General features: G+C 66.7%; 55 protein-coding genes (1 of these 55 only partly in view). 31 read left to right on the top strand and 24 right to left on the bottom strand.

All coding sequences use genetic code 11. The features are described from left to right. Positions 1-328 carry the 3' portion of a class I SAM-dependent methyltransferase gene (locus A5659_RS02120; protein WP_197497884.1) on the top strand. 269 nt of this gene lie to the left of the window's left edge, so only the last 328 of its 597 coding nucleotides appear in the window; its start codon lies off the left edge, out of view; its stop codon occupies positions 326-328. A 5-nt stretch (positions 329-333) separates the two neighbouring features. On the opposite strand, the gene A5659_RS02115 is transcribed toward A5659_RS02120, so the two are convergent. Genes A5659_RS02115 through A5659_RS02105 form a run of 3 tightly spaced genes read right to left on the bottom strand, consistent with a single transcriptional unit; the run spans position 334 to position 3,938 of the window. Next, a complete protein-coding gene (locus A5659_RS02115) occupies positions 334-1,479 on the bottom strand; it encodes a thiolase family protein (protein WP_066866648.1) in 1,146 nt (381 codons plus the stop codon). A gap of 13 nt (positions 1,480-1,492) precedes the next feature. After that, positions 1,493-2,707, bottom strand: a complete 1,215-nt coding sequence (locus tag A5659_RS02110; RefSeq protein ID WP_066881952.1) for a CaiB/BaiF CoA-transferase family protein — start codon at positions 2,705-2,707, stop codon at positions 1,493-1,495. Positions 2,708-2,729: 22 nt separating this feature from the next. Then, complete coding sequence (locus A5659_RS02105; RefSeq protein WP_066881934.1) at positions 2,730-3,938, bottom strand: cytochrome P450; 1,209 nt, start codon at positions 3,936-3,938, stop codon at positions 2,730-2,732. Between the two features lie 128 nt (positions 3,939-4,066). On the opposite strand from A5659_RS02105, the gene A5659_RS02100 reads away from it, so the two are divergent. Next, complete coding sequence (locus tag A5659_RS02100; RefSeq protein WP_082975873.1) at positions 4,067-5,566, top strand: aldehyde dehydrogenase family protein; 1,500 nt, start codon at positions 4,067-4,069, stop codon at positions 5,564-5,566. 6 nt (positions 5,567-5,572) lie between these two features. Here the strand turns inward: A5659_RS02100 and A5659_RS02095 are convergent, their stop codons facing one another. The 6 genes from A5659_RS02095 to A5659_RS02070 are packed head-to-tail and all read right to left on the bottom strand — an operon-like array spanning position 5,573 to position 10,834. Beyond that, complete coding sequence (locus tag A5659_RS02095; RefSeq protein WP_067021684.1) at positions 5,573-6,415, bottom strand: SDR family oxidoreductase; 843 nt, start codon at positions 6,413-6,415, stop codon at positions 5,573-5,575. After that, a complete protein-coding gene (locus A5659_RS02090; RefSeq protein WP_067021686.1) occupies positions 6,412-6,885 on the bottom strand; it encodes an SRPBCC family protein in 474 nt (157 codons plus the stop codon). Before A5659_RS02090 ends, A5659_RS02095 begins: the two co-directional genes overlap by 4 nt. 37 nt (positions 6,886-6,922) lie before the next feature. Further along, complete coding sequence (locus tag A5659_RS02085) at positions 6,923-8,575, bottom strand: acyl-CoA synthetase (protein ID WP_066866570.1); 1,653 nt, start codon at positions 8,573-8,575, stop codon at positions 6,923-6,925. Positions 8,576-8,583: 8 nt separating this feature from the next. Further along, on the bottom strand, positions 8,584-9,204 hold the full coding sequence (locus tag A5659_RS02080) for a PaaI family thioesterase (protein ID WP_066866572.1): 621 nt from the start codon (positions 9,202-9,204) through the stop codon (positions 8,584-8,586). Continuing rightward, positions 9,201-9,830, bottom strand: a complete 630-nt coding sequence (locus tag A5659_RS02075; protein WP_066866574.1) for a cysteine hydrolase — start codon at positions 9,828-9,830, stop codon at positions 9,201-9,203. The genes A5659_RS02080 and A5659_RS02075 overlap by 4 nt, the downstream gene beginning before the upstream one ends. After that, positions 9,827-10,834, bottom strand: a complete 1,008-nt coding sequence (locus A5659_RS02070) for a Rieske 2Fe-2S domain-containing protein (protein WP_067179063.1) — start codon at positions 10,832-10,834, stop codon at positions 9,827-9,829. The genes A5659_RS02075 and A5659_RS02070 overlap by 4 nt, the downstream gene beginning before the upstream one ends. A gap of 83 nt (positions 10,835-10,917) precedes the next feature. Here A5659_RS02070 and A5659_RS02065 point away from each other — a divergent pair, with 83 nt between their 5' ends. The 5 genes from A5659_RS02065 to A5659_RS02045 are packed head-to-tail and all read left to right on the top strand — an operon-like array spanning position 10,918 to position 15,569. Continuing rightward, entirely contained in the window at positions 10,918-11,376 is a 459-nt protein-coding gene (locus A5659_RS02065; protein ID WP_066866578.1) for a nuclear transport factor 2 family protein, read from the top strand. Beyond that, positions 11,363-12,985, top strand: a complete 1,623-nt coding sequence (locus tag A5659_RS02060; RefSeq protein WP_067179061.1) for an NAD(P)/FAD-dependent oxidoreductase — start codon at positions 11,363-11,365, stop codon at positions 12,983-12,985. Before A5659_RS02065 ends, A5659_RS02060 begins: the two co-directional genes overlap by 14 nt. An 18-nt stretch (positions 12,986-13,003) precedes the next feature. Further along, positions 13,004-14,149 (top strand): PHB depolymerase family esterase, encoded by a 1,146-nt coding sequence (locus A5659_RS02055; protein WP_066866583.1) that lies wholly within the window; start codon positions 13,004-13,006, stop codon positions 14,147-14,149. Continuing rightward, positions 14,149-14,529 (top strand): nuclear transport factor 2 family protein, encoded by a 381-nt coding sequence (locus tag A5659_RS02050; RefSeq protein ID WP_066866585.1) that lies wholly within the window; start codon positions 14,149-14,151, stop codon positions 14,527-14,529. The genes A5659_RS02055 and A5659_RS02050 overlap by 1 nt, the downstream gene beginning before the upstream one ends. Further along, positions 14,526-15,569 carry a TIGR03857 family LLM class F420-dependent oxidoreductase gene (locus A5659_RS02045; protein WP_067179059.1) on the top strand — a complete coding sequence of 348 codons (1,044 nt, stop codon included), beginning with the start codon at positions 14,526-14,528 and terminating at the stop codon, positions 15,567-15,569. Before A5659_RS02050 ends, A5659_RS02045 begins: the two co-directional genes overlap by 4 nt. A 15-nt stretch (positions 15,570-15,584) precedes the next feature. Here the strand turns inward: A5659_RS02045 and A5659_RS02040 are convergent, their stop codons facing one another. Beyond that, entirely contained in the window at positions 15,585-17,081 is a 1,497-nt protein-coding gene (locus tag A5659_RS02040) for an acyl-CoA carboxylase subunit beta (RefSeq protein WP_066866588.1), read from the bottom strand. A 209-nt stretch (positions 17,082-17,290) separates the two neighbouring features. Here A5659_RS02040 and A5659_RS02035 point away from each other — a divergent pair, with 209 nt between their 5' ends. The 5 genes from A5659_RS02035 to A5659_RS02015 are packed head-to-tail and all read left to right on the top strand — an operon-like array spanning position 17,291 to position 22,676. Then, positions 17,291-18,511 carry a cytochrome P450 gene (locus A5659_RS02035; RefSeq protein WP_067142005.1) on the top strand — a complete coding sequence of 407 codons (1,221 nt, stop codon included), beginning with the start codon at positions 17,291-17,293 and terminating at the stop codon, positions 18,509-18,511. A 57-nt stretch (positions 18,512-18,568) separates the two neighbouring features. Continuing rightward, positions 18,569-19,393 (top strand): SDR family NAD(P)-dependent oxidoreductase, encoded by an 825-nt coding sequence (locus tag A5659_RS02030; RefSeq protein WP_067142755.1) that lies wholly within the window; start codon positions 18,569-18,571, stop codon positions 19,391-19,393. Positions 19,394-19,449: 56 nt separating this feature from the next. Then, entirely contained in the window at positions 19,450-20,067 is a 618-nt protein-coding gene (locus A5659_RS02025; protein WP_067142752.1) for a TetR/AcrR family transcriptional regulator, read from the top strand. Positions 20,068-20,090: 23 nt separating this feature from the next. Next, positions 20,091-20,768, top strand: coding sequence for a hypothetical protein (locus A5659_RS02020; RefSeq protein WP_066866593.1), 678 nt, complete (start codon positions 20,091-20,093; stop codon positions 20,766-20,768). A 3-nt stretch (positions 20,769-20,771) separates the two neighbouring features. Then, the gene (locus tag A5659_RS02015; protein ID WP_067179057.1) at positions 20,772-22,676 is read left to right on the top strand and encodes a YhgE/Pip domain-containing protein; all 1,905 of its coding nucleotides are present in this window, start codon (positions 20,772-20,774) and stop codon (positions 22,674-22,676) included. Between the two features lie 10 nt (positions 22,677-22,686). Here A5659_RS02015 and A5659_RS02010 read toward each other — a convergent pair whose 3' ends face one another. Both A5659_RS02010 and A5659_RS02005 read right to left on the bottom strand, forming a co-directional pair. Next, positions 22,687-23,844, bottom strand: a complete 1,158-nt coding sequence (locus A5659_RS02010) for a Zn-dependent alcohol dehydrogenase (RefSeq protein ID WP_066866597.1) — start codon at positions 23,842-23,844, stop codon at positions 22,687-22,689. Next, positions 23,841-25,073, bottom strand: a complete 1,233-nt coding sequence (locus A5659_RS02005; RefSeq protein WP_066866600.1) for a cytochrome P450 — start codon at positions 25,071-25,073, stop codon at positions 23,841-23,843. The genes A5659_RS02010 and A5659_RS02005 overlap by 4 nt, the downstream gene beginning before the upstream one ends. Positions 25,074-25,369: 296 nt before the next feature. On the opposite strand from A5659_RS02005, the gene A5659_RS02000 reads away from it, so the two are divergent. The 3 genes from A5659_RS02000 to A5659_RS01990 all read left to right on the top strand — a co-directional run bounded on the left by A5659_RS02000 (position 25,370) and on the right by A5659_RS01990 (position 28,949). Then, on the top strand, positions 25,370-26,329 hold the full coding sequence (locus A5659_RS02000; protein WP_066866601.1) for an alpha/beta hydrolase: 960 nt from the start codon (positions 25,370-25,372) through the stop codon (positions 26,327-26,329). A 222-nt stretch (positions 26,330-26,551) separates the two neighbouring features. Next, the gene (locus tag A5659_RS01995; protein WP_067179055.1) at positions 26,552-27,694 is read left to right on the top strand and encodes an acyl-CoA dehydrogenase family protein; all 1,143 of its coding nucleotides are present in this window, start codon (positions 26,552-26,554) and stop codon (positions 27,692-27,694) included. A gap of 10 nt (positions 27,695-27,704) precedes the next feature. Further along, positions 27,705-28,949: an acyl-CoA dehydrogenase family protein gene (locus A5659_RS01990; protein WP_067179053.1), complete on the top strand. Its 1,245-nt coding sequence runs from the start codon at positions 27,705-27,707 to the stop codon at positions 28,947-28,949. Here the strand turns inward: A5659_RS01990 and A5659_RS01985 are convergent. Beyond that, complete coding sequence (locus A5659_RS01985; RefSeq protein ID WP_066877662.1) at positions 28,946-30,913, bottom strand: SpoIIE family protein phosphatase; 1,968 nt, start codon at positions 30,911-30,913, stop codon at positions 28,946-28,948. The genes A5659_RS01990 and A5659_RS01985 overlap by 4 nt on opposite strands. Positions 30,914-31,173: 260 nt before the next feature. Between A5659_RS01985 and A5659_RS01980 the strand changes: the two genes are divergently transcribed. From A5659_RS01980 to A5659_RS01970, 3 genes are read left to right on the top strand one after another with little or no spacing between them, the layout of a single operon-like run. Next, positions 31,174-31,674: an oxidoreductase gene (locus A5659_RS01980; protein ID WP_067179051.1), complete on the top strand. Its 501-nt coding sequence runs from the start codon at positions 31,174-31,176 to the stop codon at positions 31,672-31,674. 12 nt (positions 31,675-31,686) lie between these two features. Further along, positions 31,687-33,177, top strand: a complete 1,491-nt coding sequence (locus tag A5659_RS01975) for a molybdopterin-dependent oxidoreductase (RefSeq protein WP_067179048.1) — start codon at positions 31,687-31,689, stop codon at positions 33,175-33,177. Between the two features lies 1 nt (position 33,178). After that, positions 33,179-33,499, top strand: coding sequence for a hypothetical protein (locus tag A5659_RS01970; RefSeq protein ID WP_066866611.1), 321 nt, complete (start codon positions 33,179-33,181; stop codon positions 33,497-33,499). Here A5659_RS01970 and A5659_RS01965 read toward each other — a convergent pair. The 3 genes from A5659_RS01965 to A5659_RS01955 form a co-directional block, all read right to left on the bottom strand. Continuing rightward, positions 33,450-33,815: a hypothetical protein gene (locus tag A5659_RS01965; protein WP_066866614.1), complete on the bottom strand. Its 366-nt coding sequence runs from the start codon at positions 33,813-33,815 to the stop codon at positions 33,450-33,452. The two genes, A5659_RS01970 and A5659_RS01965, sit on opposite strands and share 50 nt — an antisense overlap. 63 nt (positions 33,816-33,878) lie before the next feature. Beyond that, a complete protein-coding gene (locus A5659_RS01960; RefSeq protein ID WP_067179046.1) occupies positions 33,879-35,084 on the bottom strand; it encodes an amidohydrolase family protein in 1,206 nt (401 codons plus the stop codon). Positions 35,085-35,161: 77 nt separating this feature from the next. Next, positions 35,162-36,193 carry a hotdog fold thioesterase gene (locus tag A5659_RS01955; RefSeq protein WP_066866618.1) on the bottom strand — a complete coding sequence of 344 codons (1,032 nt, stop codon included), beginning with the start codon at positions 36,191-36,193 and terminating at the stop codon, positions 35,162-35,164. Between the two features lie 311 nt (positions 36,194-36,504). Here A5659_RS01955 and A5659_RS01950 point away from each other — a divergent pair, with 311 nt between their 5' ends. From A5659_RS01950 to A5659_RS01940, 3 genes are read left to right on the top strand one after another with little or no spacing between them, the layout of a single operon-like run. Continuing rightward, complete coding sequence (locus A5659_RS01950; protein WP_066866655.1) at positions 36,505-37,476, top strand: metal-dependent hydrolase; 972 nt, start codon at positions 36,505-36,507, stop codon at positions 37,474-37,476. Continuing rightward, the gene (locus A5659_RS01945) at positions 37,473-37,661 is read left to right on the top strand and encodes a ferredoxin (RefSeq protein WP_067142736.1); all 189 of its coding nucleotides are present in this window, start codon (positions 37,473-37,475) and stop codon (positions 37,659-37,661) included. Before A5659_RS01950 ends, A5659_RS01945 begins: the two co-directional genes overlap by 4 nt. Before the next feature lie 3 nt (positions 37,662-37,664). Next, positions 37,665-38,879, top strand: a complete 1,215-nt coding sequence (locus A5659_RS01940) for an NAD(P)/FAD-dependent oxidoreductase (protein WP_067142733.1) — start codon at positions 37,665-37,667, stop codon at positions 38,877-38,879. Here A5659_RS01940 and A5659_RS01935 read toward each other — a convergent pair. From A5659_RS01935 to A5659_RS01915, 5 genes are all read right to left on the bottom strand, one after another. Then, positions 38,876-40,381 carry a class I adenylate-forming enzyme family protein gene (locus A5659_RS01935; protein ID WP_067179044.1) on the bottom strand — a complete coding sequence of 502 codons (1,506 nt, stop codon included), beginning with the start codon at positions 40,379-40,381 and terminating at the stop codon, positions 38,876-38,878. The genes A5659_RS01940 and A5659_RS01935 overlap by 4 nt on opposite strands. Positions 40,382-40,463: 82 nt before the next feature. Next, positions 40,464-41,399 carry an acyl-CoA dehydrogenase family protein gene (locus tag A5659_RS01930; RefSeq protein ID WP_067179042.1) on the bottom strand — a complete coding sequence of 312 codons (936 nt, stop codon included), beginning with the start codon at positions 41,397-41,399 and terminating at the stop codon, positions 40,464-40,466. After that, positions 41,396-42,553, bottom strand: a complete 1,158-nt coding sequence (locus A5659_RS01925) for an acyl-CoA dehydrogenase family protein (RefSeq protein ID WP_197497882.1) — start codon at positions 42,551-42,553, stop codon at positions 41,396-41,398. Before A5659_RS01925 ends, A5659_RS01930 begins: the two co-directional genes overlap by 4 nt. Beyond that, complete coding sequence (locus A5659_RS01920; RefSeq protein ID WP_197497883.1) at positions 42,550-43,641, bottom strand: acyl-CoA dehydrogenase family protein; 1,092 nt, start codon at positions 43,639-43,641, stop codon at positions 42,550-42,552. Before A5659_RS01920 ends, A5659_RS01925 begins: the two co-directional genes overlap by 4 nt. Positions 43,642-43,747: 106 nt before the next feature. Then, positions 43,748-44,818 (bottom strand): acyl-CoA dehydrogenase family protein, encoded by a 1,071-nt coding sequence (locus tag A5659_RS01915; RefSeq protein WP_067179040.1) that lies wholly within the window; start codon positions 44,816-44,818, stop codon positions 43,748-43,750. A 75-nt stretch (positions 44,819-44,893) separates the two neighbouring features. On the opposite strand from A5659_RS01915, the gene A5659_RS01910 reads away from it, so the two are divergent. Then, positions 44,894-45,754, top strand: coding sequence for an LLM class flavin-dependent oxidoreductase (locus A5659_RS01910; RefSeq protein ID WP_067179038.1), 861 nt, complete (start codon positions 44,894-44,896; stop codon positions 45,752-45,754). Positions 45,755-45,757: 3 nt separating this feature from the next. Here the strand turns inward: A5659_RS01910 and A5659_RS01905 are convergent, their stop codons facing one another. Beyond that, positions 45,758-46,474 carry an SDR family oxidoreductase gene (locus A5659_RS01905; RefSeq protein ID WP_067179036.1) on the bottom strand — a complete coding sequence of 239 codons (717 nt, stop codon included), beginning with the start codon at positions 46,472-46,474 and terminating at the stop codon, positions 45,758-45,760. Positions 46,475-46,492: 18 nt separating this feature from the next. After that, positions 46,493-47,314, bottom strand: coding sequence for a FadR/GntR family transcriptional regulator (locus tag A5659_RS01900; RefSeq protein ID WP_066866638.1), 822 nt, complete (start codon positions 47,312-47,314; stop codon positions 46,493-46,495). A 100-nt stretch (positions 47,315-47,414) separates the two neighbouring features. Here A5659_RS01900 and A5659_RS01895 point away from each other — a divergent pair, with 100 nt between their 5' ends. Together A5659_RS01895 and A5659_RS01890 are read left to right on the top strand one after the other, a co-directional pair. Continuing rightward, on the top strand, positions 47,415-49,802 hold the full coding sequence (locus A5659_RS01895) for a CoA transferase (RefSeq protein WP_067179034.1): 2,388 nt from the start codon (positions 47,415-47,417) through the stop codon (positions 49,800-49,802). A 17-nt stretch (positions 49,803-49,819) separates the two neighbouring features. Then, positions 49,820-50,011: a ferredoxin gene (locus A5659_RS01890; RefSeq protein WP_066866641.1), complete on the top strand. Its 192-nt coding sequence runs from the start codon at positions 49,820-49,822 to the stop codon at positions 50,009-50,011. Between the two features lie 19 nt (positions 50,012-50,030). Here the strand turns inward: A5659_RS01890 and A5659_RS01885 are convergent, their stop codons facing one another. After that, positions 50,031-51,269, bottom strand: coding sequence for a cytochrome P450 (locus A5659_RS01885; protein ID WP_067179032.1), 1,239 nt, complete (start codon positions 51,267-51,269; stop codon positions 50,031-50,033). Positions 51,270-51,422: 153 nt separating this feature from the next. Between A5659_RS01885 and A5659_RS01880 the strand changes: the two genes are divergently transcribed. The 7 genes from A5659_RS01880 to A5659_RS01850 all read left to right on the top strand — a co-directional run. Further along, the gene (locus A5659_RS01880; RefSeq protein WP_369806955.1) at positions 51,423-52,532 is read left to right on the top strand and encodes a Rieske 2Fe-2S domain-containing protein; all 1,110 of its coding nucleotides are present in this window, start codon (positions 51,423-51,425) and stop codon (positions 52,530-52,532) included. 18 nt (positions 52,533-52,550) lie between these two features. After that, positions 52,551-54,137, top strand: coding sequence for an AMP-binding protein (locus A5659_RS01875; protein WP_067179030.1), 1,587 nt, complete (start codon positions 52,551-52,553; stop codon positions 54,135-54,137). A gap of 91 nt (positions 54,138-54,228) precedes the next feature. Further along, positions 54,229-54,654, top strand: coding sequence for a nuclear transport factor 2 family protein (locus A5659_RS01870; protein ID WP_066866952.1), 426 nt, complete (start codon positions 54,229-54,231; stop codon positions 54,652-54,654). A 13-nt stretch (positions 54,655-54,667) separates the two neighbouring features. After that, complete coding sequence (locus A5659_RS01865) at positions 54,668-55,198, top strand: MaoC family dehydratase N-terminal domain-containing protein (protein WP_066881003.1); 531 nt, start codon at positions 54,668-54,670, stop codon at positions 55,196-55,198. Next, positions 55,195-55,650 carry a MaoC/PaaZ C-terminal domain-containing protein gene (locus A5659_RS01860; protein ID WP_067022831.1) on the top strand — a complete coding sequence of 152 codons (456 nt, stop codon included), beginning with the start codon at positions 55,195-55,197 and terminating at the stop codon, positions 55,648-55,650. The genes A5659_RS01865 and A5659_RS01860 overlap by 4 nt, the downstream gene beginning before the upstream one ends. Beyond that, complete coding sequence (locus A5659_RS01855; protein WP_197497881.1) at positions 55,647-55,859, top strand: hypothetical protein; 213 nt, start codon at positions 55,647-55,649, stop codon at positions 55,857-55,859. Before A5659_RS01860 ends, A5659_RS01855 begins: the two co-directional genes overlap by 4 nt. 78 nt (positions 55,860-55,937) lie before the next feature. Further along, positions 55,938-57,045, top strand: a 1,108-nt coding sequence (locus A5659_RS01850) for an HNH endonuclease signature motif containing protein (RefSeq protein ID WP_067179029.1), incomplete at its 3' end; no start/stop codon positions are given.

Below are 57,045 nucleotides of genomic sequence, written 5' to 3'. Positions count from 1 at the left end.
CGAGCGGGCCGGCTTCGTTGATGTCGGCTTTACCAGTGGGCAGGCAAGTGAGCAATTCCCGTTCCCCGACAACGCTTTTGATGTGGCGTTTCTGGCGGCGGTGATAGGGGAGGTGCCCGACCAGCAGGCATGCTTACGCTCGCTGCACCGCGTCTTGAGGCCAGGCGGCCGACTTGTTTTCGTGGAGATGCCGTCCGATCCCGACCGGCTGAGCGTGCCGCAGTTACGCGACCTCGCCGAACCGGCGGGCTTCGAGTTCACCCACGCAACAGGAAACCGCAGGGAAGACGTCGTGCACTTTCGCGCGGTCGCGCAGAAAGCCTCTTGACGCCGTCAGGTCGTGAGGATGGTCGCCGCGGCGGTGCCCGGCGCGCCGTAGAGCTGCGTGAATCCCACCTTGGGGTTGCCGGGCACCTGACGATCGCCCGCCTCACCGCGGAGCTGGCGCACGATCTCGTGGATCTGCCGCAAACCGGAGGCGCCGATGGGCTCGCCGTTGGCGATCAGCCCGCCGTCGGTGTTGACCGGCATCGCACCGTTGATCTCGGTGGCGCCGTCGGCCAGTAGCTTCTCCTGATCGCCGTGCTCGCAGAACCCGCACTCGGCCATGTGAATGATCTCGGCGCCGGCGTCGGTGTCCTGCAACTGGATCACGTCGACATCGTCGGGGGCGATGCCCGCCTTCTCGAAGGCGGTGCGGGCGGCGTAAACCGTTGGGGCCACGTCTTCTTCGACCGGGGCGCACGTGGTGTTCACCTCGTAGGCTCCGTAGCGGCGGGTGCGGACCTCCACCGCCCGCAGGTAGACGGGCTTGGAGGTGTAGCGGTGCGCGATGTCCGCCCGGCACATGACCACGGCGGCGGCGCCCTCGTCGGGCGCGCAGAACATGTACTGGGTCAGCGGATAATTGAGCATCGTCGAGTTGAGGATGTCTTCCTCGGAGATCGGCTTGCGGCGAAAGGCGTTGGGATTCATGGCCCCGTTGCGGAAGTTCTTGGCCGCGACCTTGGCCAGGGTCTGCTGCGAGATGCCGTGGTCGTGCAGGTAACGGTTGGCTTTCATGCCGAAGAACTGGGTGGTCAGATACTGCCCGTTCTGCGCATACCAGCGCGGCATGCCGACCAGGGCGGGGTCTTCGGTGAACGCGCCGCGCGGGTGCTTGTCCAGTCCGATGGCGATGCCGATGTCGTAGTCGCCCAGTCGGATACCGTCGGCGCACGCCTTGGCCGCGCTGGCCGCGGTCGCGCACGCGTTGAACACGTTGGTGAACGGGATGCCGGTCAGCCCGACCATGCCGACGATCGCGTCCGGGTTGGCCACCGTCCAGCTGCCGCCGGTGGCGAATTGGACGTCGCGCCAAGCGATACCGGCGTCGGCGACAGCGGCGTGGATCGCGTCGACGCCCATCTGCATCGCCGACTTGCCCTCGAAGCGCCCGAACGGGTGTAAGCCCACGCCGATGATGGCGACATCATTCACGCCGCGCCACTCCTCACGCAATAGCTCCTGCATTCTTGAGTTCGTCGATCCGGTCCCAGTCCATGCCGAGCTCCATCAGGACCAGCTCGGTGTGCTCGCTGGCCTGCGGCGCCCGCGTCGTCGTCAACGGCTCGTGGTTGAACTGGACGGGGCCGCGGACCACGCGGAACGGCTTGCCGCCGCCGGCGAGCTCGACTTCGGCGATCATGTCGTTGGCGATCGCCTGCTCGTCGTCGACCAGGTCGATGAGGCTCTGGAACGGCGCCCATTGGCCCTTCATGGTCTTAAGGTGTTGTCGCCAATAGGCAAAGGGCTTGGCGGCGAAAGCTTTTGCGATCAGTTCGGCGGCGGCGTCGGCGTTCTGGATCAGCGGGAGCACGTCGGAGAAGCGGGGATCGTCGGCCGCCTCGGGGATGCCCAGGTGTTCGAACGTGTCGCGGATCAGCCCGGTCGGGCTGATGATGCACAGGTTGATCGTGCCGCCGTCGGACGTTTCGTAGTTGCCCATGAAGGGATTCACCGACGGCGCGCCGGAACCCGGCATGGGGGTGCGCATGACCTCGCCGGTCTCCATGCCCTGCGTCACGCTGGCGCCGGCCGCCCACCAGGCAGTGCTCAGCAGCGACACGTCGAGCTCGACGGCCTCACCGGTGCGCTCGCGATGCAGCAGCGCGGCCGAGATGCCACCGGCGATGAACATGCCGCCGATCGAATCGCCGAACGCGGGAATGCCTTGTCCCAGTGCGCCGCCCAGCTCCTCGGGGGTCAGGGCGTACCCGATGCCGCTGCGCGTCCAGAACGCCGTGCCGTCATAGCCGCCGGTGTCACGCTCGGCGCCTTTGTCGCCGTAGGCCGAGCCACGGGCGTACACGATGTTCGGGTTCACCGCCCGAATGTGCTCCACGTCGAACTTGTGCTTCTGGCGCTGCGCGGGCATGTAGTTGGTGAGGAACACGTCCGCGGTCTTGGCGAGCTCGTAGATGACCTCCTGACCGCCGGGCGTGGAGACGTCGATGCCGACGCTGCGTTTGCCGCGGTTGGGATGTTCCATCAGCGGGTGTCGTTCCGGATCGACTTGAATGCCACCCATATTCAAGAACCCGCGCTGGGTGTCGCCGCGGGCCGGGTGTTCGACTTTGATGACGTCCGCTCCCCAGTCGGCCAGGATGGCTCCCGCCGCCGGAACGAAGGTGAACTGCGCAAGCTCCAAGACCCGGAAGCCCGACATGACTTTGACCATTTTGCCGACCCTACTTCGCGTCGAACGTCACCGGAAGCGCATTCGGGGACCGGAAGGGCTGACCGTGGATGTGCGGGTCATCGTCTGTCAACAGGGCGAGGTTGGTCAGCCGGTTCAGCAGGCATTCCATCGCGACGCGTGTTTCCAGCCGCGCCAGATGCAAACCCAGGCAGGTGTGCTCCCCGGCGGCGAACGAGATGTGGGGCGTGTGCTTGCGGAAGATGTCGAACTCTTCGGCGCGGTCCCAGCGCCGCTCGTCGCGGTTCGCCGAACCGATGCACACCCCGATCACCGAACGGGCCGGAATCTGCACGCCTTCCAACTCGGTGTCTTCGGTCGTGAAGCGTTGCACGGTGGTCAGCGGTGTCTCGTAGCGCAGCCCTTCCTCGATGGCCGGTGCCAGCAGCTCGCGGTCGGCTTGCAGCGCGGCGAACTGCTCCGGGTGGGTGAGCAGCAGATACAGCAGGTTCCCCGAGGAGCGGTAGGTGGTCTCCAGGCCGGCGGGCAGCAGCAGCCGCAGGAACGAATAAATCGCTTCGTCGGTGAGCTTTTCGCCGTCGATCTCCGCGGTGACCAGGTCGCCGATGATGTCCTCGGTGGGCTTGGACTTGCGCTGTTCGATCTGCTCGACGAAATAGTCCTTGAGCGCCGTCGAAGCCTCGAAGGCGCGTTCGTAGTTGACGTGGTAGCTGATCAACTGCACGGCGCGGGTGTGAAACATCGGCAGGTCTTCGTCGGGCAACCCGAGCAGCCGGGCGATGACCCGGGTGGGAAACTCGAACGTGAACTGCCGGACCAGGTCGGCTGTGCCGGTTCCGATGAACTCGTCGATCAGGGCATTGCAGATCGGCCGCACGATGGTCGGCTCCCAGCGGGCCAGCGCCTTGGATTTGAAGGCCGCGGACACCAGGTTGCGGTGTTCACGGTGCTTCTTGCCCTCCATCGCCAGAATCGTCGGCCCCATGAACAGGCCGATGGTCTTGTCGTACGGCTTGGAGCTGAACACCCGGCCGTCCCGGAACACCGTGTTGACGGCGTCGAACGACATCGCGGAGTACTCCTGCTTGGGCAGCAGCGACTCCGGGGTCTTGGAATAGTCCATCACCGTGCCGGCGAACACGCCGGCCTCCCGCCGTTTGCGGGCAAAGAACGGGTAGGGGTCTCGCAGGCTGACGGTTTCGTCGCCGGCACCGGCGGCGGTGTGAACGTTGGTCGTCACCTGATCTCCAGCATCTTGATCTCAGCACGATCGAACACTTCTTCGTAAGATCGTACTGTAATTATTACAGTAGGCAATATGGGCATTACCGGCGAGGTCGCTCGCGGGTTGGATACCGAAGGTGATTCATGAGCACACTCGACGGACACGCTCCCGCCGCACTCGAACGGCGGGTCGCTGAGCTGGGCGCCGTCCTTGCGAGGCAGCGCCAGGCGTTCGTGGATGAGGGGCCGCCCGGGCTGGCGGTGCGGCGCAACCGCATCGATCGGTTGATGGCACTCGTGGTGGACCACACCGATGCGTTCGTGGAGGCGATGGCGGCGGACTTCGGCACCCGCTCCAAGGCCGCTACCTTGTTCACCGAGGTCATCGGGATGTTCTCGGTCATCGAGCACACCAGATCCCATGCGGCCCAGTGGATGCGGCCCACCAAGCTGCTGCCGGCCGCGCGGCTGTGCGGACTGCGGGCGGAGGTTCAGCCCTCACCACTCGGGGTGATCGGAATCATCGGGCCGTGGAACTTCCCGCTCAATCTCGTTGTCCTGCCCGCGGCCACCGCGTTCGCGGCCGGCAACCGGGCGATGATCAAGATGTCGGAGGTCACCTCGCATACCGCCGATCTGATGGCCTCGCTGGCACCGGAGTACTTCGACCCCGACGAGTTGCACGTCGTCACCGGTGGTGCCGACGTGGCGGCGGCCTTCGCAGGGTTGCCGTTCGACCATCTCTTCTTCACCGGCTCACCGTCGGTCGGGGCGCTGGTGCAGCGCTCGGCGGCACAGAATCTGGTTCCGGTGACGCTGGAGCTCGGGGGCAAGAACCCCGTCGTCGTCGCACCGGCTGCCGACGTTCGGCGCGCGGCGGCACGGATCGCCCAGGCTCGCATGGTCAACGGGGGCCAGGTCTGCGTGTGCCCCGACTACGTGTTCGTGCCCGAGGAGAAGCTGGAGGCCTTCGTTGACGCCGCGCGACACACCCTGCGGGACATGTTCCCCACGATCGTGGCGAACAAGGACTACTGCTCGAGTGTCAATCAGGCGAATTTCGACCGAGTCGTCGGGCTGATCGAGGATGCGCGGGGCAGGGGTGCCACGGTGGAAACCATTGCGCCGGTGGGGGAGTCGCTGTCGGACCGTGCCTCCCGCAAGATCGCACCCACCATCATCCGTGATGTCGACGACGGCATGAAGATCGCCGGCGAGGAGGTTTTCGGTCCGGTTCTCGTCGTCAAGGCGTATTCGCGGCCGGCCGAGGCCATCGAATACATCAATGCCCGACCGACGCCGCTGGTGGCGTACTGGTACGGACCCGACGATGCCGAATTCCGGGCCTTCGTCCGCAGCACCCGAAGCGGTGGGGTCGCCCGCAATGACTTTGCGGCGCAGATGATCCCGTCGGCGGCGCCGTTCGGGGGAGTGGGCCGCAGCGGGATGGGCGCCTACCACGGCAAGGCCGGTTTCGATGCGTTCAGTCATCACCGCACGGTGGTGGGCAATGACCTGCCCTTCAGCATCACCGGAAGCGCGGCGCCGCCGTTCGGCCGGCCCCTGCGGCTGGGCGCCGAGGTGATGATGCGCATGACACGCGCTCGCACCCGCCGGCGGCTCCGCGGCCACCCGCGCGGCTAGCGAGGTCTAGCGGTCGGCGCGTGCGGATCCCGGGCTGGTCAGCCTCGCGGCGCGGGCCAGCAGGTCCGCGTAGCGCACGCCGAGCAGCCGCGGCATCGCCGCCATCGCCCGCCCGTCGGGGCCGATGAGGATCCGGGCCCGATTCTTCTCCGCGCCACGCAGAATGAGCCGAGCGGCCTTGGCGGGCGAGGTCAGCGCCGTCCGGTCGAAGAGCTTGGCCGCGAGATCGGGATCCTCGGTATCCGAGGTGCGCATGTTCGCGCCGAAGTTGGTCCGCACCACGCCGGGATGCACGCAGTGCACGGTCACCGGACGGCCTTCCATGATCATCTCCTGGCGCAGCGCCTCGGTGAAGCCACGCACCGCGAACTTTGAAGTGCTGTAAGCGCCCTGGTAGGGAATCGCGATGAGACCGAACGCGCTGGACAGGTTCACCAGTCGGGAGGGGCTCCGGGGGGAGCCTGCCTCGATCAGTTGCGGCAGAAAGGCTTTGGTGCCGTTGACGACGCCGCCGACGTTGATGCCCATCAGCCAATCGAAGTCCTTCCAGGACATGTCCGCCACGCCGGCGAACAGGTCGACTCCGGCGTTGTTGAACACCAGCGAGGCGGGCCCGTGTTGCCGGTGCACCTCGTCGGCGAAGCCCAGCACCGCATCCCGGTCGGCGACGTCGACCCGATACGGCGTGACCTGCCCGGGCGGACACCCGGCCTGGGTTTCGGCCAGGCCATTCGGATCGATGTCGGACGCCGCGACGTGCGCGCCTTCTTCGGTCAGTGCCCGCGTCAAGGCGCGGCCGATGCCCGAGCCGGCACCCGTCACCACGGCGACACGGCCTTGGTACTTCATGAGTTCCCTGCCTCCACAATCGCTTTGATCCGACCCACGGACGTCTCGAGGTTCTTTTGCAGATCGCTACGACGATCCCGGACGAACAGGAACAGGCGCTCGAAAACCACAGCGCCGAGCGGCAACGGCACGCACATCCGGAAGGTTTCGGTGAGGCGCGCGGTACCCGCAGTGGTACCGGGTTCGATCAGGTATGTCCATTGCGTCCAGTCGCCGCCCATGGCCTGCACCACGAACGAAAACTTGTGTCCGGGCCACGCGTCGACGACTTCGGCATCCGTCCGCCACCGGCCGAGCCGTCGGCGGTTCCAAGCGCGAAAACGGTTGGGCGACAGCCACGTTGCGCGTCGCGTCTCGGGACTCCACTCGGGGATCCTGGTGACGTCGGCGATCACGGCGTAAACCTGGTCGGCCGACGCGCGCACCTGGGCCGAGGCCGTCAGCGTCTCGTCCTTCTGCAGCAATGACATGGCCTGCGCCCTCCTCAGCGGCTACCGGCGCTGCCGGTCAGCCATTGACCGCCTGCTCGCGCGCCCACCGGTAGTCGGCCTTGCCGGACGGGCTCCGCTCGATGGCCGCGCGGAACACGATCGCTTTGGGGAGCTTGTAGCGCGCCAGCGTCTGCGCGGCGTGGGCCACCAGTTCCGCCGCTTCGGCGCTGGCACCTTCAGCCAGCGCCACCACGGCGACGACCTCCTGGCCCCACCGTTCGCTGGGCCGGCCGGCGACCACCACGTCGGCGACGGCGGGATGTGACGCGATGGCCGTTTCGACCTCCTCGACGAAGATCTTCTCGCCGCCGGAGTTGATGGTCACCGAATCGCGGCCGAGCAACTCGATGGAGCCGTCGGCGCCGTGGCGCGCGCGGTCGCCGGGGACGGCGTAGCGCACGCCGTCGATCACCGGGAAGGTCTTGGCCGTCTTGGCCGCATCGCCCTTGTAGCCGAGTGGAACGTAGCCCCGCTGCGCCAGCCAGCCCATCCCGTCGTGCCCGGGTGCCAGGATCGCCGAAAGGTCCTCGGCGGCAACGAAAGTGTCCGGCCCGGCGTTGAAGGTCCCCGTCGCCACCGCCCCGGACGTCGACATGTGGTGCATCTGCGCCCCGGTCTCCGACGATCCGACACCGTCGACCACGACGGCGTTCGGCAGCGTCTCGATCAAGCGTTTCTTGACGTACGGGGTCAGCAGGGCGCCGCCGTTGGCGACGACCGCCAGCGACGACACATCGGCGATCCCCTTCTCGATGGCGGCGACCAGGGGGCGCGCCATCGCGTCACCGACCACCGTGACCACCATGACCTTCTCCCGCTCGATGGTGCGCACCACGTCCTCGGCGTCTAGATGGTCGACGACCGTGGGAAACACGACGGACTGGCCCGTGGTGATCGCGGTCATCACACTCCACTGGGCCGCACCGTGGATCAGCGGGGGCAGGATCATCAGCTTGGTGCCCGGCCCGGAGGCGGCGCGTTCGACGATCTCATCGATGGAGCTCGACGGCTCGCCGGTCATCAGGTTCCGTCCGCCGAAGGACGTCATGAAGATGTCGTGCTGGCGCCACAACACGCCCTTCGGCATTCCCGTCGTGCCACCGGTGTACAGGACGTACAGGTCGTCGGCGGAGTGCTGCACGGGCGGCGGCTCCGGAGACACCGACGCCAGCGCGGCCTCGTAATCGACCGCGCCCTCGAGCAACTCGTTACCCGAGTCGTCGGCGATCTGGATCAGCACGCGCAGCTGTGGCAGCTCGGGCAAGATCTCGGCGACTCGCGGTGCGAACGCGGCGTGGTAGAGCAGCGCGGTCGCGCCGGCGTCCGCCAGCAGGTATTGCAGCTCGCTCTTCACATAGCGGAAGTTGACGTTGAACGGGGCGACGCGCGCCTCGAAGCTGCCCAGCAACGCCTCGACGAATTCGTTGCCGTTGTAGGCGTAGAGGCCCAACAGATCCTGGCCCACTTCATGACCGCCGAGCGCGGAGCGCTCGGTGTGGCAGCCCAACCCCTGCGAATGCAGGTACGCGGCCAGCCGGGTGGAGCGTTCGATCACCTGCGCATAGGTGTAGCGCCGATCGCCCTGGATGATCAGCTCGCGATCGGGGATCGCGGCGGCGACGGCCTTCGCGACGGCCGGGACCGTGAATGTTGTTGTGGTGTCGGACATCGTGCCTCTCACGGCTGGTGGGGGAGCAGTCGGACCATCAGGCCGTTGGCTTCGCTGAGCAAGGTTCCATCGGCGGCTATCATAGTAGCGTCAATGAAAACCTTCCTGCCCTCGATGTCGGTGATGCGGCCCCGGGCCGTCAGTGGCTGGTCGATCGGGGTGATGTTGCGGTAGTCGACGTGCAGGAAGGCGGTGCGCGTCGGGCGGATGTCCGCGGACGTCACCACCATGCCGAACAGCCAGTCGTAGAACAGCGGGATCATGCCGCCGTGCACGGCCCGGTTCCCGCCGATGTGCGAGGTGGTGAAGTGACCGGCCATCGTCACGCCCTCGGGACCGGATTCGGTCACCAGCCAGGGCGGCATCAGGGGATGGGCCAGCCCGGGCAGCGTCAGCACCCGGCCGGCCACCGCCTCGGTCTCCGGGACCTGGTGGCCGTCGAGCAGCGCGCAGGCGTTCTCCAGGTGCGCGGCCGCGGCGGCCCACAACTCGGGATCGGGCCTGGTGGACACCGTCAGGTCCTGCAGCCGGCGCAGCGCGGCGACGAACGGGCCCAGTTCCGCAGGGGCATTCTCGACGGGTCTGACGTCGGGAAATCCGCCACGAACTTCCGGCGCGGTATCGGTCATCGCGTTCCTTCGTCCCAGGCCCGCAGCAGGTCCTCGGTACCTGTGATGGTGGCCAGCAGCGACAGCGTGTTGGCGATCATCGCTGCACCATAGTCGGCGGGTATGCCGGCGACCGCATCGCGGGGGACGACCACCCGGTAGGCGGCGTTGACGGCGTCCATGACGAGGTTGGGGATGGCGATGTTCAGTGAGACGCCCACCACGACAATGGTCGACACCCCGAGATTGCGCAGCACCGCGTCCAGGTCCGTGCCACCCATCGGGCCCACGCCGTGCCAGCGGCGCAACACCAAATCCGAAGGCTCCGGCCCCAATTCGGGCAGCAGTTCCGCACCCGGCGTGCCGGGCGTGATGTCCACCCGGTTCCCGCCGCCCATCGCGAAGATCTTTGCGTTGTGGTTGGAGCCGAGCCCGTCGGACCGGCGCTGCACGAGGCAGTGCACGATGCGCACCCCGGCCGCCCGGGCTGCCGGCAGCAGGCGCGCGATGTTGGGCAGCGCTTCGCGGCGGGCTTCCTCGGCGAGCATCGCCAGCCCGGCGTCGGGACCCATCACCGCGCCCTGGCACTCCTGGGTGACGAGTGCGGTGTGCGCGGGCGCGATCAGTTCGGCCAGCCGATCCGTCATGCGGGGGCGCCCACCGGCGCGACGTCGTAGAACTGGGTCGCCCACTTCCGCAGCGCCATATAGCCTTTCGCGTCCGTCTTCGACAGCGCGGGGTGTTCGACGTACTTCTGGTAACGCCAGATCTGCAAATCGTCGAACACGGTGGACAGGAACTGCTTCTCGATGACCTCCCGCAGTTTGCCCTCGGGGACATCCGCGGTGTCGCCGGGCAGTCGCGGCCACCAGATCGAGTAGAACAGGTCCGAGCATTCGTCGTCGACCGGCGTGCAGGTGAAGATCAGCCGATGATTCTGGGCGCCCTCGAAGACGCTGATCGCGCCGCCGAGGCCGAACAGGTGGCTGTGGAACCGCAATGCGAGGTCGTCCGGGTTGTCGCTGCGCGCGTCGGGCCAGCCGGCGATGAACTGCCATTCCTGGTCGACGATCCTCCACTCCAGCACCCTGGGCGTCACGGTGGCGTGGTGCACGTACTCGAAATGCGCACTGTCGGGCGCATTTTCGGCCACGATCTGCGGGTGCACCGGTTCGCGCTCCGCACGCCGGGAGAACTCCGGGTATGCGCGGTAATAGGCCGCGGGGTCCGTCTCGAATTGCGGGAACTTGTGAAAGATGTCGGGCATCTCCCACTGCGGCTCCTTGCCGTCCGGATGGTGCCAGACGAAGACGCAGTCGTACTGCTCGCGGACGGGATACACCTTCAGCCGTAGCCCGCGGTTGGGCCGGTCGGGCTGGTAGGGGATGTATTTGTTGCAGCCGTCCGGGCCCCAGCGCCAGCCGTGGAAGGGGCACTCGACGCAGTCGCCGACGACTTTGCCGCCGTGGCCGAGGTGGGCGCCCAGGTGCTTGCAGTGCGCTTCCAGGACGTGCAGCTCGCCCTGCTCGTCGCGGTAGGCCACCAGGTCCTCGCCGAAATACTGCAGCGGCCGCGCCTCGCCGACGGGAAACTCCGGGGACCAGCCGACCATGAACCAGCCGGTGACCTTCCAGGTGAACGGGACTTTCACACCAGCGCCTCTCGCCATCGTTGATACTAAATCCATTACAGTATAGATTTCAGCAGTCCGGCCGGCACACGGCAAGGAGTGAAATGACGACAGCGGCTGACGAGCTGGAAGCCATCCGACAACTGAAGGCGCGCTACTGCCGCTTCCTGGACACCAAAGACCTCGAGTCCTGGCGCGACGTGTTCACCACCGATGTCGTGGTGACCCTCGATATGGCGGTGTCCACCGCCGGTGCCGACCCGCAGACCGCGCCACCGATCGAAGGCGTGCAGAACTTCGCGCCGATGGTGATGGGCGGGCTCGAGGGAGTCGCCACCAAACATCACTGTCACACCCCCGAGATCACGCTCACCTCCGCGACCACCGCGGCCGGCATCTGGGCGATGGAGGACCTGCTGATCTTCGGTGACGGCCGCGAGTTGTACGGCGCCGGCCACTACCACGAGACCTACCAGAAACGGGACGGTCGTTGGCAGATCAAGTCGCTGCACCTCACCCGAACCATCCTGAAGATCACCGGCGGTGACGATGGCAAAAGCTGATACCTCGTTCGACGTGCTCGTCATCGGCGCCGGTTTCTCCGGGCTGTACATGCTGCACCGGCTGCGGCAACTCGGGCTGCGCACGCGCGTGCTGGAGATGGCCGAAAAGGTGGGCGGAACCTGGCTTTTCAACCGGTACCCGGGCGCGCGCTGCGATATCGAGAGCATCGAATACTCCTACAGCTTCTCCGAAGATATTCAGCAGGAGTGGGTATGGACGGAGTCGATGCCGGCCCAGCCCGAGATCGAGGCCTATCTGAACTTCGTGGCCGACCGGCTCGACCTTCGCCGCGACATCCAGTTCGGCGCCAAGGTCGTCGCGATGACGTTCGAGGAAGAAGCCGGCCGGTGGCAGGTGCGCACCGAGACCGGCGAAACCTTCCGGGTCCCGTTCGTCGTCGCCGCCTCCGGAATTCTGTCGGTGCCGCTGGAACCCGACATCCCCGGAATGGATACCTTCGCCGGGACCTCCCTGTTCACCAGCCGCTGGCCGGAGGGCGGCGTGGACCTCACCGGCAAGCGGGTCGGTGTCATCGGCACCGGTTCGACAGGCGTTCAGCTCATCCCCGTGGTAGCCCGAGAAGCGTTGCACCTGTCGGTGTTTCAGCGCTCGCCCGCCTACACCCTGCCCTGGCGGGTGCATCGGTTCGAACCGGGCGAACTGGACGACATGAAGGCCCGCTACGCCGACATCCGGGCGGCCCAACGCGCCCACCCGATCGGGGCGGCGCGGTTGAGCGCCTTCTCCGTGCTGCTGGACATGCTCGGCCGACCGCCGCTGAAGTCGGCGACCCGCGAAGAACAATTGCGCGCCATCGAGGAGAACGGCGTGATGGGGGCGCTGAACTGGGGTGACATCTTCTTCGACATCGAAGCCAATCGGATGGCCGCCAGGCTGTACGGCGAGGCGGTGGCCCGGATCGTCAAAGATCCCGACACGGCCGCCTCGTTGGTGCCGGTACACCCCTTTGCCTGTAAGCGGCCGATCATCGACCAGGGTTACTACGAGACGTTCAACCGGGACAACGTCAGCCTGGTCGATCTGCGGAAGTCGCCGATCCGCGAGGTGACACCGACCGGAATCCGCACCGAGGACCGGATGCACGAACTCGATGTCATCGTGTACGCCACCGGCTTTGACGCCATGACCGGTGCGCTCAGCCGCATCGATGTGCGCGGTCGCGGGGGAATGTCGCTGGGCGAGTTCTGGGCCACCGAGGGGCCGCTGTCGTATCTCGGCCTCGCGGTCGCCGGCTTCCCGAACCTGTTCACGGTTCAGGGGCCGGGCAGCCCGAGCGCCGCGACCAACTTCGTCGCCGCCCTCGAACAGCACGTGGAGTGGATCGGTGACTGCATCGCGTATCTGCGCGCCAACGACATCCGCACCATCGAGGCGCTCAGCAGCGCCCAGCAGGAATGGATCGACCACGCCACCGCGCTCGTTGCGCCGACCGTCCTGGTTCATCCGTCGTGCAACTCCTGGTACAACGGTGGCAACGTGCCCGGCAAGAAACGGATGTACATGGGTTATACCGGCGGGATACCCGAATACCGGCGCCGCTGCGACGAAATCGCCGCCGGCGGATACATCGGGTTCAAACTGGTCTAGCTGGCGAAGGTGAGCGACATGGCGACGGCGTTGAGCGGGCTGAGCCTGGCCAGAGATGTGGCCCGCGAATTGGGCATGCTGATGCCGCGCACGGTGGCCGGCCTGCGCGAGTCGACCGGTTGGTCCCCGCTCTCGCCGCGCGGTGCGCGTCAGTTCGGCGAGGCGATGCTCGATGAACTTGTGCTGAGCGCCTTTTCGCTGCTGGGCCGAAGCCCTGCACCGATGCGGCCGTTGGATGGGTGTACCGCGGCGGCCGAGGAGCTCTCCTCGCTGGGCATCGACCGGGCGCACGCCGACCCGAACCCGTTGCGGCCGACGTCGATTCGCAGGCGCAGCATCGCAGGCCTTGGCTACGAGCGGATGGCTTTCGAGCACGACCCTGCCTTGCCGGCCACGCTGGCGGCCGAGGGTTTGGGCGGCCCGGCGCGGGCGGTGGTGCACCTGTGCCGGCACGGCGACGGGCCCAGGCCGTGGCTGGTGTGGGTGCACGGCGCGGGCCAGGGTGGCACCGAGGACCTGCTGCTGTCCCGGATCGGACGCATCCATCACAAGCTCGGGTACAACGTGGCGATGCCGGTGCAGCCCGGCCACGGCTGCCGGCGACGCCAATGGCCGGCCTATCCCGACATGGATCCGTTGGGCAACGTGGCGGGAATGATGCGCGTGGTTTCCGAGGTGCGCGCCGTCGTGCGCTGGGTGCGGCCGCAGGCCACGGCCGTTGTGGTGGCGGGGATTTCGATGGGAAGCCCGGTGGCCGCGCTGGTCTCCCACCTGGAAAAGCAGACCGACGCGGTCGCGCTCTACACGCCCATCCTGGGGCTCAACGCCATGATCGCGCGGCACCTGCAACGGTGGGGCTCATCGCGCGAGGGATTCCGCGAGCTGCTGGAATCGCCGGCGGTCACGAAGCTGACCTCGGTGATCGATCCCTTGGCGGTCATTCCGTCCCCGCCGCCGCAGCGCCGGCTCATCGTCGGGGCGTGGCACGACCGGATGGCGATGCGCGAGCCCACCGACGCATTGCAGGAGCGCTGGGGCGGCCAACTGTACTGGTACGACGGCAGCCACGTCGGGCACATCTTCTCGCGACGGGTGCAGCGCATCACCGACCGATTCCTGGGCGAGGTGGCCGCGCTGAAAGCGGACGACTCGGTGCCCGACTGATGGCACCCACTTGGACCGCGCGAACCGTGGTCGAGCTCTACAACCTCGTCGTGTGGAACGAACGCAACATCGAGCTGGCCGAGGAATTGTTGGGCGACACGGTGATTCGGCACGAGGTCGGTGGTGCGCGCACGCTGACCCACGCCGAAGCGGTGCAGCGGGTGGTGGACATGTGGGAGCTGGCCGATTCGCTGCACTTCGACCTCAACATCGTCATCGAGGGCGACGACGGCGAGCACGTGGCGATCGTCTACGACTCGACGATCACCACCAAGGACGGCACCGAGACCAATATCGCCAGCATCGAGGTGTTCCGCGTAGTCGATGGCAAGATAACCGAGGTTTGGAACGGCGGCTACCAGCAAGGGGTTTGGAATTGACTGACCGGACGCTTGATGAATTGGGGTTCTACCTGTTGGCCGGGGCGGGCGGTGAGGGCCCGGCGACGTTGATGGACGAGGCCCGCCGCGGCGAGGAACTCGGCTTCGGCACCGCCTTCATCTCAGAGCGGTGGAATGTCAAGGAGGCGTCGTCGCTGGTCGGGGCGGCCTGCGCGGTGACCAACCGGATGCAGATCGCCACCGCCGCTACCAATCACAACACCCGTCATCCGCTGATCACCGGGTCGTGGGCGACCACGATGCATCGCCTGTCGGGCGGCCGGTTCACCCTGGGCGTCGGCCGAGGCATCGCCGCGATCTACGGGGCCTTCGGCATCCCGGCGGTGACGACGGCGCAGATGGAGGACTGGGCCCAGGTCATGCGGCGGCTGTGGCATGGCGAGCTGATCTTCAATCACGACGGCCCGATGGGCAAGTACCCCATCCTGTTTCTCGATCCCGACTTCAACGAGGATATTCGACTGGCGCTGGTGGCCTTCGGTCCCAACACCCTCGCGCTCGGGGGGCGCGTGTTTGACGACGTCGTACTGCACACCTATTTCACCCCGGAGACCTTGCAGCGCAGCGTCAAAATCGTGAAGTCGGCCGCCGAGAAGGCCGGCCGTGACCCGGACAGCGTGCGGGTGTGGTCGTGCTTCGCCACCGTCGGTGACCATCTGCCCGAAGAACTGCGGCTGAAGAAGACCGTGGCGCGGCTGGCCACCTACCTGCAGGGCTACGGCGATCTGCTGGTGCAGACCAACAACTGGGATCCCGCTGTGCTGCAACGGTTTCGCGACGACCCGGTGGTCACCTCGATCGCGGGCGGGATCGATCACAAGGGCACCGCCGAGCAGATCGAGCACATCGCGACGCTGATCCCCGAGGAATGGCTGGAGCCCTCGGCCACCGGGTCCGCGCAGCAGTGTGTGGATCGCGTCCGTAAGGAATTCGACTACGGGGCCGACGCGCTCATCATGCACGGCGCCACCCCCGACGAGCTCGAGCCGATCGTCGCGGCCTACCGCGCCGCTAAGTAGCGCGTGCAGAAAAAATCACGGCATGATGACGGTCCGGGTGACCGGTTCGGCGGCGGCCTGCCTGCTGGACAGGCCGCGCTTCAAGGACGCGAGCAACGCGTCGCGCGTCTCCCGGGGATCGATGAGTTCGTCGAAGCCCATGTGTTCGGCCGACCGGAAGGACGCCTCCAGCTCGGCGTTGCGCAGCTTGGCCGAGAGGTCCTCGCCGGCGTGTGACGCGCGGCTGAGCGCCGCGGCGCTCATGGCGCCCATCGTCGCCCCGGGATAGGCGAAGGTCGCGACCTGATGGTCGAAGCCCAACAGCGACATGACCATCGACCCGAACCCGTACGCCTTGCGCAGCGTCAGATGCAGCTTCAACGTGGTGGCGGCCGTCTGCGCGGCGAACATCCGTGCGCCGGCACGCAGCACGCCGCTGCGCTCGGAGCGGCTGCCGGGCAGCATGCCGGGATTGTCGGCGAGGAAGACGATGGGCAGGTGGAACGAGTCGGCCACCATGATGAAGTGCGCGGCCTTGTCGGCGGCGTCGGCGTCGATGGAGCCCGCCAGCACCTGAGGCTGGTTGGCCACCACCGCAACCGGGTGACCGCCGAGGTGGGCCAGCCCGCAGATGATCGCCTTGCCGTACTGCGGCTGCACCTCGAACCAGTCTGGGCTGTCGAAGATGACGTCGAGTACGGCGCGCATGTCGTAGACGCGGCGGTTGTCCCGCGACACGATGTCGAGCAACTCCGGCGTCTGCCGCGGCTCGGCGGCCTCGTCGGCGGGCAGCGGCGGCGGATAGGACCATGCGCTCGGCGGGAAGTAGGACAGATAGCGGCGGACGTCGTCGAGGACGGCCTCGTCGTCCTCGGCGACATTGTGGATCACGCCGCTCGGCAGGGCGACGGTCGGTCCACCGAGGTCCTCCTTCGAAATCTCTTCTCCGGTGGACTCTTTGACGACAGGCGGTCCGGCGGTAAAGATCGCTCCCTGCCTGCTCATGATCCGGAAGTCGCAGACCGGCGCCACCAGTGCGCCGTGCCCGGCCGAGGGGCCGAGTACGGCGGCGACGGTCGGGACTCGGCCCGAGCACTGCGCCTGGGCCAGCAGGTCGGTGGGGGTCCGGCCGTAATGGCCACCGGTGGGCCGGAAGCCGGCCCCCTCGAGCAGCATCACCAGCGGAATCTTGTCCCGGACCGCCAGTTCGGCGATGCGGTACCGCTTCGAGTTGCCACCGGGGCCGATGCTGCCCGCCATGGTGGTGAAATCCTCGGCCCCCAGCATCACTGGTGAGCCGTTGATCTCCCCGGAGCCGACAACCAGGCCGTCGGCCGCGATCTCGCCGCCGACCAGGGTGCCCAGCTCGCGGAACGTGCCCGGGTCGAGCAGGTAGTCGATGCGCGCACGGGCGTCGAGCTTGCCCTTGCCGCGATGCTTGTCCAGCCGCTCCGGCCCGCCCATGTCCCACGCCTGCCGGCGGCGCCGCTCGAGATCCTTGAGCGTTTCTCCCCAATCCTGGGCTTTCGCCATTCCTATGTCCTACCTCACGGAGATTCGTCGCGCGACCAGTCCTTTGGTGGCGACCCGCCGCGCCCGGCTACGCCGCGCTTGCGATCGCCACGTTGCAGGGTCACATACTGGATTGCTTACTGTAAAGTTACCCGCATGTCTGACGCCGCTCGTCGGGAGGTCGACCAGGCGTCCCAAATCGAGGAGTCTCACCAGTGAGTGCAACGACGATGGACGAGGCCGCGAAGCTCTTGGCGGACCCGTTGGCGTACACCGACGAGCGGCGGCTGCATGCCGCGCTGACGCACTTGCGCGCCAACGCCCCGGTGTCGTGGGTAGAGGTCCCGAATTACCGGCCGTTCTGGGCGATCACCAAACACGCCGACATCATGGATATCGAACGCGAAAACATGCTCTTCACCAACTGGCCCCGGCCGGTGCTGACCACCGCCGAAGGTGACGAGATGCAGGCGGCCGCCGGGGTGCGGACGCTGATTCACCTGGACGACCCGCAGCACCGGGTGGTGCGCGCGATCGGCTCCGACTGGTTTCGCCCAAAGGCGATGCGGGCGTTGAAGGTTCGGGTGGACGAACTAGCCAAGACCTATGTCGACAAGATGATGGCGGTCGGCCCAGAATGCGACTTCGTGCAGGAGGTCGCGGTCAACTACCCGCTCTACGTCATCATGTCGCTGCTGGGGCTGCCCGAGGCCGATTTCCCGCGGATGCTCAAGCTGACCCAGGAGTTGTTCGGCAGTGACGACTCCGAATTCAAACGCGGGAGCACCAACGAGGATCAGCTGCCGGCGCTGTTCGACATGTTCCAGTACTTCAACGGGGTGACGGCGTCTCGTCGTGAGCACCCGACCGAGGACCTGGCGTCGGCGATCGCGAATGCCCGGGTCGACGGCGAACCGTTGTCGGACATCGACACGGTGTCCTACTACCTGATCGTGGCCACCGCGGGCCACGACACCACCAGCGCGACCATTTCCGGTGGGCTGCACGCCCTTATCGAGAACCCCGATCAATGCCGGCGCCTGCGCGACAACCTGGACCTGATGCCGCTGGCCACCGAGGAGATGATCCGCTGGGTGACACCGGTCAAGGAATTCATGCGGACCGCCGCCAAAGACACCACCGTGCGGGGAGCGCCCATCGCCGCGGGCGATTCGGTGCTGCTGTCCTATGTTTCGGCCAATCGTGACGAGGACGTCTTCAGCGATCCGTTCCGCTTCGACGTCGGTCGCGACCCCAACAAGCACCTTGCCTTCGGTTACGGTGTGCACTTCTGCATGGGTGCGGCGCTGGCCCGCATGGAGGTCAACAGTTTCTTCTCCGAGTTGCTGCCCCGCCTGGAATCCATTGAACTGACCGGTGATCCGGAATTGGTCGCCACCACCTTCGTGGGCGGCCTCAAACACCTTCCGGTGCGCTACTCGCTGACCTGAGCGCGGCCGCGCCGTTGCGGCGGGGTCCTCGCTACACTCCGGTGTGGAGGTCTCGCAATGACGCGCAGGACGATTGTCATCACCGGCGCCAGCGACGGCATCGGCGCAGCCGCGGCCCGTCGCCTCAGCCGCACCGGCGACCAGATCGTCGTGGTGGGCCGCTCCCCAACCAAGACCGCCGCGGTGGCCGCCGAATTGGACGCGGACTACTTCGTCGTCGATTACGCCGACCTGTCCCAGGTCCGGGCACTGGCGGAAAAGATTCGTTCGCAATACCCGCGCATCGACGTGTTGCTCAACAATGCGGGCAGGATGGCCAGCAAGATCGAGCTGACCGCCGACGGTTACGAACGCACCTATCAGGTCAACTACCTGGCGCCGTTCCTGCTGACCACCCAATTGCTGGATGTGCTGCTGCAGTCGCACGCCACGATCGTCAACACCACCAGCTCGTCGCACAAGCTGATTTTCCGGGCCACCGTCGACGACCTCGAGAACACCGCCAGCCGTCGGCCGGCCGCTGCCTACGCGTTGTCGAAGTTGGCAATCATGTTGTTCACCAAGGAATTACACCGGCGCTACCATGCCGGCGGACTTTCCGTCGCGAGCGTGCATCCCGGCAACGTCAACTCCAACATCGGTGTCGCGTCGGGTTCGCGATTCCTGGTCTTCATGCAGCGGTACACCCCGGCGGCGCTGTTCATCTCGACCTCGGACCAGGGCGCCGACCAGTTGGTGCGGCTGGCGTCGAGCACGCCCGGTTCTGAGTGGACACCCGGCGCGTACTACGCCAAGCGCAAGGTCGCCAACACCAGCCGTCTGGCAGAGGACCCGCGATTGGCCGCCGAACTGTGGGAGCGCACCGCGTTCAGGGTCGGCTGACGGCTCCGTCGGGGTGATCTTCGATACTCCGTAGTATCTAACCGATACCGAACGGTATGCTGCTGCACATGTCACCTGTCAAGCCGCTTCGCAGCCGCCCCACCCGGGGTGAGGTTCGCGACCGGATCCTGGACGCGGCGTCGAAGGTTTTCGCCGCCGAAGGGTTCGCCGGTGCCACCATCGACGCCATCGGCCAAGCCGCGGGCTTCACCAAGGGTGCGGTGTATTCGAATTTCGAATCCAAGGACGAGCTGTTCCTGGCCCTGCTCGACCGCGAGTTCGAGCTGCGCGGCGAGCAGATCGCGATTGCGCTGGGCCGCAGCGACGGCGACCGCGCCGCGGCCGCGCGAGAGGTGAGCCGATCGGTGCTCGACTCGGTCCGCGACCATTCCGACTACTACGTACTGCTCGTCGAGTACTGGTTGCGCGCCCAGCGCGATCCACAGCTACGGGAACGCCTGATCGGGCGCCGCCGCGCCGCGGCCGACCAGGCACTGCACATCGTCGAATCGACCGACACCGTGCCGGGCGACCGGCGACTGACCGACGTAGCCCAGCTCGTCGTCACGATCAACCTGGGGGTCGCGATGGAAGAGGTGTTGCGTCCGGGAACCATCAACCCCGATCTGCTCGCGCAATTGATCACCGCACTGCTGGAATCGATTCCGGTTTAAAGGGTATTAGGGAAAGCCACACCATGGATGCCAAGGACGAACCGGACGACATCGCACCGGTCATCACCGCCACCGGATTGGGGGTCGACGGTGAGCACGGGCCGTTGTTCTCGGGGGTCGACCTGACCCTGACGCCGGGTTTTCACGCGATCCAGATGCCCGGCGGGCACGGGCAGACCACCCTGCTGCTGACACTCGCGGGGCGTTTCAAGCCGAGCCACGGCACGCTCACCGTCCTCGGCGAGACAACCCCGCGCGCGATTCGCCGGCAGTGCTCCATCGCGGCCTTCGATGACATCGATGACCTGGAGGATTCGGTGACCGTGGGGACAGTGCTCGCCGAGCAGCGCCGGTGGCTGGCGCCGTGGTATTCATCGGTGCCGCTGCAATCGGGTCCGGCCGAGCTCACCGAGGTCTTCGGCGAGATGGCCCCGCCGTCGAACGACACCTACATCGTCGAACTGTCAGACCTCGAACTGTTCTTGCTGCGAATCACGCTGGCGTTGCTGTCGAACCGTCCGATCCTGGTGGTCGGCGACCTCGAACAGGTTCGGGACAATTCCCGGCGAACGATCGCCGCCGACCGGCTCGGCGTGATCGCGAGACAGCGCACCGTCGTCGTCGGGGTGACCAACCCGCTCGGCACGGACGCACCCGACCACGAACTACACGATCACCGCATCCTGACCGGAGAGGGCTGAAAGATGCTGGCTGGACTCGCCTTTGGCTCAGAGATCAAACGCTTCGGCCGTAGCCGATTGACGCGCGTGGCCATCGTCGTACTGATGCTGTTACCCCTGGTGTACGGGGCGCTTTACCTCTGGGCGTTCTGGGATCCGTTCGGCCACACCAACAAGATGCCGGTGGCGCTGGTCAACTCCGACCGTGGCGCCGTCGTGTCCGGGCAGCAGTTCAACGCCGGCGCGGAGATCGCCAAGAGCCTGACCGCGGACGGCGGCCTGGACTGGCACGTCGTGGACTTAGCCGAGGCGCGCAACGGAGTCGACCACGGTAAGTACTACTTCATGGTCGAGCTGCCGCCGGACTTCAGCGCGGCGATCGCGTCGCCGGTGACCGGGCAACCGAAGAAGGCCAACCTGATCGCCGTCTACAACGACGCCAACAACTACATCTCGACGAGTATCGGCCGTACCGCCATCGGCCAGGTACTCAACGCCGTATCCAGCCGGATCTCGGGACAGGCCGTCAATCAGATGTTGTCGGTGGTGGTTTCGTCGGGATCGGGTATCAAGCAGGCCGCGGACGGGGCGGCCCGACTCGATGACGGTGCCGGTCAGCTGGTAGCCGGCCTGGACAGCGCGCGGTCCGGCTCGGCGACGCTTGCCGCCGGTGCCAAGCAACTGTCAGACGGAATCAACCAGGCCACCGACCCGCTGCTCGCGGTGACCAAGGCGGTGTCCCAAATCGGTGGCAGCACGCAGCAATTGCAACAGGGTGCCACCGCGCTTGCGCAGGCCAACGATCAGCTCGGCACCATCGCCGCGGCGCAGGACGCCGCCGCGAGCTCGCTGTCATCGGTGATCGATCAGCTCTCCGCCCGACAGGATCCGCTGGCGAACAACCTGCGCGGCATCCAGGATCAGCTGCGGGGCCACCAGTTCACGCCCCAGATCCGCCAGCAGCTCACCGATGCGCAGAACGCGGCGATCGCCATGACATCGGGATTGCGCAACCCGGGCAGTCCGCTCGCGTCGGCTCTCGACCAGGTCGGCGGTAAGGGACAGGAGTTGACGAACAAGCTCACCCAACTGCGCGACGGGGCCCAGCAAGTCGCTACCGGTAACGCCGAATTGGCCGGCGGCATCGGCAAGCTCGACGACGGCGCGCGCCAGCTCAAAACGGGATCGGCCGAGCTGGCGACCAAACTCGCCGAGGGGGCCAAGCAGGTACCCAACTGGACAAGCCAGCAAAAGGATGCGGTCGCCGACACCATCGGCGGTCCGGTGCAACTCGAGGCTTCACATGAGAACGCCGCGCCCAACTTCGGCACCGGGATGGCTCCCTTCTTCCTGACGCTCGCGCTGTTCTTCGGCGCCTTGGTGCTGTGGATGGTGCTGCGGCCCTTGCAGACTCGCGCGATCGCCGCGGAGGTGCTCGCGATCCGCGTGGTGCTCGCCAGCTACCTGCCCGCCGCCGCGATCGCGGTATTCCAGGCCGCCATTCTCTACTGCGTGGTCCGGTTCGCTCTCGGTGTGCACGCGGTGCACCCGGCGGCCATGCTGGGGTTCATGATGCTGATTTCCGCCGCGTTCGTGGCCGCCACGCAAGCCATCAATGCGCTGGTTGGTCCGGCGGTGGGCCGGGTGCTGATCATGGCCCTGCTCATGTTGCAGCTCGTCAGCGCGGGCGGCTTGTACCCCGTGGAGACCACTTCGCGGCCGTTCCAGATCCTGCACCGCTTCGACCCGATGACCTACGGCGTGAACGGACTCCGGCAGCTGATACTCGGTGGTGTCGACGCCCGGCTATGGCAGGCGATCACGGTGCTGGCCGGGATAACGGCTGTCGCACTGGCGATCTCGTGCCTGTCGGCGCGCAGAGACCGGCTCTGGAATCTCAGCAGGCTGATTCCCGCGATCAAGATATAGCCGGCGTGGTTCAGCAGATCCCGAAATCGATGATGCCCCGCACGATTCTGCCGTTGAGCAAATCGTCGTAGGCGTCGTTGACCTCGTCGAGGCGATAGCGCTTGGTGATCATCTCGTCGAGCTGGAGCTGGCCCGTCTCATAAAGTTTGGCCAGCCTGGAGATGTCCGCCTTGGGGTTGCACGAGCCGAATATGGTGCCCGCCAACGTCTTGTTCATCAGGATGAAGTCCTGCAGGTCGATCTTGACCGACCGGGTCAACTGCGAGGTCATGCCGGTGAGCACGCAGGTGCCCCCCTTGCGGGTGAGCTTCACCGCGTCGCGTACGTCTGCCGGAGTGATCAGCGACGGCGAGACCACCACCGCGTCGGCCATCACTCCGTAGGTCAGGCCGCGCACCAGGTCCAGCGCCTCGTCGATCGTCGCCGCGGTGTGCGTGGCGCCGAACTGCAGCGCCGATTTCTGCTTGAAGTCCACCGGGTCGACGGCCACGATCTGGGCGGCGCCGTTGATCCGGGCGCCCTGGATCGCGCCCGTCCCGATCCCGCCGACACCGATCACCGCGACGGTGTCCCCGGCGCGCATGTTCGACCGGTTGGCGACGGAGCCGTAACCGGTTGGGATGGCACAGGACAGCAGCGCGCTCGACGTCAGCGGCAGGTGTTGCTCGATCTTCACCAGTGAATTCGTCGACACCACAGTGTGTTCGGCGAATGCGCCGATCTTGGCGATGTGGCCGAGGCTGCGGCCGTCGGCGGTGTGGTGGCGGAAGGTGCCGTCGGTCGGCATCCCCGGGATCATGGTGCCGATGCCGACATCGCAGAGGTATTCGATTCCGCTGGCGCACCAACGGCATTGGCCGCACACGGCGACGAACGACATCACCACGTGATCACCCGGCGCGAAGTCGGTGACGCCGGGGCCGACCTCACGCACGATGCCAGATCCCTCGTGACCGCCGATCGTCGGGAACATGGTCGGCAGCCCCATGGATCGCATCACCTCATTGGGCGCCGACATGTCGCCCTTGAGGATGTGGTCGTCGGAATGGCACAGGCCGGCGGCTGCCATCTGTACCAGGACCTCGCCGGCCTTGGGGGGATCGAGCTCGAATTCCTCGACGGACCACGGCCCGCCGACGTCGTGCAGGATCGCCGCGCGGCTTCTCATGTGGCGGGGGCGAACGTGACCGGAAGCTTGTTCGGCGACCGGAAGGTGAGCCCGACGATCCTGGATTCCTCGCCGGTTCCGTCGTCGGGCACGAACGCCAGCCGTTCGACGCGGTCGAACAGGCTGTTCAGCATGACGCGCGTTTCCAGCCGGGCCAGGTGCATGCCGAGGCACATGTGGATACCGCCGGCGAAGGCGATGTGGGACTGGCGCGGCCGGCGAATGTCGAAGGTGTTCGGATCGGTCCAGCGGCTCTCGTCGCGATTGGCCGAACCCATACACATGTCGATCTGCGCCTCGGCCGGGATTGTCTTGCCGCCGATTTCGACCTCTTCGGTCGTGGTGCGCATGACCATGGTCAGGGGCGTCTCGTACCGCAGGCCTTCCTCGATCGCCATCGGTATCAGCGACCGATCCTGATACACCATGGCCAGCTGTTCGGGATGGGTGAGTAACAGGTACAACAGATTGCCCGACGAGCGATAGGTGGTCTCCAAGCCGGCCGGCAACAACAACCGCAAGAAGGCGATGATGGCCTCGTCGGTGAGCTTTTCCCCGTCGATCTCGGCGGCAACCAGGTCGCCGATGATGTCATCGGTCAGCTTGCGCCGGCGCTGTTCGACTTGTTTGAGGAAGTAGTCGTAGAGCTCGGTGGCGGCGTTCAATCCCGCCACGATGTCGGTGGGGATCGAGATCAGGTCGAGGGACAGACGCCGGAACAGGTCGAGATCCTCGGCGGGCAGCCCGAGCAGCGTCGAGATGATTCTGGTGGGAAATTCGAAGGTCACCGCCTTCACCAAATCGGCGTGACCGTCGTTCTTGATTTCGTCGACGAGTTGGTCGCAGACCGGCCCGATGACCTTCGGCTCCCAGCGCTCCAGCGCCGTCGCGCGGAACGCTTTGGCCACCAGGTTGCGGTGGTCGTGGTGTTCCCTGCCGCCCATCGCCAGGATGGTGTGTCCCATCACCAGCCCGATCGTCTTGTCGTACGCGGCCGAGGTGAAGACGCGGTCGTCGCGAAAAGCTTGCGAGACACCGTCGTAACCGAACAGGACCCATTCGTCGTTGGGCCGCAGCTCTTCTGGCAACTGGCTGTTATCGCCCAGGGAACCGTGCCATACCGGGTCGGTGTGGCGCATGTGCTCAAAGAAGGGATAGGGGCTGGTTTCGCCGGTGAAATCCAATGCAGGTACGACGGGCTGACCGTTCGGGCCAGTGCTGAGCGTCATCAGCGCTCCTCCTGAGACAACCGATAAGGCCGTTCACGCGGACCAAAAGCGAGTGCCCGCGAAGTCCACGGCGGGTGGAACCGAGCGGAAAATAGCTATCATAGTATAGATAGCAACGTAGCCCAATGGCTCGGACGCTTTCCGTCGCACTGCGACGCCTGGCACGTTCCCCCGCGACGAGCACCGCGTGTGTCGACCCCCGAAAACGCGGGTCTACCTTGAAGATGGTTTCCGGTAAGGCCTACCTTCCGAAACCGCCGATGAGCCCGCCCGACGAGCCCGAAAAATGAGTGGACATGACACAGACGAATCTGGCCCGGCCACACGGCCTCACTCGCATCGATCCGGTGCTGCGCGACGCCGCCGTGGCGTTGGGTGCCTTCGAATTCCGCGCCGAGACGCTGCCGGCCGAGCGTGAACACGCCAACCTGCTGGCCACCCAGCGCGCCGCGTCGGCAGACACCACCGGCGTGTCCATCGACTCCCGATCCATCGCCGGCCCGGACGGTCAGCAACTGGAGCTGCGGTTGTATCGCGGCCACACCGAATCCGCCGCGCCAGTGGTGATCTACGCCCACGGCGGCGGGTTCGTCACCGGAAACCTGGAGACCGACCACGCGCACTGCGTGGAGCTCGCCCGTGACGGCGGCTGCCTGGTTGTTTCGGTCGACTACCGGCTCGCGCCGGAACATCCGTGCCCGGCGGCGCTCGACGACGTCGAAGCGGCCTTGCGCTACGCGGTCGACAACAGCGCGGAGCTGGATGCCGACGCCGCCCGCATCGCGGTAATGGGCCGCGACGCCGGTGCGGCGCTGGTCGCGGGACTGACCCAGCGCATGTTCGACCAGGAAGGTCCGGCGATTCTGATGCAGATCCTGCACCAGCCGATGCTCGATTCCGACGCCACGCCCTCACGTCGGGAATTCCAGCGGACCCCCGGCCTCAACGGTCCGGCGGTGAGCCGGGCGTGGAACCACTACCTCGGCCACGCCAGCGCCAACGGTCAGCACGTGCCGGCGCACCGCGCCAACCTCGAAGGCCTGCCGCCGACGTTCGTCAGCTGCTCCGAGATCGATCCCTGTCGCGACGAGGCCATCGACTACGCCAACCGGCTGTTGCACGCATACGTCCATACCGAATTGCATGTGATCGCCGCGACCTTCAACGGCTTCGACTCGATGGTGCCGGATTGGATTGTTTCCCAGGAGAATCGGGCGCTGCATGCGCAGGCCCTGCGCCGCGTGTTCGCCATGTAGCGCAGCCGCGCCCGGGTGATGCCGGGCGACGAGGCGGACTCACCGGAGGGCGTGCCCGTCCCCATTCATACCGACTGAGCTCCGGTATCTCTTACCGTATTGCGCGTTGCTAACATCAGAAACGCCAGCCAACCGAGGACCGATCGGGCGGATGATCAAACACTCAAACCGTTTCCGTTGCAGCCGCAGCGATCGAATGTCAAGAAGGATCCCCTCGGCACCATGACGACCCTCGACTCTCCGGAAAAGATTCTTTTCACCTCGACCACCCAGGCCTTTTTGGACAAGGAAGCGCCGCTGCGCCGGGTGCGGGAGCTGCACGCCGAGGGCACCTCGTTCGACCCCGCATGGTGGCGGCGCGCCGCGGAGCTCGGCTGGACCGCGCTGTTGGTCCCGGAGGAGTTGGGCGGCGGAAGCGTGTCGGGGAACGGCTTCGCCGACCTGGCCACGGTCGCCGAACAACTCGGGAAGACCGTGGCGCCAGGGCCGCTGTATCCGGTCAGCACCGTGCTCGCCGGCCTTGTCGAGTGCGCAAATTCCGGCGAGCACGCCGACACCATCGAGGCGCTGGTCTCCGGTGAAACCGTGGCGTCGTGGGCGGTGTGTGAGCCGGGGCAGGGTTGGGCACCGCTGAATCCCTCGGTGACGGCCACCGAGACCGACTCCGGTTACCGCATCGACGGCAGCAAGGACCGCGTCGAGGCGGGCGCCCAGAGTGTGGTGCTGCTCGTGGTGGCGCGCAGCGGCGCGCAGATCCGTCAGTTCCTGGTCCCGACGGACGCCCCTGGCGTCCGGATCGAACCCCAGCAGTCGGTCGATCTGGTCAAGCAATACGCCCGTGTGCACTTCGACGGGGTCGTGGTGCCGCACTCCGCGGCCGTCGGCACCGCCGACGAGGCGGCGGTGCTCGTCGAGCGACAGAGCCAGATCGCTCAGGTGCTGCAATGCGCCGAGGTGGTCGGCGCTCTGCAGACGGTGTTCGACTTCACCGTGCAGTGGGCACTCGACCGGCACACGTTCGGTCGTCCGCTGGCGTCCTACCAGGCCCTCAAACACAAGTTCGCCGACATGAAGCTCTGGCTGGAAGCCTGTCGCGCCACCACCTCGGCGGCCGTCGCCGACGTGGCGGCCCGCGCGCCGCAAGCGAACCTGTCGGCCAGCATCGCCAAGTCCTACGTGGGAGAGATGGCGGGCCAGATCGTCCAGGCCTGTGTGCAGATGCACGGTGGCATCGGTGTCACCTGGGAACACGACCTGCACCTGTACCTGCGTCGAATCACGTTGTACCGCAGCATGTTCGGCACGCCGGAGGAACACAATCTGCGCGTGTACGAGTTCGAGAAGGCGGGTCGTTCGGCGAAATGATGAAGACGAGATGACATCAACCGAGTCTGTTGCGCAGTTCGCCGCCCGGGCCAGGGCATGGCTCGCGGCCAACATGCCCGCCATCGACCGCGAGGCCCCACCGGCCGCGCTGCGTGACGACGAACGGTCGTGGTTGCGGGCCCGGGAACTGCAAAAGCGGTTGTACGACGGCGGGTTCGCCGGGATCTGCTTCCCCCGCGAGTACGGCGGCCTCGGGCTGGACTACGAATACCAAAAGGCCTTCGACGTCGAATCCCTCGACTACGAGATGCCGTTGATCCTCAACACCCCGACGTTCACCATCTGCTGCGCCACGCTGCTCGACACCGGCAGTGAAGACCAGAAGAAGCAGCACATCGCCGCCGCGCTGCGCGGCGAGGAGGTGCTGGTGCAGTTGTTGAGCGAACCCAGCGGCGGATCGGATCTGGCCGGCGTCCTCACCCGCGCCGAGCGCCGCGGCGATCGTTGGATCATCAACGGCGCCAAGACCTGGAGCACGAGTGCGTTCGCCGCCGATTACGGCCTGTGTCTGGCCCGCACCAATTGGGAGGTGCCCAAGCACGAGGGCCTGACGATGTTCCTGGTGCCCATCGCGCATCCGGGAATCACGTTGCGGCACATCACGATGCTCAGCGGTTCCAGCGAATTCTGCGAGGAGTTCCTCGACGGTGTCGACGTGGGAGACGACGCCGTCGTCGGCGAGGTCAACGGCGGCTGGGCGGTGGCCTCGCGGCAGCTCTATCACGAGCGCCGAGCGGTGGGGCAGGGGTCCGAGTTCGCCAGCGGCGGTGGCAGCGAGGGCGGCAACGCGATTCCGGTCGACTACGTGGCCCTTGCGGAGAAGACCGGACAGGCCGACGACGAACGCGTGCAGGAGATGGCCGGTCGCGCCCTGGTGCACCGCGCGGTGGCCGAGCAACTGATCGGTCACGTGTACCGCAGCGTCAGAGACGGCGCGCTGCCGCCGGCCGCCGGGACGCTCATCCGGCTGTTTCACTCCGAGACCACGACGACCGATGTCGACACGGCGCTGGCGATCGCGGGAAGTGCCGGAGTCGTCGGGGAACCGGGCGCCGGACTCGAAACGGGTCTGCGCTATTTGTCCCGGCAGACCGTCGCCATCGGCGGCGGCACCACCGAGATGGCCCGCAACGTCATCGGCGAGCGGGTGCTGGGCTTCCCGCGGGAATACGCCGCCGACCGCGGGGTGCCGTTCAACCAGGTGCGGCACGGCGACAGGGCCGACCGGGCTTAACCCTCGGCGACGAGGTTCTCGGCGAGGCCGCTCACCACCGGGATCTGGACCAGTGACAAGACATGGTGTGCCGGGCTGCCCGGCGGGGCCACCAACACGTATTCACTGCCTTGCCGCTGGGCCCGCCCGCGGGCGGCGGCCAGTGCGCTGACGCCCGCCGATCCCAGGTGGGTGACGGCACTGAGGTCGACCGTCAATGGTGCGACGCCGGAACGGCTTTCGACGGCGATCTGACGGTCCAGGATGGATGCGGTGTTCGAGTCGACGTCGCCGCTGACGACGATGCGGCCCGGTTCGCTGACCTCGGAGGCGAATTCCGCGTTGAACGTGCGCCGCTCGGCCGCCCGGCTGATCACGGAATCGGTGACGAAACTCGCCGGTCGCGAGAGTCGGTGCGTCAGACTGGCGGTCGTTCCCTCGGCTCCGTGGCGGACGTGCGCCTCCGACACCAGGGCCTCGGCCATGGCGAGGCCGCGACCACGCCCCGTCTCGCCCTCGCGGTGATCCTTCCACCGGCCGCGGTCGCTCACCGAGGCGTGCAGGCTGCCATCGCCGGACAGCGTCGCCTCCACCACAACGCCGTCGGTGACCTCGGTCGCATACCCGTGCTCGACCGCGTTTTCGACGAACTCCGAGATCGCGTGCACCACATCGGAGATGTCGTCCGCGTCGGCGCCCACCTCCGACAACCATTGGCGCAGGCGGGTGCGTACCATGCGCGCCGCACGGATCGTCGCGTCCAGTGTCAGGTGCAGCGGCGCGGGCGGCGTCCGGCGTTGTGCCGCAAGGAGTGTCACGTCGTCGCTGTAGCCGGTCGACCGCAGCAGCAATTCCAGTGTCTCCGAACAGATGCGGTCGATTGCCCGTTGCGAGGATTCGATGACGAACCCGCGTTGTCCGCCGGCGATGTTCGCGGCCAGCTCGGCGAATTCGGCGGTGCTGGCGCCCAGTGGCCGGCCGGGTCTTTCGATCAAACCGTCGGTATAGAGCAGGATCGAGTCGCCCACGTCGAGGAATTCGGTGCGCACCGGAAAACCGGTGCCGCTGCCGAGGGGTCCCGCGCCCGACGGCTCGAGATAGCGCGCGGTGGCGTCCGCCGTCACCAGCAGCGGCGGCGGGTGTCCCGCGGTGCAGTACCGGAATTCGCCGGCGGCGAAGTCCAGGGAGCCGACGCAGATTGTGGCCGTGTTGGATCCGGGGACGTGCTTGCGGAATCGGTCGACGGCCTCGAGCGCTTCGGCGATCGGATATCCCGCGACGACCTGCATCCGCAGCGCGGTGCGCAGTTGCGACATCGCCGCGGCCGCTTTGACGCCATGGCCGACGACGTCACCGACGACGAGCACCAGCCGGTCGCCGAGGGGTATCGCGTCGAACCAGTCGCCGCCGGCCGCGGTGTCCTCCGCGGCGACGAGGTACTGTGCGGTCACGTCTGCGCCGGGAGTGACGGGCACTGAGGGTGCCAGTAGTGCCTGCTGCATGACGGTGGCGGAATCGCGGACGTTGCGGTACCGCTCGGAGAGTTCCTCGAGGCGCGCTTCGTCGGCCATTCGCGTCTGCACGCGGCTGGTGACGTCGACGAAGGCAAGCTGCACGCCTTCGATCGAGCCGTCCTCCGCCCGGCGCGGCGTGACGATGAAGTCGAAGAAATGTTCCTGTGCCTGCCCCGCGCCGTCGAAGTCGGCCTGGACCCGCCATTCCGTGCCCGACTGTGGCTCGCCCGTTTGATATACCCGGTCGAACATGTGCAGGATTTCTTGGCTCTCCAGCTCGGGATAGATGTCGCGCACAAATAGCCCAATGGAGTCGATTGGCGGACTGAGTGTGCGGTACGCCGCGTTGACCGCGACAAATCGGTGGTCGGGCCCCTCGAGCCCGACCAACAGCGCGGGAACGTTCTCGAAGACGCGGCGCACGTCCTCTGCCGCACCGACAGTTCTGTCCCAGTCTTTTTCGGCCACCATCTGGCCGTCCTCCTAGCAGCCCCGAGCGGCCCGCCAACCAAGGGCCGACTCGAAAACCGGGTCAATGGGTTGACCCAATTTGCACACGTAGTTGTTCACATTAGCAATGGTTCTTGGCTGCGTAATGCAACGGTTTGGTTACCGCTGTGAATTGTGTCGGCTAATTCGGTTGGCAAATGCAATTGACGTCTGCGAAGATCGCGGCCCCTGACGCGTAAACGGCTCCGTTTGCGCCGGTTTGGCGCGGGTACCTCGCTGTCGTGGCCGATCTCGTTGCTCGACGCGCGACGGCGCTCTGGCGGCGCCTGCTGACGTCACCAGTGCTCACCTTGAACGGCTGGGTGGCATTCAACCTGCCCTGTGCGGTGACCGCGCTGGGCGGGGCGTTGCTGACGGGCCTGGTTGCGGTGCATGTCTACGTGCTGGCCAGCCGGCCGTACCTGCCCGGGTATTTCGCCGCGTACGTCGCCGCTTTGGCGGCCGCCTGCCTAATCGCCGCGAGCGCCATGCTGATCGGCATCAAACCCTCAGTGCCCCAAGGCGGTTGGTATTTCGGCAGCCTGATTTGCTCGGCCTTTCTCATCGTGTATGTCCTCACCCGGTGGATCGGCCCGCCGGGATTGGAAGCGGTGACCGCCCGATGGGACTTCGCGCCGGGAACGCTGGCGATGGTGTGCGCGGCGGCTTTCATCGCCGTGCACACGACCGTGCTGTCGGGCATCAACGTGGCCTATCCGCACAGCCAGCAGTGGTATGACTGACGGGGCCCGAGCATGACGACGTTGGACTATCCGGTATGGCTGCGCATCGATCATTGGCTGAACGTGCTTTTCGTGACGCTGATCCTGCGCAGTGGTCTCGAGATCCTGGCCACCCACCCGAAGTTGTACTGGCACGACGACAGCAAGCCGGGCTCGGAGTGGGCCCGCTTTACCCGGAAGTTCATGCCGCGGGACAGGATCTACGACACCCTTGACGAAGAAGAGGACTACAGCCCGTTCATCTCGCTGCCCGGCCGCGCGCAGCTGGGCGTGGGCCGCCACTGGCACTTCTTCGTGGTGATCGGCTGGATCCTGCTGGGCCTGTCGTACTACATCCTGTTGTTCGCCACCGGCCAATGGCACCGCTACTGGCCCTCGTCATGGTCGATTTTCCCCGAAGCGTGGGACGACATCGTCACGTATCTGTCGTTCAACCTTCCGCCGGTGCTGCCCGGCGAGCCGCTGGACGCCATGCAGAAGCTGACGTACGCGGGAGTCGTCTTCATCCTTGCGCCGTTTCAGATCCTGACCGGGGCCGCTCAGTCGCCGGCGATCGAGGCGCGGTTCCCGTGGTACGTGCAGATGTGGGGCGGTCGCCAATGGGCGCGCAGCTTGCACTTCTTGGGTCTGGTCGCCTTCCTGGTCTTCATCGCGATTCACCTGTCGATGATTTTCTTTTGGGGTTGGGGCCGGCTCACCGCGGCAATGATTTTCGGCGCCGTTCGCAACACCTACTGGTCGACCGCGATCTCACTGATGATCATTGCGGCGATCATCGGCATCCATGTGGCGGCCACGATTTGGAGCCTGCGCAACCCGCGGTCCGTGCAGCGGGTGCTGGGGGCGGTGGTCACCGCCACTCGTCGTCTGCTGTTGCGGCCGCTCAATTCACGACAGAACTATCCGGCCCACAAGATCTCAAAGCAACACCGCGTCAACGGAAAGCCGCCCACCAGCACGGAATATAAGGTGATGGCGGTGCACAACTTCGTGGACTGGCGACTGCGGGTCGGTGGACTGGTGGAAAACCCGGTGATCCTGGACCTGAGCGCGCTGCGGGCCCTCGCCGAGTCGGAAACCCAATGCGTGATGCACAATTGCGTCCAAGGTTGGACCAGCATCGGCCAGTGGACCGGAGTCCATCTGCGTCAGCTGGTGGACTTGGTGCGGCCGCTGCCCCAGGCGCGCTACGTCTGCTTCCTGACCATGCAGGACAACAGCACCGACGAGCCGGCGTCGCACGGCGGAGGCCAATTCTACGAGGTGCTTGACCTCGAGTTCGCCGACAAGCCGCAGACCCTGCTGGCGTACGAAATGAACGGCACGCCTTTGCCGATCCAGCACGGCGCGCCGTTGCGTCTGCGGGTGGAAACCCAAGTGGGATTCAAGATGGCCAAGTGGATCAATCAGATCGAGTTCGTCGAGGACTACGCCGGCATCGGCATGGGTACCGGAGGCTGGCGCGAAGACCGCGTGTACTACGACAAGGACGTGGAAATCTGAGATGACCGACACGGCGACCGAGGGGGTCGGGGTACGTCCCGAGCTGATCAGCTTGGATTCGGTGGCCCGACATCGCGTCCTGAAGCAAGTCACCGCCAAGGGCGGACATTGTGAAGCCTGCGGCGCAACGGATTTCGCCGTGGGCGACGCCCTCTACCTGGGTTACCTGTTTCTGAATGAGGACGCCGACGCCTACCTGGTCGCGCTGACCTGTCGCAATCCGGACTGCGCGAAGCCACGGACCGCGATCAGATTGTCCGACAAGGACTTTCTCACCTACGCGCCAGGCGCCACGGACGCTTCCAAGCATGACCCCCGCTAGCCTGGCCCTCGTTGGATCCGGGAAGCTTCGGCCGGGTCAGATCGAATCGCTCTATCAGAGGCGATAACTCGCGTAGCTGATCGCACAGCGAACCGAACCGCCGCTGATCGTCCTCGCCGAGTTGGCCCAGCGAACTGTAGTGCGCCACGCGCGGCAGCCGTCCCGCGAGGGCGGTGCCCCACCGGATGTTGAGGTCGTAGACCTCTTCATCGTCGACGTCGTCACGCTGTCCGAGTCGCTTGAGCGCGTCGATCTGCTCGGTGAGAAACGCGACGTCGTCGTCGATATTGACCGGCGTCCCATCGTGCGGTGCCACGCCTCGACGAGTACCCAACGTCGGCCCCGCTACACGGGGCCCGGCGAGCGGTCAGTTAAGCGACTACGCCGAGACCGGCTTCTTGGCGGGCGCCGAGACCTTCATGAGCTTCATCAGGTTGCCGCCCATGATCTTTGCCTTGTCCTCATCGCTGAACTCGGCGAGTTCGTCGACGAAGGTGATCGGGTCTTTGAGGCCCTCGGGGTGCGGCCAGTCGGATCCGAAGACCACCCGGTCGGTGCCGACCATGTTGACGATCTCGGTGAACCGGTCCTCCCAGAACGGGCTGACGTAGACGCAGCGCTTGAACGTCTCGATCGGGTCCTCGTTGAAGGCCTGCGGCATCTTCTTGTAGACGCCCTTGAGGCCCTTGAACAGGTTGGGCACCCAGTCGGCGCCGTTCTCGATGGACAGGATGCGCAGGTCGGGGTTGCGGGTCAGCGCGCCGTGACAGATCAGGGCGCCAAACGCGTCCTCGATGGGGCGGTGACCCATGGCCAGGCTGCGGAAGGCGGTCGGCTTGAAGGGCAGGAATTCGTCGCCGGGTTCCCAGATGTTGAGCAGCTCCGAGTAACCGCTGTCCGAGGCGTGCATGGAGACGGGGATTTCGGCGCGCACGCAGGCCTGCCAGAACGGGTCGAACTCTTCGAGGCCGAACGACCGGCTGCCGCGGTAACCGGGCACCGGCGCCGGGCGGACCAGCACCGTGCGCGCGCCGCGCTCGAGGCACCACTGAAGCTCCTCGAGCGCGCGGTCGACGATCGGCAACGTGATCACCGGGGTGGCGAAGATGCGGTCCTTATAGTTGAACGACCACTGCTCGTACATCCACTCGTTGAGCGCGTGGATGACGTCGTGGGTCATCTCCGGGTCGTCCTTCATGCGCTCTTCGACCAGGCTGGCCAGGGTCGGGAACATCAGCGCGAAGTCGATGCCGAGCTCGTCCATAACCTCCAGGCGCGCACTCGGTTCGCGGAAGGCGGGGATGGCCTTCATTGGCTCGCCGAGGATTTCGCGGTAGCTCTTGCCCTGTGAGCCGTTGCGGAAGTAGTCCTCCTGTGCGCCCGGGCGAGCCACCACTTCGAACGTCGGGTTCGGGATGTATTCGCTGATGTGCCCGCGCACCACGATCTTGGTGCGGCCGCGTACCTGGACGTAGTCGATGACGTTTTTGCGCTTTTCCGGCAGGAATTTGGTCAGCGCTTCCTGCGGCTCGTACATGTGGTTGTCCGCGTCGAAGACGGGGAAGGGCAGTTCCCGGGACGGCATGGCGATCTCCTAGCAGAAGTCTCAATTCTCACCTGTGGTAACGACGTTACCACTTGTGCGCAACAGGGTATAGCGGTTCAGCCGTCGGCTCGCAGCCCGCCCGTCGGGGTGTCGCCGTTGATGACGGCGAAATTCACGGTGGCCGTGGCGCGCAGTTCGTCGTCTCCGTCGCCGTAGATGTCGACCTGCATCACCATCGCCCGTCGTCCGGACCGCAGCATCGTGGGCACCGCGAAGGCCGCCCCCTGCCGGACCGGCCGCAGGTAGCGGATGAACAGATCCGCGGTGGTCATCGTGGTGCCCGGCTGCAGGTAGTCCAGCCCGAATTGTCCGCCCGCCACGTCCACGAGCGTGGCGATCAGGCCGCCCTGCAGCGCGCCGGAGGTGTTGACGACCGCGGGGCTGACCGGCATGGTCATGGCGAATTGGCCATTGCGGGTCGTGGGGCGCATGCCGATCTGGCCGAACAGCTCGGCGAGCGACGGGGCGGTCGACTCTTCGTCGGTGTCGCGGATGCCCAGGGCGCGGCTGCAGAAGTCGTACAGCTGGCCGGCGTCGACCGGCGTTCCGTTCAATTCCGAACCGAGCCAATGCAATCGCTGCGCACCCATCATCGTCTGCATGACGATGGCGGCCGCCGCGCCGACGTCCAATCCGGGGTTGAAGACCCCCTCGGTGATGCCTTGCCCGACGATGTCGCGAATCAGTCCGTGCAGGGGAGAGAGCACTCGGGCGTATTCGCGCGGCCGGGTCTCGGCCAGGTGCTGGTTGTAGAGCGTCAACGCGCGGTTGAGGCTGTCCTGGGTGCTCGATTCCGGCTGCTGGCTGAGTCGGTCGATCAACAGCTTCAGCGCCGAGGTGCTGTCCAGTCCCGTCGTCTCCGCGCGCCAGGTCTTGACCGATTGGGCGATGGTTCGGTCGAACAAAGCCAGCAGCAACTCGTCCTTGCTGCTGAAGTGTTGGTAGAAGGCGCGCAACGACGTCTTGGACCGTGCGACGACCTCCTGCACGGTGAAGTCGGTGCGTCCCGTTTCGCCCAGTATCGCCACGGCCGTCTTGATGAAGCGGTCGCCGCGCGTGATCTCGATGTCGTCGCCGGGGTCGGCCATGAGCGAGTGGTCCCCTTCCATTGCGCGCTGCTCGCGCCATGAGAATGAGGTTACCGCGCCTGGCAACCTATCCCTTGATCGAAGACGATGGCGGGTCTCGACAGCGAATTCTCAGGTGCTTGGCACCGCAGGAGCGAATAGCCGGCCGCCGGTGCGGGTACGCGCTCAGTGAACAGCTGTACTCGGCGAAGTGCGGCACTCAACGGGGGCGGTGAAACGCGACGGGGGTCGAGGTTCGACTCGCAAGTCGACCGCTCCTTGGAAAATCGACCGGCGCGCCGCGGTTGGCCGAGGGAGGAAAGGGTTCGGAGATGCCAGAGGTCCAACTTCACCACGAGGGACATCCGAAGTATCGACGGATGGTTCGATTCGACTGGTCGGACACCCCGCTGCACTGGGTGCCCGGCGACCCGTTCTCGACGCACATGATCAACGTGTTGCATCTTTTGCTGCCCGAGGGTGAGCGGCACTTCATCAAGGCGGTCCTCGAAGCGTCGTCGCTGGTCGATGATCCCGAGCTGGAGGCGGCGATCAAACCGTTCATTCAGCAGGAGTCCTGGCATGCATGGGCGCACCAGGTGGTGTTGGACCATCTGGCCGAGCAGGGCATCGATACCAAGCCGTACACCGACCGGCTCGGCAGGTTGTTGTCACTGACGTTGGGTGATCCGCCCAGGTGGTTTACGCCCGCGATGAAGCGGTGGTGGCTGTATCGACGCCTGGCCGATGTGGCGGCGCTCGAGCATTACACCGCGATGTTGGGCCAGTGGGTGCTGACGAACCGAGGCCTGGACTATGCGAAAGCCGACCCGATGATGCTCGACCTGCTGCGCTGGCATGGCGCCGAGGAGGTCGAGCACCGCTCGCTGGTGTACGACGTGTTCCAGCATGTCAGCGGCAACTACTGGATCAGGGCGTTCTCGATGTTCTTCACTACGCCGTTGTTCATCGCCTGGTGGGTCGCAGGTGCCCGCTACCTGATGGCCCAAGACCCCACGATCGACCAAAAGTGGCGTTGGCGCGACTGGTTGTGGGCCGCCCGCGAGTACCGGTTGCCAGGCCCGTGGAAGCTCATGGTGACAACGCCCGTCCGGTACCTGCGGCCCAGTCATCATCCCAACGATGAGGCGTCCACGCAGATGGCGGTCGACTACCTGAACTACTCGCCGGTGGCGAGAGCGGCTAAGGAGCGCGCGCGCTCGCAAGCGAAGTCGGGTGGTCCTGACAGTTCTCGAGGCACCGAAAGTTCCACCGGTGCGGCAAGAAAGGCCGAGGTCCGATGAAGGTTGTGGTGGATCTGGACACCTGCGATGGAAATGGCGTGTGCATGAGCATCTGCCACGAGGTGTTCGACGTGCGAGAGGACGGACTCCACGTGCTGCAGGAGCAACCGCCGGAGTCGTTGCGGGACAAGCTGATTGGGGCCGAGGTGTCGTGTCCCACTCGGGCGATCACGGTGCAGGACTGACCGATGCCCACAGATCAGCTCAGGCAGGTTGTCGTCGTCGGTGCGGGCGTTGCCGGGACGCGGGCGGCGGAGACCCTGCGACAAGAGGGGTATGACGGTGACTTGACCATTGTGGGCGCCGAACGCCAGGCCCCGTACCACCGGCCTCCGCTCTCGAAGAAGTTGCTCACCGGCGAGGTGCACAGGGCCGGCGTCGACCTCGCGCCCCAGTTCGAGCTCGATGCCCGCGTGCTGCGCGGAGCTTCGGCGCTCAAGCTGGACATGGCCGCGCGTACGGTTCACGTTCGCGACGAAGATCACGACCTCGCTGTGCAATTCGACGGACTGGTCATCGCCAGCGGCGCGGTGCCGCGCGAGTGGCCGGGCGGGCCGGTGCCCGACGGCGTGCTGACGTTGCGCACGGTGGAGGACTGCCTGGGGATCCGGGAAACACTCGGCGCGCGCCCGCGGGTGGCCGTGGTGGGCGGCGGCTTCATCGGCGCGGAGGTGGCCGCCAGTTGTCGATCCCTGGGCCTGGACGTGGTCCTCATCGAGAAGGCCGAAAACCCGCTGCTCGCCGCATTGGGCAAGGAGTTGGCGCCCTACTGGGCCCAATTGCACCGTGACCATGGCGTGGACCTGCGGGTCGGCGCGGGTGTCGACGCATTCGTCGGCAACGGGCGGGTCGAGGCGGTTCGGCTCAGCGACGGTTCGCAGGTGCCGGCCGATCTCGTCGTCATCGGCCTTGGCGTGGTTCCTGCGACCGAGTGGCTGGACGGCACGGGACTGCGGGTCGACGACGGAGTGGTCTGCGATGGCACGGGCGCGGTCCAAGGCGACGCCGCGGGCGTCCCGGTCGTCGCGGCCGGCGACGTCGCGCGCTGGTGGCATCCGCTCTACGAACGCCATCTGCGCACCGAGCACTGGGACGACGCCGGACGTCAGGGTGCGGCCGCCGCCCGGACCCTGCTGGCCGGCCGCGACCGCGCGGACACCTACGACGAGCTGCCCTACTTCTGGTCCGATCAATACGACGTCAAGGTCCAGATGCTCGGCGTACCAACAGGATACGATGCGCTGGAATTCGTCGAAGGCGATCCCGACTCGTGGGAATTCGTTGCCGCGTACGGCCGTAACGGCCACACCATCGCGGTGCTGGGAACGATCCCGGGTCGCGTGCATGCCTACCGCGGAGCGATCGAGAAGCGGGCCCAATTCCCGCCGTTGCCGCCGGACTAGCCGCCCCGGGCCGCGATCATCGCCGAGCGGTTGACCTTGGTCGCCGCGGTCCGGGGAATCGCATCGACGAACTCGACGGTCTTGGGCGCTTTGTAGGGGGCGAGGCGGTTCTTCGCGTACTCGATCACTTCCTGTTCGGTCAGTGGCGCGGCCCCGTCGGAGTCGGCGCGCTGAACCACGGCGTGCACCCGGCGCCCCCATTGCGGGTCGGCCAGGCCGATCACGACGACGTCGGCGATGCCGGGGTGGCCGGCGAGCGCCGACTCGACTTCGGCCGGAAAGACGTTGGCGCCGCCGCTGACGATCATGTCGACGCGGCGGTCGACGATGTAGAGGTAGCCGTCCTCGTCCAGGTGGCCGATGTCGCCGGCGGAGCGGAACCCGTCCTCGGTCGACGGCAGCGGCGGCGCTCCGCCCAGATAGCGGTATCCGGCGCTCATCGGCGCCCGCAGGTACACCTCACCGTCTTCGCCGGGACCCAGCGGTCGCTTGTCGGCGTCCAGAATCCGGATCTCGGTGTCCCGGAATCCGCGGCCCACACTGCCCGGGTGGGCTAGCCATTCGTCGCCGCGCAGCGCGGTGAGCCCGAGGTTTTCGGTCATGCCGTATGCCGTCACGATCTGCTCGGGACTGAGCAGATCGAACCAGGTGTGCAACAGCGACGGCGGCATCACCGCGGCGCCCTGCAGGATGAACACGATGCTGGACAGGTCTCGCTGCCGCACGTCGGGTCGGGCCGCGATGCGCGCCAGCATGGTGGGCGTGGCGGTGAAGTTGGTGATCCGGAACCGCTCGATGACATCGAGAACCAGTGCCGCATCGAACTTTTCGAGTATCACCAGATGGTCGCCACCCAGCATCATCAGGAAGGTGGCGAAGCCGTTGGTGTGATACATCGGCGCGGGCACCATGATGGTCTGCGGCTGGGCCACCGGTGTCCAGTTCGACAGGAACGGTTCGCCCTGTTGCGGGATCCACAGCGAGGGCGCCAGGTTGAGGATCACCTTGGGCACGCCGGTAGACCCGCTGCTGCAGATCCCGTTGGCGGTGGGGGAGACGGCGACCGGCAAGGCGCCATCGGGTTCGCCGGCCGCGTTAGCGTCGAGTTCCCAGCGGCTCTGTTCGTCGACGACCACGGCGGGGTTGATGACGTCGCGCACCCGGTCGCGTTCCCACTCGGGAAGATCCCAGTGCATGGGGACGGGCACCGCGCCGATCTTCCAGCATCCCAGCGTCGCCAGCACCAGATGCTGGGAGTTCGGAATGGCCAGTGCTACAAGTGAACCCGTTTGCGCGCCGCGGCCGGCCAGCGCACGACCCCACTGGTTGGCGCGGGCATCGAGTTCACCGAAGGTCAGCGAGGCCGCGCTGCCGTCGAGCGCGACGATCGTCACGGCCGAATCGTCGCGCCGTTCTTCGGCCAGCTGCCGCAGTTTTACCCCGAACGGGATGCCCTCAGCGAACGGATTGGGCGTCACCGCGGCGGCGGGGGATTGGCTCATCTGCGCCGCTCTCCTCCGCAAGCGGGCGGGGGTACCTCCCACATGTGGGGGCGTGCCGCCGCTGCATCGTCACCGGCGCGGGTCATGCCGATACCGGCTCACTGAACAGCGTCTCGAAGGACCCGTCCGAGACGCAGGGGATCAGGCGCAAGGCCAGTTCCTCGGTGCCTAGCGGCAACCGGATCAGCGGCTGGGTGTGCCGGTCGAGGACGCTGACGTCGGACTCGTCGCAGAAACCCAGGGCGCCGAGTAACTGGTGCGACGTGCGCATCACCTGTCGTGCCGTGTCTGCGGCCTTGAGCCGAAGAATCAGGGCGTCGGCCGAATGGATCTGTGCAGCAAGCGATTCCGGCCGGCAGATGGTGAACTTCGCGAGTTCGTGCAGTCCGCGGACCGCGACGGCGGCATCGGCGACGGCGAACCTGACGGCCTGGAAGTCGGCGAGCGGCTTGCCGAACTGGATCCGGGCGCGCACGTGCTCCGTGACCACCCGCAGCGATTGCTGCACCGCTCCCAGAATCCGCCATGATCCCAGCACGAGATGAAGGTTAACGTCACCGGCGGGCACGCTTGCATCGGGTGCGCTCAGGGTGGCCGGAACCAGGAATGGCCCCAGCTTGGCGCCGGTCCGCGACCCCGGCTGGGGCCGGTAGCGATTGCCGTCCAGGTCCGCGGCGACCCACTCACCGGCCAGATCGCCGTGGTCGATGCGCGGGGCTTTCGGATTGACCAGGGTCAGGCGTGCGCCGTCGATCGCCAGCAGCTCCTCCACCAACGGATAGGGGAGCACGGTGGCGCCGGCGGCCTGACACAGCACCGCCGCGGCCAGCAGGTCGTCCGGCTCCGAGCGCACGTCGAGCTCGAAGGCACCGACGTCGTTGAGCGCGGTGCGCGCCGCATTCCGGATGGTGTCGTCGGTCTCGGCGCGCAGCGCGGCCGGCGGTCCGCCCAATCGGGTCAAACGCTTACCCGCGACGGCCGCGAAATCGCTGATGTCTTGCGGCAGATCGGTTTTCACCTGTGTTCTCCCAATACGTCTCGTGCCACCAGCATGCGTTGGACCTCGATGGTGCCCGATGCCACCGTGGCCGCCTGCGCGTAACGCCAATGGTCTTCGATCGCTCCGTGCAGCGCCGCGGAGGTTCCGCTGTCCAGCGCCGTGGGGCCCAGCACGTCGAACAGCAGCTCGGCGACGAGTTGATCGCACGTGGTGGTGATGATGCGTGCGGCGCTGGCGGCCGCCCCGGCCGCCGGATCGTCCTGCAGTGACACGGCGCGATAGGCCAGCAACCGGGCGACCCGCAGGTCGACGAGGGCGCGCACCCAGCGGGTGCGGATCGTTTCGGGAAGCTGGTCCCAGTCGTCGCCGAGTTGGGCGCGCATCCGTTCGAGCAGCGATTCGCAGCGCGCGTAGCGCGCGATGCCCACCCGCTCGAACGCCAGGGCTTCGCGCATCACCCGCCAGCCGTCGCCGACCTCGCCGAGCACGTCGCCGGGATACGCCTGCACGTCGTCCAGGAACATCTCGTTGAGGTGGTGCGGTCCCAGCATCGACGGGATCGGCCGGACCGTGAATCCGGCCCGGTCCATCGGAATGAGAAAAAGGGTGAGCCGCTTGTGCTTTGGGGCTTCGGGATCGGTGCAGGCCGCCAGCACGCACCAGGACGCCATCAGCGCGTACGACGTCCACACCTTCTGGCCGGTGATGCGCCACCCGTCGCCGTCGGCAACGGCGCGGGTGCGCAACGACACCAGGTCGGTGCCGGCCTCCGGCTCGGAAAAGCCCTGGCACCAGATCACGTCCCCGGAGGCGATGGCCGCCAGGTGCTTGGCCTTTTGTTCGGCCGTCCCGTACCGCATGAGCGCGGGCCCGACCCAGTTGATCCCCATGTACTGCGGACCGCGCGGCTCGTGCTGCGCCCACATCTCCTCGCGCAGGACCGTCTGCTGCCAGACCGAACCACCACCGCCGCCATGCTCTTTCGGCCACGCCAACGCCAGCAGCCCCTCGGTGGCCAGCAGCTTGCAGAACGTCTCGGTGGTGGCGAGGTCCTGCGGGTTTTCGGTGCAGGCGCCCAGAAAGTCGGCGGGGATGTGGTTGGCAACCAGCTCGCGCAGGTGGCTGCGCAGTTGCCCGGCGTCGTCGCCGAGGTCGTAATCCATTGTCGTCATCCCTTCGGCAGCCCGAGCAGGCGCTCGGCGATGATGTTGCGCTGGACCTCCGACGTCCCGCCGTAAATGGTCGCGGCCAGCGCGTCCTGGCGTTCGAACAGCAGATCCGGGTCGGTGGCCGATTCCGGGCCCGCCGCGGCCGCACTGAGTTCCCAAACCCGCTGTAAGGTCAGCGATCCGAGCAGTTTCATGGTGTCGGCTTCCGGGCTGGGCCGGCCCGCCAGTTCGTTGCCCAGGGCGCGGTAACCGGTGGCCCGCAATGCTTCGGCGTCTGCCAGCAGTGCACCGAGTTCGGCGTAGGCGTCGTGGCTCGAGTCCGCGGCGTCGCGCACCGAGTCGAGCCCGCGTTTGATCTCAACCCAGTTCATGATCCAGATCATCTGGCGTTCGTGGTGCAGCGACGACATGGCGACGTGCCAGCCGCCGTTGAGCGGTCCCAACAGGTTCTCCGCCGGCACTGCGACGTCGTCGAGGAAGACCTCGCAGAACGTCTCATCGGAGATCGACGACATCCGGATGGGTTCGATCCTGACCCCGGGCGACTGCAGGTCGAGGATGAGGCACGAGATGCCACGGTGTTTCGGCGCGTCCGGATCGGTGCGGGCGTAGAGGGTGCACCACCGCGACAGGTGCGCCTGGGTGGTCCAGATCTTGTGGCCGTTGACCCGGAACACGTCGCCCTCGCGCACCGCGCGGGTGCGCAGGCCGGCGAAATCCGACCCCGCTTCGGGCTCGGACATGCCCAGCGCCCACCACTCGTCGCCCCGCAGCAGCGGGACGAGCAGACGCTCGATCTGGGCGGGTGTGCCGAATTGCCGGATGCCCGGCGCGGCGACGCCGGGCCCCGCGATGTTGGGGAGCTTGGGTGCCGACCGCAGTGCCGCCTCGATTCGGACCTCCATGGCGTCGCGCAGGCCCAGCGATCGGCCGCCGTGCTCGCGGGGCCAGGTCGGCTGCAACCACCCGGCCTCGAATGAGGCCCGCTGGTAATCGCGCCGCAAACTCAGATCCCAGCGGTATTGCCGATAGTTCGCGTAGTAGTCGTCGGGCAGAAACTCCGCCAGCCACGCGCCGAATTCGTCCACCACGACACTCACCGGCACCGCTCCTCCTCGTCGCGGCGTCCCCCGCAAGCGGGCGGGGGTACCTCCCACTTGTGGGGGCGTGCCCCCGCTGCATCGTCGCCGGTGCGACTCACGCGGCACCCCCACAGAATCGGCGGCCCACCTCGTAATACAGGGCGCGGCTGTCGCCTAGCAGGGCGGCGCCCTGCCAGGCGCGCCTGACGTAGAGGTGGGCGTCGTGCTCCCAGGTCTGCCCCAGGGCGCCGTGCACCTGAACGGCCGTGCGCGTGCAACTGGCCGCCGCATCGTTGGCCGCCGCCTTGGCCAACGCCGCGGCGGTCCACATGTCGGTCGAGGGCGTGTCCGGTTCGGCAAGGCGCGCCGCCGCGGCGTAGGTCAGGCTGCGGGCGCGTTCGATGCTGACGTAGTTGTCCGCCAGTGCGTGTTTGATGCCCTGGAACGCACCAATCGGCTGGCCGAACTGGCGCCGTGACTTCGCGTACTCGACCGAGCGGTGCAGCGCGGCGCTCGCCACGCCCAGCAGGTCGGCGGCCGCGGCCACCCAGGGCGCCGTCAATGCCGAATCGAGGTCGGCGGGCGCCACCGCGACGGGCTCGGCGTCGATCTCGACGCCGGCCAACGGGTGGGCGGGATCGGTCGATTCGGCCGCCGGCACCGCGGTGACGCCGTCGCCGCAGCGCGCGACCGCCGCCACGGTGTCACCGTCGTCGCAGCGGGCCAGCGTGACGACGAGCTCGGCGCGCGACAGGTTGGGGACGGCAATCGCCGTGCCGCGCAGGCGTCCTTGGCGCAGTGTCATGGGCGCACCGGGCAGTCGGGATCCGTGGGCGTGAACCGCCAGGGTGGCCACGACACCGCCGGCGATGTCGGTCAGCACCGCGTCGAGTCCGGTGTTGCGCAGCAGGCCCGCGGCCAGACCTATGCTGCCCAACAACGGAATTGGGGCCAGCGCCGCACCGCATTCCTCGAGAACCAGGGCCAGCTCGACCGGTCCGTAGTCACCGACGCCCGGGGCGGCCAGCTCGGTCCAGCCGAGGTCGACGACCGTCTTCCACAGCGTGCGCCACCGCTCGGGGTCGGTGATCGCTTGACGCGCGGCATCGGGTGGACACTCCGTACGTAATATGTCGCGTACGGTGTCGCGCAGCGACAGCTGCTCCGAGTTCAGCCCGACATCCATAAGACCTCTAACATAGTAAAGATAATAAACTAGCCGTGCCGTCGCAATCGCACGGATCCGACGTAGAGGTGGCACGTGGCCGAGTGGTATCTGTTCCTGCCCCAGGTGAGATTGTCGGCGGCCGGCATTGCGGACCGGGCACATCAGGCCGAGGCCAGCGGTTTCGATGGAATCGCCTTCATCGATCACCTGGAGGCGCCCGGGCTGCCCGACGAAAGCATCTGGGAGGCAATGGGCATTGCCACCTGGGTGGCGGCCAAGACCGAGCGCTTGCGGATCGGGCATCTGGTGCTGTGCGACGCGTTTCGGCACCCTGCCGTGCTCGCCAAACAGGCCGTCACGTTGTCCGAGGCGTCGGAGGGCAGGTTCGAGCTGGGCCTCGGCGCGGGATCATGGCCGTCGGAGTTCACCAGATTTGATGTCGGCCAACAGGATCCGCGGGCGAGGGTCGAGCAACTCGGCCGGCATCTGAGATTGCTCAAGCAGTACTGGGGCGACGGCGACGAGCGAAACGGCCCGGCCCCGCAGGCGCCGCCGAGATCTCACCCGATACCGCTGGTCCTGGGTGGGAGTGGACCCATGATGATGGAACTCGTTCGCAAGCACGCGGATTGGTGGAATCTACCGGCGCACCAGCTCGACCGGCTGCCGAAGCTCGCCGGGGCCGCGGGGACGGCCCGGATGTCGATTCAGCAGATGATCGGCTTCGTGCGGTCCGGTGGTGATCCCGATAGCGTGCGCGAGGTCAGCATCCGGCGATTCGGCAACCTCGGATCGGGGCTGGTCTGCGGCGACGCCGACGAGCTGATCGGACACTTCACTGGTTTGGCCGCCCAGCGGGTAGAGCGGTTCTACGTATGGTTCGCCGACTTCGCCGCCCCGGAGTCCTTGCACGAGTTCGGCGAATCGGTGATCAAAGCCTTTCCGGCGCCGTAGGCCTCAGCCGCGTTTCGCGCGGCGCCGGGCTTCGGTCGGCACGACCGGCGGTCGCGCGAACGGGCCACGCTCCACGGCCGACAGCCGGATCTCCGGCAGATCGACCGACGGGTCGACGGTGTCCAGCCAGGCGACCGCCTCGGCGACGTCCGCCACCTGAATCGCATACATCTCGAAGGGGACGTCCTGCAGCATCTCGGTGGCCACCGGGCCCGGCGTGACGATATGCACGCTGATGCCGTCGCGGTCGACCTCGAGCGCCAGGGCTCGCGCGAACGCGTTCATCCCGGCCTTCGACGCGGAGTAGGCGGTGCGGGCCGGCATCGGCTCGTGTGCGGCCGACGACGAGATGAACACCAGCCGCGAGCCCGCCGACATCTTCGGCAGGACCGCCGAGGTCACCACGAAGCACGAATCCAGGTTGGCCGACATGATGGCCTGCCACTGCTCGAAGGTCTGCTTGCGTGCGTAGGTACCCCCGAGCGCGCCGGCGGCGTGAACGACGAGATCGATCGCCTCCAATGTGCTTATGGCAGCGGAAAAGTTGCTCGGGTCGGACGCGTCGGCGACGATGTGGCGGGCACCGATCTCCTCGGCGGCGGCCCGCAGCGTGGCCTCGCGGCGCGCCGAGAGGACCACGTCGTAACCGCGCTCAACCAGCTTGCGGGCGCAGCCCTTTCCGATCCCGCCGCTACCGCCGGTGACCAATGCGGTTCGCATGACCGTGCAGGCCGCCCTTCAGGAGTGCCGAATGTCTCGCGGCCGCGACAACGCCTGCGGGGAGAGCGCGTAGATACGCTGGTCGTGCTGACCGGACAGGACGTAGGTCTGCGTGTCGGCCAGGTGCCGGCCCGCAATGCGGCGAGCCCGATCGACGTTGCCCTCGGCGATCGTCTCGGTGAGCTTGACGTGGGTGTTGAGCACCGCGCGGCGCTGAGTAAGCGACGGGTAGGTGCCGCGGGACGCGCTCTCGTCGGCCCACTGTCGTTCGTGGCTGCTCCACAGTGTCTCGAGGCTGCCGACGACCGCGATGATCGTGTGATTGCCGCAACCGCGCACGACGTGGTCATGGAACTCGCGCCCGATTTCGGTGAAAAGCCTTCCATCGTCCAGGTTTTCGGCCATCGACTCGTTGATCCGGGTGAGTTCGGGTACCAAGGTGCTCGCCCGGTCCGGCCGGCGAGCGGCCAGGGCGGCGCAGGCGGGCTCGAGTTCCTGCAGGGCCATGCCGAGGTCGGCGAGCTCCACGGACTCGCTCTGTAACAACAACCCGAGCATGTAGGCGGCGCTGGTCTTGGCCGGGGCGTGCACGACGGCGCCGCCACGGTTGCCCCGCCGCACCGAAACCAGCCCCTCGGTCTCCAGAATTCGCAGGGCTTCGCGCAGCGACACCAAGCTCACATTGAATTGTTCGACGAGCACTTCTTGACGTGGCAAGAGATCACCGTCCGCGAGTTCACCGTCGATGATCTGACGGCGCAACTCGTCGGCTACGATTTCGGCGATCCGCGGCGCCGACAGCCGGCGCCGGGCGTCGGGGCCAATTCCCAAGGCGGTCATCCGATCCTCAAAACACAAGCAACTCGCTGGCTTAGCTATTTTAACAGTAATGATATAAATAGCTTCTCTGGTCGCATGCCGATCGGAAGGGCGGGTGTAATTGAGCGAGCGGGCCGACAGCCGGCCGACACCGCTACACGATTTGCGTGTCGTCGAGATCAGTGACCGGATAGCGGGCAGCTACTGCGGGAAGCTGCTGCTCGACGCCGGCGCGCAGGTGCGCAAAATCGAGCCGCCGCAAGGGGATTCGTTGCGGAGCTACACCGCCAGCGGGTCCCCGCTTGCCCAGGGGCGCGCCGCCCCGTTCTTCAGCTACCTCAACGCGGGCAAGCGCAGCATGACGTTCGCTCCGGACTCACAGCGCTACCGCGACGAACTGGCCGGCGCCGACGTCATCGTCGTCACCGCCGGCCGGGCGCGCGCCGCGGCGCTGGGCATCGACCCGGAACGACTGCTGGAACACTCGCCGCGGGCGATCATCGTCACCATCTCCGACTTCGGCTGGACCGGACCTTACGCGGACCGGGCCGCCACCGAGTTCACCTTGCAGGCGTGGGCCGGCTCGCCCGGCTTCCGCGGCGACCCCGCCGGTCCGCCGATCGCCATCGGCGGCGATCTCGGCGAGTACATGGGCGGCGTGTTCGCCGCCTTCGGCACCCTGGCCGTCCGGCGCCGCGTCGAGCGCGGCGGTCCCGGCGAGCACCTAGACCTGTCCATGCTGGAAGCGCTGACCACGATGCAGAGCAGCGAATGGCTGCATTCCCAGCTGCTGTGCGTCCCGCCGATCGGGCGCACCACCGAGGTCCCCTCGATCGAACCCGCCAAGGACGGCTACGTCGGGATCACCATGGTCACCGGTCAACAGTGGCTCGATTTCGCCGCGATGGTGGAATGTCCGCAGCTGGAGGAGATCGAACAGCTGCGGTTTCAGATCGGCCGGTGGCAATACCGCGACCTGATCCGCGAACAGATCCGTCCCTGGCTGGCCGAACGGACCGTCGCGGAGATCGTCGAACTCGGACAGCTGTTCCGGCTGCCGATCGCGGCGCTGGGCAACGGTGCCACCATCCGGGAGCTGGAGTACGTGCGCGAGCGCGAAGTCTTCGTCGCCAACCCCGTCGGGTTCGATCAGCCGCGGCCGCCCTGGCTGATGGCGGCCTGCGCACCCAGACCCGTGGGTGATACGCCCCTCGTCGGCGAGGGGGATAGCGAGTCCCCCTGGCGCCGTTCGCAATTCGAAGCGGAGCCGGAGCCCGACGGGCTGCCGCTGGCCGGTGTCCGCGTCGTCGACCTGACCGCCTTCTGGGCCGGGCCCGCCGCAACCCACCTGCTGGCCGCCTTCGGCGCCGACGTCGTCAAGATCGAGTCGATCCAGCGTCCCGACGGCATCCGGTATTCGGGCGGGATGCGCACCGACGTGGACGACTGGTGGGAGTACGGCTGGGTGTTCCACGCGATGAACACCAACAAGCGTTCGGTCACACTGGATTTGGGGTCCGAGCGGGGCCACGGTCTGTTCACCGAGCTGGTCGCCGGCGCCGACGTGGTGATCGAGAACTTCTCGCCGCGGGTGATGGAGCAATTCGGGCTGACCGACGACGTGCTGCGCAAGGTCAACCCGAAACTGGTGTTCGCCCGGATGCCGGCGTTCGGCGTCGAGGGGCCGTGGCGCGAACGCGTCGGGTTCGCGCCCACCATGGAACAGATCGCCGGCCTGGCCTGGGTGACCGGCCTGCCCGACGCGCCCCCGGTGACACCGCGCGGGGCCTGCGATCCGCTGGCCGGTGTGCACGCCGCGTTCGCCGTGCTGGCCGCGCTGAACTTCGCCGAACGCACTCAGACCGGCCAGCTGGTCGAGCTGCCGATGCTGGAAACCGTGCTCAACGCCACCGCGATTCAGGCGATCGAGTCCGAAGTGTTCGGGGTGACGTTGAGCCGTCGCGGCAACCGCGGTCATGGTACGGCGATCCAGAACATCTACCGGTGCGCCGGACCCGACGACTGGATCGCGATCACCGTTCGCGACGACGCGCAGTGGTGGGCGCTGGTGGCGTTGATGGACCGACCGGTGTGGTGCGACGACGAGGAGCTGTCCACGATCGCCGGGCGGCACCGTCGAGCCGACGACATCGATGCCCGGCTGGCGGACTGGTTCATCGGGCGGCCACGCGATGCGGCGGTGGAGCTGTTGGCGGGCGCGGGAATTCCCGCAGCGCCGGTGGTGTCGCCGTCGCTGGTCACCGACAACCCCCAACTGCGCGAGCGCGGCTTTTTCGAGGCATTGCATCATTCGAGCACCGGGCTGGGGCTCTACCCCTGCCCGCCGTTCGCCCGGCTCGCCGGCCAGCAGCGGTGGCTGCTGCGGCCGCCGCCGAAGCTGGGCGAGCACAATGAGGAGGTCCTGCGCGAAAGGTGCGGGCTGACCGACGAAGACCTGACCCGCCTGGCGACCGGCGGGGTGATCGGGACCCGACCCAAGGGCCTATGAGAAGTGGAGGGCAGCTGATGCGCGTTACGGTCGATGAGAACTTGTGCGAGGCCAATGGCTTCTGCGAATCGCTTGCGCCGGAAGTGTTCGAGCTGGGCGACGAGGACGTCGTGCAGATCGCGGACGGCCCGGTGCCGCCGCGTCTGGAGATCGATGTGCGGGCCGCGGTGGACCAATGTCCCAAGGCCGCGCTGCGGTTGGTCGACTGAGCTTTCGCGCGTAAGTGATTCAGCGCCGCTCGGTCAGCGAGATGGCCATCTCGTCGTAGATCGACATGTTGGTGGTCAGATTCGGATGGGCCACCTTCGCCGGACCGATCTCGATGTCGTCGCAGCGCAGCAGCAGCTCGTCGAGGACCGCGCGCAGTTCGGCCCGGGCCAGCATCGCGCCCAGGCAGTGGTGGGGTCCGCCGCCGCCGAACGCCACGTGCGGGTTGGGCTGTCGGCCGATGTCGAAGGTGAACGGCGAGGAGAACACCTCCTCGTCGCGGTTGGCCGAACGCAGCGTCGACACCACGCGTTCGCCCTTGGCGATGTGCTGGCCGTCCATCTCGACGTCGACCTTGGCGGTGCGCGTCCAGTACGCCACCGGTGACGCCCAGCGCAACACCTCCTCGACCGCGCTGGCCCGCAGGTCTTCCCGCTCGCGATAGCGTTCCATCTGCTCGGGGTTGGCGACCAACGCCTGCAGCCCGATGGCCAGCGCGTTCTTGGTGGTGTCGCTGCCGGCGAAGGCCAGCACGAAGAAGAAGAACTCGAGTTCGTTTTCGGGCAGGCTGAACTGCTCGCCGTCGTCGCCGGTGATCACCGCGGACGCCAGCGTGCTCCAGATGTCGTCGGTGGGATTGCGCCGCTTTTCGGCGGTGAGCTCCATCGCGTACTCGAAGACCGAGGCGAAGAGCTCGGTTTCGACGTGCCCGCTCGGGTGCTCCTCGGGCGCAAGCGCCTTCAGGATGCGGTCGAACAGCTCGAAGATCCGCGGCCGGTCCTCCTCGGGGATGCCGATGATGTCGCCGATGACCGTCATCGGTAGCGCGTCGGCAACGTCGGAGATCCAGTCCCCACCGCCCCGCGCGAGCAGGCCGTCGATCATCCGCGCGGCGCGCGCCCGGATCCCGTTCTCCAGCTTGGCGATCGCACGCGGGTTGAAGGCGTTGGAGATCAGCTTGCGGCGCTTGTTCAGGTCCGGCGGATCCAGCGTGATGATCGTCGGGGATGCCGAGAACATGGCGACCGGTTGAATGAGCGGGCCGTCGGCCGCGGTGAACGAGTCGGTGTCGCGATGCAGGCGGACCGCATGCCGGTGTTTGGTGGCGACCCAGAATTGGCGCTGGACGGTGTCGGCGACGCCCGGCGTCAGGTCGTGCCGAAACAGCGGCCTGGTACGCCGCAACTCGGCGAACAGTTCGTCGGGAAAACCGTTACGCCACAACGCGAAATCGGAAAGGTCCACCGCAGCGGCCGTCATGCGAACCCCCATTGGCTCCGACGCCACGCCACGCCCGGGCGGCGGCGCGTTGACGTTCAATGTCTAAAATAGTAAAAATAGACCTTAGTCGTCGAAACGCGGTGAGTTAAGAGCGGCCCTGATGCGCCCGGCCGCGTGGGAAACGGAGTGCTCGTGACGAATACGATTCCAGAGTCAGACCCCTCGGAACGGGAGTTCGGACCGGGTGGCATCGCGCTGTCGACCTACCGTTTCCCGACGGGCTGGTTCATCGTCGCCTTCGGAAGCGACCTGGCTCCCGGCCAGGTCAGGCGCGCGCACTACTTCGGCGAGGAGTTGGTGCTGTTCCGCACGGAGTCGGGCCAGGTTCACGTGATGGAGGCCTACTGTCAGCACCTCGGCGCCAACCTGGGGGTCGGCGGCACCGTGGAAGGCGAGAACATCGTCTGCCCCTGGCACGGCTGGCAGTGGCGCGGCGATGGAACCAACGCGCTGATTCCCTACAGCAAGATCGGCTGCAAGAACAACGTCCGCATCCGGACCTATCCGAGCATGGAATGGTACGGCTTCATCCTGGCCTGGCACGAGCGCCACGGGCGGGCGCCGTACTGGCAGCCGCCGGTGCTGCCGGAACTGGAAACCAACGAGTACTACCCGCTGCACCCGCACAGCCAGATGCTGAACCGGGTCAAGGTGCACCCGCAGATGATCATCGAAAACGCCGCCGACCCCTATCACGTTCAGTACGTGCACAAGGCCGCCAACCCGGCCACGACGGCGTCGTTCGAGGTGGCCGGTTATCACCTGCACGCCACCGTCAACGCCCACTTCGGCGGCGGCCGCGGCTCGACCTGGTTGACACCCGACGGGCCGGTCGACGCCAAGATCATCTACGACAACTACTCGCTGGGCCTCGGCATCGTCCGGTTCCCCAGCGAGCTGGTGGCGACTATCGAGGTGACCGGGCAGACCCCGGTCGACGAGGACTACACCGATTACTTCTACACGCAGGCTTCCGTGCGTGAACCGGGCGACAGCGGTGACGTGCCCACCGGACGTGCCGCCCGGTTCCTGGCATTGCAGCAAGAGGTCATCAAACAGGACTTCTTCACCTGGGAGAACATGAAATACCTGGAGAAGCCCAACCTGGCGCCCGAAGAGGCACACGACTACGCGGCCCTGCGTCGGTGGGCCCACCGCTTCTACCCGGGGGAGCAACCGTCGCCCTCCGACTTCGGTTACGGCGCCGACGGCGAGCCCGACCCGGCGGCCGCCAAAGCTTGACCAGAGCCACACAGACCGATGTGCGCTGACCGCGTGGGGTCCGTGCGGCCCGCCGATTACGGCGTCGACCGCTTCACCGTGCCGGCCGTGCTCGACCGCCGCGCGCGGCAGTACCCCGACCGGGTGATGATGTCGATCGCCGGCGTCGACGTGACCTTCGAGCAGATGCGCCAGCGGTCGTGTGCGGCGGCAAAGGTGTTGAGCGAGTTGGGAGTCGGACGGGGTGACCGCATCGCGTTGTTCACCGGCACGTGTCCGGAATGGGTCTACTTCTGGCTGGGCGCGGCGCGGATCGGTGCGGTGAGCGCGGCGATCAATGCCGCGAACAAAGGCGACTTCCTGTTGCACGCCCTGCGGCTGTCACACGCCAAGGTGATGCTGACCGACGCCGAACACCGGCCCCGCGCCGCCGAGGTCGCCGACGCGGCGGAGAGCCTGACGAACATTGTGGTGCAAGGTGACTCACTGACCGCGACGTTGAGACAACACGCCGGCGACGCGTCGGTCGATGACCCGGGCGAGGCGGACGACCTCGCCTGCCTGTTCTACACCTCGGGCACCACCGGCCCGTCCAAAGCGGTCGCCACGACATGGCACTACCTGTTTTCCGTGGCAGCCACCGTCTCATCGGCCTGGCAATTACGCGAGGGCGAGGTGTTGTGGACGGCGATGCCGTTGTTTCACCTCAGTGCGGCACCCAGCATCCTGGCGCCCATGCTGGTCGGCGCAACGACGTTGCTGGCCGGGTCTTTTCACCCCGGCGAGGTGTGGGACGACATACGCGCCCGCGGCGCCGTCGGGTTCGCCGGTGCCGGGGCGATGGTCTCGATGCTGCGGAATCTGCCCGCGGATCCGGATGACACACGGCTGCCGCTACGGTTCATCTCCGCCGCGCCGATCGACGCAAACTCCTACCGCGACATCGAAAAGCGTTACGGCTGCCGCATTGTCACGATGTATGGGCTCACCGAGGCTTTTCCCATCGCCCTCAAGTCGGTCGCCGAGGACGGGGTTCCCGGGACTTCGGGCCGGCCGAATCCCGATTTCGAGGTGCGGATCCTCGACGAGCATGGCAATCCACTGCCCGCCGACTCCGTGGGTGAAATCGCCTGTCGGCCCAGGTATCCGCACGTGATGAGCGTGGGCTACGTCGGCGCGGATTCGCAGATAAAGCCGCATCCGGAATGGTTTCGCACCGGCGATCTCGGGCGCCTCGATCGCGACCAGAATCTGACCTATGTGGACCGAATCAAGGATGCGTTGCGCCGGCGCGGTGAGAATATCTCTTCGGTCGAGGTGGAGGCCGTTGTCGCCAGTCATCCCGCCGTGGCCGAGGCCGCCGCGGTCGGCGTGCCGAGCGATTTGGGCGAGGACGACGTCCTGGTAGTCGTCACGCTGCGGCCCGGCGCCACACTGGATTTCGCGGAACTGCTCGACTTCTGCTCGGCCCGCATGCCCTACTTCTGCGTGCCGCGATTCGTGGAGACCGTGAGCGAACTGCCGAAGAACGTGATGGGCCGGATACGCAAAGATTTATTGCGCGAACGCGGCGTCAGTCCGGGGGCCTGGGATCGTGAAAGTAGTGGGTATGTCGTTCGCCGTTAGGTTCCGTTAATGTCACGTAATAGTCGACGAGTTGCATTAACGTCCCCTCAGCCCATTGTCGGCAGTGATTTCTCCAGAGAGGCTGGAAGCGATGACCATGACCTATCAAGAACAGCAAATGCTGCAAGCCGCCACCGGACGCGCTGCCATCCTGGATCTGAACGCCCGGCACAATCGGGCCTACTCCGACGGCGATCGCGACCGCTGGGTCTCCACCTTCCGTCATTCGGGTGCCAGCTATACCCGCGACGGTGAGCTTTTCAGCGACCTGCGGTCGGCCTTCGACGGTGGCGACGGTCAACGACTGGTCACGGTCGATCATGAGATCAGCGTCGACGGGGTCAACGCGACTCAGCACTGTGTCGCTGTGCTTTTCGCCGCGATTTATGGCGACACCACGCTGCGGGCCACTGGGACCTTCCACGACACATTGATCTACGAGCGGGGCGGCTGGTACTTCACTTCGCGTGCCTTGCAGTGGGATTCCGTCCCGAGTCGCCACCCCCTCGTTATGTGAGTGGCACCGATACGTGGATCAGGATTTCGGTCAGCGGCTGGCCTTCGGCACCTACGACGATGCGCTGCGGATGGTCGGCGCGCGAAGCGAGCCCCGCGTCGCGGGAACCGCGGTCAGCGCCGCACGCATCCAGTTGTTCGCTGCGATGGTGCGCGACGGTAATCGCTCATACTGGGACCCCGAGTTCGCCCGGCGGCAGTGGGGAGGATTACTCGCGCCGCCCGCGCTGTTGATGGGCTGGCTGATCGCACCGCCCTGGCAACCCGGGGGAAGAGGCACCGCTTCGTTGATTGCCCTGCGGGTGCCGCTGCCCGGTACTACATTTATCAACGCCGCCAACGAGGTTGAGTTCCCCGAGCCCATCGTCGAAGGCGACGTGCTGACCGCAGTCGACGAGCTGGTCTCGGTATCACCGGAAAAGCGGACGCGACTGGGCGTCGGCCATTTCGTCGAGACGCTGGAGACCTATCGCCGCCAAGACAACGTCGTGGTCGCCACCAATCGCAATACCTTGTTCCGCTTCACCCCCGGGCCCGCGTCGTGACCGGCGACGGCCTGGACTGGGCGATGATCTCCGTTCCCGTCGACTTGCCGGAAGTGATCGACCACATCAGCTACCAGCGGGTGGTGGAGAACGCCGGGGCAACGTGGGATTACTTCCCCGGCCATTTCGACCCGAAATACGCTCAGGCGCAGGGTAATCCGACGATTTACGTCAACACGATGCACCTGGCCGGGTTCGCCGACCGCGTCGCGACCGACTGGGCGGGGCCGCGCTCGCGCGTGGTGCGCCGGTCCATGCGACTGGCCGCGCCGGTGTATGCCGGCGACACGATGATCGGCCGGGGGCGGGCCGTGGCGAAGCGCCGGGACACCTCGGTGGAGCCGCCGCGCTGCCTGGTCGATGTCGAAATCCGGGTGACCAATCAGCATGGCGCGCTGTGCTGTCCGGTCGAGCTGACGTTGCAGGTGCCCGGATCTTCCGGCGATGGATGACATTGCCGTTCTGCACCTGGCGCGCCGATGACGCCCTGGACCCGGCGTGGTGTGAGCTGTTCTGCGCCGGCCTTCCGGAAGGTGCGCAGGCCTTGGCCGCGTCCGGGATGTTCGATGCGCCGGTCCCGGTCGGCGATGAGAGCGATGCGCAGACAAAGCTTTTGGCACGCCTTGGCCGCGACCCGCGGTGGGAACCGGAGATCTCATAGGGGTTTCTGCGCACACACATTGGGGCCGCGGAATGGGGGGAGACCGTTTTTGTCGGTGGTGGCTGTGATGATGGCGTCATGTCCCCGACCGCGACTGCCGCCAGCGTCGAAGCGTCCCCGAAGGAACGTCTCGGGGAGCTCTTCGATGAACTGGCGGAGCTGACGGGTCAGCGTAATGCGATTGATGGGCGCGTCGTGGAGATCGTGGCCGAGATCGATCGCGACGAGTTGTGCGGGATGACCGGGGCGCGGTCGGTGCCGGCGTTGGTGGCTTGGAAGATGGGGTGTTCGTCGGGGAATGCGCGCACGATCGCCACCATTGCGAGCCGGCTGGAGGAGTTTCCGCGCTGCGCTCAGGGCATGCGGGAGGGTCGGCTGTCGCTGGACCAGGTTGGGGTGATCGCGGCGCGGGCTGGCGAGGGTTCTGATGAGCATTACGCCGAGCTTGCCGCGGTGGCCACGGTGAACCAGTTGCGTACCGCGGTCAAGCTGGAACCGCGACCGGACCCCGAGCCCCGGCCCCAGCTTGAGCGCTCATTCACCGCGACCAGCACCGAGCAGGGCAGCTGTTACCGGATCACGCTTCCGCACCCCGATGCGGCGAAGTTCGACGCGGCGTTGGCGTCGCATCGTGAGGCGGTGATCGCCGAGTGGAAACACGATCGCGACAACGGCGACGGCGCTTCGGATCAGCGGCCCCCGGTGCCGGGCACCGTCGAGGCATTCATGCGCCTGATCGAGACCGGCTGGGACGCCGAGGCGGCGCGGCGCCCGCACGGACAGCACACCACCGTGGTGGTGCACCTCGACGTGGAAAAACCCACCGCGGCGCTGCATCTGGGTCCGCTGCTTACCGATGCCGACCGCCGCTATCTCACTTGTGATGCCACCGGTGAGGTCTGGTTCGAACGCCGCGGCGAGGTCATCGGTGCCGGGCGGGCCACGCGGGTGATCAACCGGCGGCTGCGCCGCGCGCTCGAGTATCGCGACCGCACCTGTGTGGTGCCGGGTTGTGGTGCCACCCGCGGTCTGCACGCCCATCACCTGCGGCACTGGGAAGACGGCGGCCCCACCGAACTAGCCAACCTGGTGCTGCTCTGTCCCTACCATCACCGGTCACATCATCGGGGTGTCATCACCATCACCGGGCCCGCACACGCACTCGTGGTCCGCGACGACGAAGGCC

This window comes from Mycobacterium sp. 1165196.3, from assembly GCF_001673415.1.
GTDB classification, from domain to species: Bacteria; Actinomycetota; Actinomycetes; order Mycobacteriales; family Mycobacteriaceae; genus Mycobacterium; species Mycobacterium europaeum_A.
The sequence above is the reverse complement of the archived record's forward strand: the minus strand, read 5'-3'. Positions and strand labels throughout refer to the sequence as shown.

Coding starts and splice junctions, on each gene's coding strand:
- A5659_RS02110 (WP_066881952.1), bottom strand. CDS start 2,707: ATGTCGGGCTTCCGGGTCTTGGAGCTTGCGCAGTTCACCTTCGTTCCG.
- A5659_RS02100 (WP_082975873.1), top strand. CDS start 4,067: ATGAGCACACTCGACGGACACGCTCCCGCCGCACTCGAACGGCGGGTC.
- A5659_RS02095 (WP_067021684.1), bottom strand. CDS start 6,415: ATGAAGTACCAAGGCCGTGTCGCCGTGGTGACGGGTGCCGGCTCGGGC.
- A5659_RS02090 (WP_067021686.1), bottom strand. CDS start 6,885: ATGTCATTGCTGCAGAAGGACGAGACGCTGACGGCCTCGGCCCAGGTG.
- A5659_RS02085 (WP_066866570.1), bottom strand. CDS start 8,575: ATGTCCGACACCACAACAACATTCACGGTCCCGGCCGTCGCGAAGGCC.
- A5659_RS02080 (WP_066866572.1), bottom strand. CDS start 9,204: ATGACCGATACCGCGCCGGAAGTTCGTGGCGGATTTCCCGACGTCAGA.
- A5659_RS02075 (WP_066866574.1), bottom strand. CDS start 9,830: ATGACGGATCGGCTGGCCGAACTGATCGCGCCCGCGCACACCGCACTC.
- A5659_RS02065 (WP_066866578.1), top strand. CDS start 10,918: ATGACGACAGCGGCTGACGAGCTGGAAGCCATCCGACAACTGAAGGCG.
- A5659_RS02060 (WP_067179061.1), top strand. CDS start 11,363: ATGGCAAAAGCTGATACCTCGTTCGACGTGCTCGTCATCGGCGCCGGT.
- A5659_RS02055 (WP_066866583.1), top strand. CDS start 13,004: ATGGCGACGGCGTTGAGCGGGCTGAGCCTGGCCAGAGATGTGGCCCGC.
- A5659_RS02050 (WP_066866585.1), top strand. CDS start 14,149: ATGGCACCCACTTGGACCGCGCGAACCGTGGTCGAGCTCTACAACCTC.
- A5659_RS02040 (WP_066866588.1), bottom strand. CDS start 17,081: ATGGCGAAAGCCCAGGATTGGGGAGAAACGCTCAAGGATCTCGAGCGG.
- A5659_RS02035 (WP_067142005.1), top strand. CDS start 17,291: ATGGACGAGGCCGCGAAGCTCTTGGCGGACCCGTTGGCGTACACCGAC.
- A5659_RS02030 (WP_067142755.1), top strand. CDS start 18,569: ATGACGCGCAGGACGATTGTCATCACCGGCGCCAGCGACGGCATCGGC.
- A5659_RS02025 (WP_067142752.1), top strand. CDS start 19,450: ATGCTGCTGCACATGTCACCTGTCAAGCCGCTTCGCAGCCGCCCCACC.
- A5659_RS02020 (WP_066866593.1), top strand. CDS start 20,091: ATGGATGCCAAGGACGAACCGGACGACATCGCACCGGTCATCACCGCC.
- A5659_RS02015 (WP_067179057.1), top strand. CDS start 20,772: ATGCTGGCTGGACTCGCCTTTGGCTCAGAGATCAAACGCTTCGGCCGT.
- A5659_RS02010 (WP_066866597.1), bottom strand. CDS start 23,844: ATGAGAAGCCGCGCGGCGATCCTGCACGACGTCGGCGGGCCGTGGTCC.
- A5659_RS02005 (WP_066866600.1), bottom strand. CDS start 25,073: ATGACGCTCAGCACTGGCCCGAACGGTCAGCCCGTCGTACCTGCATTG.
- A5659_RS02000 (WP_066866601.1), top strand. CDS start 25,370: ATGACACAGACGAATCTGGCCCGGCCACACGGCCTCACTCGCATCGAT.
- A5659_RS01995 (WP_067179055.1), top strand. CDS start 26,552: ATGACGACCCTCGACTCTCCGGAAAAGATTCTTTTCACCTCGACCACC.
- A5659_RS01990 (WP_067179053.1), top strand. CDS start 27,705: ATGACATCAACCGAGTCTGTTGCGCAGTTCGCCGCCCGGGCCAGGGCA.
- A5659_RS01985 (WP_066877662.1), bottom strand. CDS start 30,913: ATGGTGGCCGAAAAAGACTGGGACAGAACTGTCGGTGCGGCAGAGGAC.
- A5659_RS01975 (WP_067179048.1), top strand. CDS start 31,687: ATGACGACGTTGGACTATCCGGTATGGCTGCGCATCGATCATTGGCTG.
- A5659_RS01970 (WP_066866611.1), top strand. CDS start 33,179: ATGACCGACACGGCGACCGAGGGGGTCGGGGTACGTCCCGAGCTGATC.
- A5659_RS01960 (WP_067179046.1), bottom strand. CDS start 35,084: ATGCCGTCCCGGGAACTGCCCTTCCCCGTCTTCGACGCGGACAACCAC.
- A5659_RS01955 (WP_066866618.1), bottom strand. CDS start 36,193: ATGGCCGACCCCGGCGACGACATCGAGATCACGCGCGGCGACCGCTTC.
- A5659_RS01950 (WP_066866655.1), top strand. CDS start 36,505: ATGCCAGAGGTCCAACTTCACCACGAGGGACATCCGAAGTATCGACGG.
- A5659_RS01945 (WP_067142736.1), top strand. CDS start 37,473: ATGAAGGTTGTGGTGGATCTGGACACCTGCGATGGAAATGGCGTGTGC.
- A5659_RS01940 (WP_067142733.1), top strand. CDS start 37,665: ATGCCCACAGATCAGCTCAGGCAGGTTGTCGTCGTCGGTGCGGGCGTT.
- A5659_RS01935 (WP_067179044.1), bottom strand. CDS start 40,381: ATGAGCCAATCCCCCGCCGCCGCGGTGACGCCCAATCCGTTCGCTGAG.
- A5659_RS01925 (WP_197497882.1), bottom strand. CDS start 42,553: ATGACGACAATGGATTACGACCTCGGCGACGACGCCGGGCAACTGCGC.
- A5659_RS01915 (WP_067179040.1), bottom strand. CDS start 44,818: ATGGATGTCGGGCTGAACTCGGAGCAGCTGTCGCTGCGCGACACCGTA.
- A5659_RS01905 (WP_067179036.1), bottom strand. CDS start 46,474: ATGCGAACCGCATTGGTCACCGGCGGTAGCGGCGGGATCGGAAAGGGC.
- A5659_RS01900 (WP_066866638.1), bottom strand. CDS start 47,314: ATGACCGCCTTGGGAATTGGCCCCGACGCCCGGCGCCGGCTGTCGGCG.
- A5659_RS01890 (WP_066866641.1), top strand. CDS start 49,820: ATGCGCGTTACGGTCGATGAGAACTTGTGCGAGGCCAATGGCTTCTGC.
- A5659_RS01885 (WP_067179032.1), bottom strand. CDS start 51,269: ATGACGGCCGCTGCGGTGGACCTTTCCGATTTCGCGTTGTGGCGTAAC.
- A5659_RS01875 (WP_067179030.1), top strand. CDS start 52,551: ATGTGCGCTGACCGCGTGGGGTCCGTGCGGCCCGCCGATTACGGCGTC.
- A5659_RS01870 (WP_066866952.1), top strand. CDS start 54,229: ATGACCATGACCTATCAAGAACAGCAAATGCTGCAAGCCGCCACCGGA.
- A5659_RS01855 (WP_197497881.1), top strand. CDS start 55,647: ATGACATTGCCGTTCTGCACCTGGCGCGCCGATGACGCCCTGGACCCG.